Source organism: Kitasatospora sp. NPDC054939 (assembly GCF_053610105.1).
Genome location: NZ_JBSGXP010000060.1, coordinates 1 through 45,710 on the forward strand (window position 1 = coordinate 1; position 45,710 = coordinate 45,710).

General features: G+C 74.4%; 44 protein-coding genes and 1 pseudogene. 26 read left to right on the forward strand and 19 right to left on the reverse strand.

Annotated elements, in window-relative coordinates; translation table 11 throughout:
- Positions 1-194 precede the first annotated feature (194 nt).
- Entirely contained in the window at positions 195-1,838 is a 1,644-nt protein-coding gene (locus tag ACWGB8_RS18790) for a YVTN family beta-propeller repeat protein (protein WP_452214616.1), read from the reverse strand.
- Between the two features lie 722 nt (positions 1,839-2,560).
- Between ACWGB8_RS18790 and ACWGB8_RS18795 the strand changes: the two genes are divergently transcribed.
- Positions 2,561-4,231, forward strand: coding sequence for an MFS transporter (locus tag ACWGB8_RS18795; RefSeq protein ID WP_452214655.1), 1,671 nt, complete (start codon positions 2,561-2,563; stop codon positions 4,229-4,231).
- Here ACWGB8_RS18795 and ACWGB8_RS18800 read toward each other — a convergent pair.
- Positions 4,116-4,619: a hypothetical protein gene (locus ACWGB8_RS18800; RefSeq protein WP_452214617.1), complete on the reverse strand. Its 504-nt coding sequence runs from the start codon at positions 4,617-4,619 to the stop codon at positions 4,116-4,118. The genes ACWGB8_RS18795 and ACWGB8_RS18800 overlap by 116 nt on opposite strands.
- Positions 4,620-4,903: 284 nt before the next feature.
- Positions 4,904-5,968, reverse strand: a complete 1,065-nt coding sequence (locus ACWGB8_RS18805; protein ID WP_452214618.1) for a hypothetical protein — start codon at positions 5,966-5,968, stop codon at positions 4,904-4,906.
- A gap of 546 nt (positions 5,969-6,514) precedes the next feature.
- Between ACWGB8_RS18805 and ACWGB8_RS18810 the strand changes: the two genes are divergently transcribed.
- The 4 genes from ACWGB8_RS18810 (at position 6,515) to ACWGB8_RS18825 (ending at position 8,717) form a co-directional block, all read left to right on the forward strand.
- Positions 6,515-7,060 carry an AAA family ATPase gene (locus ACWGB8_RS18810; RefSeq protein WP_452214619.1) on the forward strand — a complete coding sequence of 182 codons (546 nt, stop codon included), beginning with the start codon at positions 6,515-6,517 and terminating at the stop codon, positions 7,058-7,060.
- A 157-nt stretch (positions 7,061-7,217) separates the two neighbouring features.
- Positions 7,218-7,508 carry a hypothetical protein gene (locus ACWGB8_RS18815; protein ID WP_452214620.1) on the forward strand — a complete coding sequence of 97 codons (291 nt, stop codon included), beginning with the start codon at positions 7,218-7,220 and terminating at the stop codon, positions 7,506-7,508.
- A 176-nt stretch (positions 7,509-7,684) separates the two neighbouring features.
- The gene (locus ACWGB8_RS18820) at positions 7,685-8,173 is read left to right on the forward strand and encodes a ribonuclease domain-containing protein (protein ID WP_452214621.1); all 489 of its coding nucleotides are present in this window, start codon (positions 7,685-7,687) and stop codon (positions 8,171-8,173) included.
- Position 8,174: 1 nt separating this feature from the next.
- A complete protein-coding gene (locus ACWGB8_RS18825) occupies positions 8,175-8,717 on the forward strand; it encodes a barstar family protein (RefSeq protein WP_452214622.1) in 543 nt (180 codons plus the stop codon).
- Positions 8,718-8,763: 46 nt separating this feature from the next.
- Here ACWGB8_RS18825 and ACWGB8_RS18830 read toward each other — a convergent pair whose 3' ends face one another.
- Together ACWGB8_RS18830 and ACWGB8_RS18835 are read right to left on the reverse strand one after the other, a co-directional pair.
- Positions 8,764-9,981, reverse strand: a complete 1,218-nt coding sequence (locus ACWGB8_RS18830; RefSeq protein WP_452214623.1) for a glycosyltransferase — start codon at positions 9,979-9,981, stop codon at positions 8,764-8,766.
- A 341-nt stretch (positions 9,982-10,322) separates the two neighbouring features.
- Positions 10,323-10,919: an MBL fold metallo-hydrolase gene (locus ACWGB8_RS18835; RefSeq protein ID WP_452214624.1), complete on the reverse strand. Its 597-nt coding sequence runs from the start codon at positions 10,917-10,919 to the stop codon at positions 10,323-10,325.
- Positions 10,920-11,058: 139 nt separating this feature from the next.
- Between ACWGB8_RS18835 and ACWGB8_RS18840 the strand changes: the two genes are divergently transcribed.
- Positions 11,059-11,967 carry a GlxA family transcriptional regulator gene (locus tag ACWGB8_RS18840; RefSeq protein WP_452214656.1) on the forward strand — a complete coding sequence of 303 codons (909 nt, stop codon included), beginning with the start codon at positions 11,059-11,061 and terminating at the stop codon, positions 11,965-11,967.
- 50 nt (positions 11,968-12,017) lie between these two features.
- Here the strand turns inward: ACWGB8_RS18840 and ACWGB8_RS18845 are convergent, their stop codons facing one another.
- Entirely contained in the window at positions 12,018-12,857 is an 840-nt protein-coding gene (locus tag ACWGB8_RS18845; RefSeq protein WP_452214625.1) for a hypothetical protein, read from the reverse strand.
- A gap of 56 nt (positions 12,858-12,913) precedes the next feature.
- A complete protein-coding gene (locus ACWGB8_RS18850) occupies positions 12,914-13,378 on the reverse strand; it encodes a hypothetical protein (protein WP_452214626.1) in 465 nt (154 codons plus the stop codon).
- Positions 13,379-13,587: 209 nt separating this feature from the next.
- Between ACWGB8_RS18850 and ACWGB8_RS18855 the strand changes: the two genes are divergently transcribed.
- Both ACWGB8_RS18855 and ACWGB8_RS18860 read left to right on the forward strand, forming a co-directional pair.
- Positions 13,588-14,880 carry an adenosylmethionine--8-amino-7-oxononanoate transaminase gene (locus tag ACWGB8_RS18855; RefSeq protein WP_452214627.1) on the forward strand — a complete coding sequence of 431 codons (1,293 nt, stop codon included), beginning with the start codon at positions 13,588-13,590 and terminating at the stop codon, positions 14,878-14,880.
- A gap of 138 nt (positions 14,881-15,018) precedes the next feature.
- Complete coding sequence (locus tag ACWGB8_RS18860; protein WP_452214657.1) at positions 15,019-15,375, forward strand: VOC family protein; 357 nt, start codon at positions 15,019-15,021, stop codon at positions 15,373-15,375.
- 134 nt (positions 15,376-15,509) lie between these two features.
- Here ACWGB8_RS18860 and ACWGB8_RS18865 read toward each other — a convergent pair whose 3' ends face one another.
- A complete protein-coding gene (locus ACWGB8_RS18865; RefSeq protein WP_452214628.1) occupies positions 15,510-16,109 on the reverse strand; it encodes a hypothetical protein in 600 nt (199 codons plus the stop codon).
- A 110-nt stretch (positions 16,110-16,219) separates the two neighbouring features.
- Here ACWGB8_RS18865 and ACWGB8_RS18870 point away from each other — a divergent pair, with 110 nt between their 5' ends.
- Both ACWGB8_RS18870 and ACWGB8_RS18875 read left to right on the forward strand, forming a co-directional pair.
- Positions 16,220-16,546: a DUF7003 family protein gene (locus ACWGB8_RS18870; protein WP_452214658.1), complete on the forward strand. Its 327-nt coding sequence runs from the start codon at positions 16,220-16,222 to the stop codon at positions 16,544-16,546.
- A gap of 93 nt (positions 16,547-16,639) precedes the next feature.
- Positions 16,640-17,161, forward strand: coding sequence for an SMI1/KNR4 family protein (locus tag ACWGB8_RS18875; RefSeq protein ID WP_452214629.1), 522 nt, complete (start codon positions 16,640-16,642; stop codon positions 17,159-17,161).
- A 68-nt stretch (positions 17,162-17,229) separates the two neighbouring features.
- On the opposite strand, the gene ACWGB8_RS18880 is transcribed toward ACWGB8_RS18875, so the two are convergent.
- On the reverse strand, positions 17,230-17,706 hold the full coding sequence (locus ACWGB8_RS18880) for an LIC_13387 family protein (RefSeq protein ID WP_452214630.1): 477 nt from the start codon (positions 17,704-17,706) through the stop codon (positions 17,230-17,232).
- A gap of 184 nt (positions 17,707-17,890) precedes the next feature.
- On the opposite strand from ACWGB8_RS18880, the gene ACWGB8_RS18885 reads away from it, so the two are divergent.
- Both ACWGB8_RS18885 and ACWGB8_RS18890 read left to right on the forward strand, forming a co-directional pair.
- Positions 17,891-18,556 carry a TetR/AcrR family transcriptional regulator gene (locus ACWGB8_RS18885; protein WP_452214631.1) on the forward strand — a complete coding sequence of 222 codons (666 nt, stop codon included), beginning with the start codon at positions 17,891-17,893 and terminating at the stop codon, positions 18,554-18,556.
- A 73-nt stretch (positions 18,557-18,629) separates the two neighbouring features.
- Positions 18,630-19,055 carry a hypothetical protein gene (locus ACWGB8_RS18890; protein WP_452214632.1) on the forward strand — a complete coding sequence of 142 codons (426 nt, stop codon included), beginning with the start codon at positions 18,630-18,632 and terminating at the stop codon, positions 19,053-19,055.
- Positions 19,056-19,403: 348 nt separating this feature from the next.
- Here the strand turns inward: ACWGB8_RS18890 and ACWGB8_RS18895 are convergent, their stop codons facing one another.
- Entirely contained in the window at positions 19,404-19,925 is a 522-nt protein-coding gene (locus ACWGB8_RS18895; protein WP_452214633.1) for a hypothetical protein, read from the reverse strand.
- A 476-nt stretch (positions 19,926-20,401) separates the two neighbouring features.
- Positions 20,402-20,932, reverse strand: a complete 531-nt coding sequence (locus ACWGB8_RS18900; RefSeq protein WP_452214634.1) for a hypothetical protein — start codon at positions 20,930-20,932, stop codon at positions 20,402-20,404.
- A 203-nt stretch (positions 20,933-21,135) separates the two neighbouring features.
- On the opposite strand from ACWGB8_RS18900, the gene ACWGB8_RS18905 reads away from it, so the two are divergent.
- On the forward strand, positions 21,136-21,450 hold the full coding sequence (locus tag ACWGB8_RS18905) for an STAS domain-containing protein (RefSeq protein ID WP_452214635.1): 315 nt from the start codon (positions 21,136-21,138) through the stop codon (positions 21,448-21,450).
- 530 nt (positions 21,451-21,980) lie between these two features.
- The gene (locus ACWGB8_RS18910) at positions 21,981-24,827 is read left to right on the forward strand and encodes a PQQ-dependent sugar dehydrogenase (RefSeq protein ID WP_452214636.1); all 2,847 of its coding nucleotides are present in this window, start codon (positions 21,981-21,983) and stop codon (positions 24,825-24,827) included.
- Positions 24,828-24,906: 79 nt separating this feature from the next.
- Here ACWGB8_RS18910 and ACWGB8_RS18915 read toward each other — a convergent pair whose 3' ends face one another.
- Both ACWGB8_RS18915 and ACWGB8_RS18920 read right to left on the reverse strand, forming a co-directional pair.
- The gene (locus tag ACWGB8_RS18915; RefSeq protein WP_452214637.1) at positions 24,907-27,366 is read right to left on the reverse strand and encodes a SpoIIE family protein phosphatase; all 2,460 of its coding nucleotides are present in this window, start codon (positions 27,364-27,366) and stop codon (positions 24,907-24,909) included.
- A 147-nt stretch (positions 27,367-27,513) separates the two neighbouring features.
- Positions 27,514-28,764, reverse strand: a complete 1,251-nt coding sequence (locus ACWGB8_RS18920) for a trans-sulfuration enzyme family protein (protein WP_452214638.1) — start codon at positions 28,762-28,764, stop codon at positions 27,514-27,516.
- A gap of 73 nt (positions 28,765-28,837) precedes the next feature.
- On the opposite strand from ACWGB8_RS18920, the gene ACWGB8_RS18925 reads away from it, so the two are divergent.
- On the forward strand, positions 28,838-30,283 hold the full coding sequence (locus ACWGB8_RS18925; protein WP_452214639.1) for an aminotransferase-like domain-containing protein: 1,446 nt from the start codon (positions 28,838-28,840) through the stop codon (positions 30,281-30,283).
- 150 nt (positions 30,284-30,433) lie between these two features.
- Here the strand turns inward: ACWGB8_RS18925 and ACWGB8_RS18930 are convergent, their stop codons facing one another.
- Positions 30,434-30,955, reverse strand: a complete 522-nt coding sequence (locus ACWGB8_RS18930; RefSeq protein WP_452214640.1) for a MarR family winged helix-turn-helix transcriptional regulator — start codon at positions 30,953-30,955, stop codon at positions 30,434-30,436.
- 62 nt (positions 30,956-31,017) lie between these two features.
- Here ACWGB8_RS18930 and ACWGB8_RS18935 point away from each other — a divergent pair, with 62 nt between their 5' ends.
- The 3 genes and pseudogenes from ACWGB8_RS18935 to ACWGB8_RS18945 form a co-directional block, all read left to right on the forward strand.
- Positions 31,018-32,097, forward strand: a complete 1,080-nt coding sequence (locus tag ACWGB8_RS18935; RefSeq protein ID WP_452214641.1) for an ABC transporter substrate-binding protein — start codon at positions 31,018-31,020, stop codon at positions 32,095-32,097.
- Between the two features lie 292 nt (positions 32,098-32,389).
- Positions 32,390-32,992: a hypothetical protein gene (locus ACWGB8_RS18940; protein WP_452214642.1), complete on the forward strand. Its 603-nt coding sequence runs from the start codon at positions 32,390-32,392 to the stop codon at positions 32,990-32,992.
- 66 nt (positions 32,993-33,058) lie between these two features.
- Positions 33,059-33,202 (forward strand): annotated as a pseudogene (locus tag ACWGB8_RS18945) (GNAT family N-acetyltransferase); the annotation flags it as partial.
- A 40-nt stretch (positions 33,203-33,242) separates the two neighbouring features.
- On the opposite strand, the gene ACWGB8_RS18950 reads toward ACWGB8_RS18945, so the two are convergent.
- Positions 33,243-34,043 carry a hypothetical protein gene (locus ACWGB8_RS18950; RefSeq protein ID WP_452214643.1) on the reverse strand — a complete coding sequence of 267 codons (801 nt, stop codon included), beginning with the start codon at positions 34,041-34,043 and terminating at the stop codon, positions 33,243-33,245.
- Between the two features lie 256 nt (positions 34,044-34,299).
- Here ACWGB8_RS18950 and ACWGB8_RS18955 point away from each other — a divergent pair, with 256 nt between their 5' ends.
- Positions 34,300-34,467: an SflA family class IV lanthipeptide gene (locus ACWGB8_RS18955; protein WP_452214644.1), complete on the forward strand. Its 168-nt coding sequence runs from the start codon at positions 34,300-34,302 to the stop codon at positions 34,465-34,467.
- Positions 34,468-34,469: 2 nt separating this feature from the next.
- Positions 34,470-37,046: a class IV lanthionine synthetase LanL gene (lanL, locus tag ACWGB8_RS18960; RefSeq protein ID WP_452214645.1), complete on the forward strand. Its 2,577-nt coding sequence runs from the start codon at positions 34,470-34,472 to the stop codon at positions 37,044-37,046.
- 52 nt (positions 37,047-37,098) lie between these two features.
- Here the strand turns inward: lanL and ACWGB8_RS18965 are convergent, their stop codons facing one another.
- Positions 37,099-37,485, reverse strand: coding sequence for a hypothetical protein (locus ACWGB8_RS18965; RefSeq protein ID WP_452214646.1), 387 nt, complete (start codon positions 37,483-37,485; stop codon positions 37,099-37,101).
- A 430-nt stretch (positions 37,486-37,915) separates the two neighbouring features.
- Here ACWGB8_RS18965 and ACWGB8_RS18970 point away from each other — a divergent pair, with 430 nt between their 5' ends.
- From ACWGB8_RS18970 to ACWGB8_RS18980, 3 genes are all read left to right on the forward strand, one after another.
- Positions 37,916-39,016, forward strand: a complete 1,101-nt coding sequence (locus ACWGB8_RS18970; RefSeq protein ID WP_452214647.1) for a substrate-binding domain-containing protein — start codon at positions 37,916-37,918, stop codon at positions 39,014-39,016.
- Between the two features lie 152 nt (positions 39,017-39,168).
- The gene (locus tag ACWGB8_RS18975; RefSeq protein WP_452214648.1) at positions 39,169-39,948 is read left to right on the forward strand and encodes an ATP-binding cassette domain-containing protein; all 780 of its coding nucleotides are present in this window, start codon (positions 39,169-39,171) and stop codon (positions 39,946-39,948) included.
- A 56-nt stretch (positions 39,949-40,004) separates the two neighbouring features.
- Entirely contained in the window at positions 40,005-41,273 is a 1,269-nt protein-coding gene (locus ACWGB8_RS18980) for a sugar ABC transporter permease (RefSeq protein ID WP_452214659.1), read from the forward strand.
- A 139-nt stretch (positions 41,274-41,412) separates the two neighbouring features.
- Here the strand turns inward: ACWGB8_RS18980 and ACWGB8_RS18985 are convergent, their stop codons facing one another.
- On the reverse strand, positions 41,413-42,033 hold the full coding sequence (locus ACWGB8_RS18985) for a TetR/AcrR family transcriptional regulator (RefSeq protein WP_452214649.1): 621 nt from the start codon (positions 42,031-42,033) through the stop codon (positions 41,413-41,415).
- A gap of 142 nt (positions 42,034-42,175) precedes the next feature.
- Here ACWGB8_RS18985 and ACWGB8_RS18990 point away from each other — a divergent pair, with 142 nt between their 5' ends.
- Positions 42,176-42,847: an FMN-dependent NADH-azoreductase gene (locus ACWGB8_RS18990; protein WP_452214650.1), complete on the forward strand. Its 672-nt coding sequence runs from the start codon at positions 42,176-42,178 to the stop codon at positions 42,845-42,847.
- Between the two features lie 2 nt (positions 42,848-42,849).
- Positions 42,850-43,170: a DMT family transporter gene (locus ACWGB8_RS18995; protein WP_452214651.1), complete on the forward strand. Its 321-nt coding sequence runs from the start codon at positions 42,850-42,852 to the stop codon at positions 43,168-43,170.
- Between the two features lie 101 nt (positions 43,171-43,271).
- Here ACWGB8_RS18995 and ACWGB8_RS19000 read toward each other — a convergent pair whose 3' ends face one another.
- Positions 43,272-43,556, reverse strand: a complete 285-nt coding sequence (locus tag ACWGB8_RS19000; RefSeq protein WP_452214652.1) for a hypothetical protein — start codon at positions 43,554-43,556, stop codon at positions 43,272-43,274.
- Between the two features lie 370 nt (positions 43,557-43,926).
- Here ACWGB8_RS19000 and ACWGB8_RS19005 point away from each other — a divergent pair, with 370 nt between their 5' ends.
- Positions 43,927-45,165: a PucR family transcriptional regulator gene (locus ACWGB8_RS19005; RefSeq protein WP_452214653.1), complete on the forward strand. Its 1,239-nt coding sequence runs from the start codon at positions 43,927-43,929 to the stop codon at positions 45,163-45,165.
- 44 nt (positions 45,166-45,209) lie between these two features.
- Here the strand turns inward: ACWGB8_RS19005 and ACWGB8_RS19010 are convergent, their stop codons facing one another.
- Positions 45,210-45,668 carry a contact-dependent growth inhibition system immunity protein gene (locus ACWGB8_RS19010; RefSeq protein ID WP_452214654.1) on the reverse strand — a complete coding sequence of 153 codons (459 nt, stop codon included), beginning with the start codon at positions 45,666-45,668 and terminating at the stop codon, positions 45,210-45,212.
- Between the last annotated feature and the right edge of the window lie 42 nt (positions 45,669-45,710).

Consider the following 45,710-nt stretch of genomic DNA (forward strand, 5'->3'; position numbering starts at 1 on the left):
GACGAGGGCGCAACACTTTTCAACTCTGTTCTTGGTGTTGGTTTTTTTTTTTAATCTCCCACCGCACCGGGGCCCCTCCGTCGTTTGGTCGCGCCGCGGGGCCCGACGGTGCACCACGTACTACCTACCGCTCAGGGGGCCGCGTTGGGACGGCCCCGGGACGGCCCCGGGACGGCACCGGGACGGCACCGGGGTCACGAGCAGCTGATGAGGAGCGAGGTGGCGACGGAGCAGGTGCGGGTGGCCCTGTCGTTGGCCGGGGTCGGGTCCGCCGGGGTGCTCGCGGCACGGACCGCCGTCAGGGCGAAGGTCCGGCTGAGGTTGAGGAGGGAGACGTGGACGGAGACGTGCCGGGTGACGCTGCTGCCCACCGCCACCGGGCCGGGGATGTCACAGGTCAGCTTCCCCGCGGCGATGGTGCAGTCCGAGGAGGTGGCCGACAGGCCCGCCGGCAGGTCGGCGGTCACCTTGACCGAGGAGGCGTTCGCGGCGCCGTTGTTGGTCAGGGTGACGGTGTAGTCGACGCGGCCGGTGAGCAGTCCGCTGACGGGCTTGGCCGTGAGTGCCACCGCCAAGTCGGCGGTCGGTGCGACGTAGGTGAAGCGGGCGGCGGCGCCGACGGCGGAGGTTCCGCCCGGGGTGGTCACCCGTACGTCGACGGCTCCGGCGGCCGAGGAGGCCGGCGCGGTGGCGGTGCAGCTGGTGGCGGTGCAGGAGACATCGGTCGCGTTGCCGGCCGCGCCGAAGGAGATCGCCGTGGCACCGGCGAGGTCGGTGCCGGTGATGGTGACGGCGGTGCCGCCGGCCTGCGGGCCGGAGGCGGGGCTGACCGCGGTCACGGCGGGAACGGGCAGCGGAAAGCCGAGGACGGTCACGGAGTCACCGGTGAAGTCGGTGAGGTAGCCGCGGCGCCCGTCGGCGGTGAGGGCGAGTGTGAACGGGCTGGCCCCGACCGGCACGGTGGCCGAGACGGTCCTGGTCGCGACGTCGATGACGCTGACCGTGTCGTCGGCGTAGTTGGAGACGTACGCCTGCCGCCCGTCCGGGGAGAGGGTGACGGCGAAGGGGTTGGTGCCGACTGTCACGGTGTCGGTGACGGCGTTGGTGGCCGTGTCGACGATGCTGACGGTGTTGCCGTCGCCGTTGGAGGTCCACAGCCGGGAGCCGTCCGCACTGAGCGCGAGGCCGAAGGCTCCGTGGCCGATCGGCACATGGGCACTGACGGTGTTGGTCGCGGTGTCGATCACGTCGACGGCCTGGGCGCCGGAGGCGGCCACGTAGGCGCGGGCACCGTCCGGGGCGACCACGACGCCGTGCGGCTCGGCGCCGACGGGCACGGTGGCGGTGACCGTGGCGGTGGCGGTGTCGAGCACACTGACCGTGCCGGAGGCGGTGTTGCTCACGTACGCCCGGGCGCCGCCGGGCGCGAGCGCGACGCCGAACGGTTCGGCGCCCACGGGCACCGTCGCGGCGACCGTCCGGGTGGCGGTGTCCACCACGCTGACGGCGTTGTCCTGGTGGTGCGTCAGGTAGGCGCGGGCGCCGTCCGGTGCGAAGGCCACGGTGTAGGAGCCGCTGCCCGCCTGGAAGGTGCCCGTCACGGCGTTGGTCGCGGTGTCCAGCACGCTCACGACGCCCGTGTTCTGGCTGGTCACATAGGCCCGTGCACCGTCCGGTGCCACGGCGACGCCGGCCGGGTAGGGCTCCACCGGGATCGTGGCGTTCACCACCGGCGCGGGCGTCGCTGCCACGGCCGTGCCGGGCTGGATCACCAGGACGCCGGCGAACGTACCGCCGGCGACCAGGGCCGCAAGGGCCCGGGAGGAACGCAGTCTCACTGAACTCTCCAATTCGCAGGAAACGGACCACCCCCGTGGAACCACCTCGCCCCGGTCGACGCACCCATCAGTGGCATCACCGGGACCGCACGAAGCGTAGGGATGATGCTGACGAACCATCAGGAGTTGACGGAGATTGTCGTGAAATGTTCGACCTACGGAAAGGTTCCGATCGGAAGCAGTCAGCGGCCCGACAGGCACCCGAGCGGCCCGGGACACCGCCGCGGCAGCGGCACCGGCAGGTCGGCCAGCGCGCTGCCGCCCCCCGCCTCGAAGGGGACGCCGGGGTTCGCATCCGGAGGCGTGACCGCGGGCACGACCCCGGCCTGAGGGCCGGCACATGTCGAGCGCCACGGACTGCAACCGGGGGCCGCCTCATCGGGCCCGGCGGCAACCCGGGAGGGTGTCGACGCGGGCTCCGCAGCTGGGACCCCCGCGACACCCAGGCATACATGGGGACGGTGACCCTTGACGTCGCCCGGATCGCTGCCCTCGCGCCCGGCGAGGTACTGACGGACCGGGGCCCGAAGACCCGGGAGTCCTTCGAGAAGGACGCCCGGACGGCCTGCTGATCCCGCCGACGCGGACGGGACCGGCAGGATCGCGGCGGCCCCGCGCGAGCGCCCCCGACCGCCTGACTGGAGGTGCGGGGGCCGTCACGCGCCGCGATCGTGGTCGGTATGAACCCGAGAACCGAGTCCGTGCCCTCCCGCCCCGGCGGGATGGCGGGTGGGGGCGCGAACGAGCGGCTCGCTCTGGTCGCGATGATGTTCGCCGTCGCGATGACCTTCATCGACCAGACGATCGTCTCGATCGCCGCGCCGGACATCACCCAGGAGCTGCGGCTCTCCTCCTCCGGGATGCGCTGGGTGGTGAACGCCTACCTGCTCTCCCTCGCGGCGTTCTTCGCGCTCGGCGGACGGCTGGCGGATCTGCTGGGGCACCGGCGGATGGTGCTGGTGGGCACGGTGGTGTTCGTGGTCTCGTCGGCGATGTGCGGGCTGGTGCCGTCGGGTGACGGCGCGCTGACCTGGCTGGTCTGCTTCCGCGCCCTGCAGGGGCTGGGGGCGGCGCTGATGTTCCCGGCCGCGCTGGCCGTGGTGATCACGGTGTTCCCGGTGGAGCGGCGCGGTGCGGCGCTGGCGCTGTTCTTCGGGGTGTCCGGCGCGCTGACGGCGATCGGTCCGCTGCTCGGCGGCTGGCTGACCGACTGGACCTGGCGTGCCATCTTCTGGGTGAACGTGCCGGTGGCCGTGGTCGCCGTCGTCCTCACCCTGATGGCGCACATCAGGGACGTACCGCGCCGCGAGCCGCTCGACGTGACGGGGGCCGTCCTGGTGGCGCTGGGCATGGCGCTGAGCGTGCTGGGACTCCAGCAGGCGCCGACCTGGGGGTGGACGAGCGTCGCGACCTGGGCGTGCCTCGTGGGCGGCGCCGCCGTCCTGGCGCTGTTCGGCGTGTTCGAGCTGCGTCAGGGCCATCCGCTGGTGAAGCTGCGGGTGTTCGCGGACCGGGCGTTCGCCGCCGACAACGCGGTGCTGTTCTTCGCGATGCTGGCCTTCGTCCCGGTGTTCTTCTTCGCCTCGGTGTACGCGCAGGTCTCGCTCAGTGCCTCGCCGAACCAGGCGGCGCTGTACCTGCTGTACTTCTTCGCCGGGTTCGCGATCGCCTCGCAGTGGGGCGGGCGGATCCTGGACAAGCGGGGGGCCCGTCCGGCGATGAAGATCGGCACGATCGTGGGCGCCGTCGGCTTCGCACTCTGGGCCGACAAGCTCACCCACCTCTCCATGCACGACCAGTGGCCGTACGCGGCGCTGGCCGGCGCCGGTATCGGCTTCCTGCTCGCGCCGGCCTCGACCGACGCCGCCAACCGTGCCATCGACGCCTCGTACGGGGAGGTCACCGGCATCACCCAGACGGTCCGCAACTACTCCGCGGCGCTGGGCATGGCGGTGTTCGGCACGGTCCTCACCCACGTGACCGTGGACCGGGTGGACGAGACGCTCCGCGGCAAGGGGCTGCCGGCGGCCGAGGCGCAGAGCGCGGCCGAGGAGGTGGCCCAGCTGATCGCGGGCCAGGGCGACGGCCGGGCCCCGACCGGCACCGGCCCGGTCGCCGAGGCCGTGCAGGGTTCGCTGCGGGACATCCAGCTCGACTTCGCGGAGGCCAACCAGGTCGTGTTCTACGGCATGGCCGGCGCCCTCGCGGTGGCGTTCTTCTGTGCGCTCCTGCACCCGGGCACCCCGCCCCGCCCCGCCCCGCCCCGCCCCGCCCCGGTCAGTCGAGGCGGACCTGGCCGCCGCGGTCCAGCTGGTCGAGGAAGCCCCAGGACGCCTCGTTGTTGCGCAGGTTCGGGGTCAGGTTGCCGCCGCGGCCGCCGGGGACGTAGTTGACGTCGCCGTAGAACCACGGGTAGACCCAGACGCCGAGCGTGGAGTTGGTGGCGTTCTCCACGGAGGCGGCGTTGTTGCGGACCTTCTGGCCGTAGCCGGCCGAGCCGTAGGCGTCCTTCTTCCAGAAGGTCTCGGCGATCTCGCCGTCCTGCACCGTGTACTCCATCGTCATGGCGCCCTCGGCATCCGGGGAGTAGTAGATGCAGACGGTGACGTAGGCGCCGTTGCTGTCCTTGCAGCGGACGGGGTTGCTCCAGGTGCTCCACCCGTTGATCCAGGTGGCGGTGTCGGCGTTGGCGGGGCCCGCGCCGGTGAGCATGGTGGTGCCGGCGATGGCGAGGGCGGCCGCGCCGGTGGCCAGGCGGCGGCCGGTGGTCTTCAGCTTCATCGGGAGGTGTGCTCCTTCTGGGTGTCGGATCGGGTGGGTATCCGATCGGATCGGTGTCGGATCGGGTATCCGACCGGATCGGTGTCGGATCGGGTGGGTGTCGGATCGGAGTGGTGTCCGGTTCCGCCCGGCGGGCCGGGCGCGGCGGCGAACGCCGGGGCCGCCGGGGTGGCGGGCCCGGCAACTCCCCGTCCGCCGTCGGGACGGGCGGGGGCGCATGGGACGGCCGGGAGTGGCCGGTGGTGGGCCAGGGGTGGCCGGGTGATCCGTGGAATCGGGAACGGTCAGGGGCGGGCCGGTTCGCTGGACGACCAGTCGTGGCCCAGCAGCCGGGTGAGCGCGGCCCGCTCGGCCTCCAGGGACGCCTTGACCGTCGCCAGTTCGTTCGCGCGCCGGGTGATCGCCGCGTTCTGCAGGGTGGACTCGGCGGCGAACCAGATGCCCGCCAGGTTGGTGCGGCGCTTGCACCCGGCGTCCGCCACGGCCTGGGCGATCTCCGCGGCGCTCGGGTCCGGGTCCTTCATCGACGGCACCGCGGCGGGCGCCTTCAGCGGGTCTGGGGTGTCGAAGCCCTGCTCCTTCATGCAGCCCGCCCAGGCGGTCACGGCGGCGACCACCTCGGGGGCGGAGCGCGACTCGGTGAAGCTCGCCGCCTTGATGTCCGTCACCACCCCCTGCAGTCCGCTCCCTGGTCCCTGCGGACCGCCCGCCGCGCCCGGCAGGACCCGGTCAAGCTCCGCGAAGCAGCCGCCCTCGGGCATCGGCCTGCCCCGGAAGGAGGTCACCCGGGACCCGCGTGCCGGATCGATGCCGAGCAGCGCGGTCTGCGCGGCCACCGGCAGGGCGGAGAGCGCGATCGGCCGGTCGGCCGCAGGCGCGTCACCGGAGAGCCGGGGGACGTGGTAGCCCCAGCGGGCGGCGGACTCGGCGTCGGTGATGCCGTAGCGGCGGTTCATCACGGTGAAGGCCGCGGTACCGGGACTGTCCGGCCCGGGCTGGGCCGGCACCGGGTGCTTGAGCCCATACCGCTTCATGCACGAGCCGGTCGCGGCCTTGCGCACCCAGTCGAACTGCACCGACTGGAGCGGCGTCAGCATGAACTGCTCGATCGGCAGGTGCAGTTCCGCGGCCACCGCCTCGGCCGAGGGCGTGGCCACCGGCCCGGTGGGCGGCGGCACGATCGCCGCCGCGCTCGGCCGGCCGGGCTTGGCTGGCGCACCGGCGCAACCACCGAGGACGGCGGCCGCGGCCACCAGCACCGAGGCCGGAACGAGGGCCCGGCGGACCCCGGCGCGAGGACGGCAGCGCCCCGGGCTCGGGTCCCGGTGCGGCGGCGTGGCGGACGGCATGGCGGATCGCTCCCTGGTGCGGAGGTGACGGAGGTGCCCCGCACCGTCCGACTCATGACGCGGCATGAGGTGGCATGACGTGGCATGACGTGGCATGACGTGCCGTGACGCGACGTGGCACGACGTCGCATCGCACGGGGCGGAGGAAGGGGCTGCGCGGCCGGTTCGGGGCCGAGCGGATGCCAGCGTAGGTCGGCCGGTACCCCCGGTGATCACGCCCGGATGCCGGCCCACCGCGGACCACCGCGTCCCACCCCCGCTGAGCTGCGCTGTGGGACGCCGTCTCGCATCCGGTTGGAGACGTCCCACGGCAGCGCCCCACGGGCGCGGGCCGGCGGGGACGGTCCCGCGGAGCCCTCCCCGGAGCCGTCCCACGGGGCCCTCGCGGCGACGACTCCGCCCGTTCGGGAGGTCCGACCGCGCGCCGGGGGAACCACCGGTCCACCGGTTCGCCTCCGTACTCATGACGCGGCCCTGACCACGACGGCAGTCGACGGTCCCGCCCGGGCCGCGGGGAGAGACCCGACCGGAGGAGAGCGAGACCCTGTGATCGTCTGGATCAACGGCCCGTTCGGCGGCGGCAAGACCACGCTCGCCAAGGCCATGCTGGAAACCCTGCCCGACGCCGTCCTGTTCGACCCCGAGTGGGTGGGCTACGTCCTGCGCGGGACCTTCCCGGGCAAGCGCCGGGACTTCCAGGACTTCCCGGCCTGGCCGCCCCTGGTCGCCGAGTTCGCGATCCGCTGTCACGAGGAGAACGACAGCCGCCCGGTCGTCGTCCCGATGACCCTGTTGCGCCGTGACTACGCCGTCGCGATCCACTCCCGCATCCGGACGGCCGGGGTCCCGCTGCGCCACCTGCTGCTGCACGCCGACGCCGCCGTGGTCGGCGCCCGCATCGAGGGCAGCACGGAGTGCCCGGGCGACGAGGCGGCCAGCGAGCAGGTCCGCGCCTTCCGACGGAGCAGACTCGGCGACTACACGGAGGCGTACGGGCAGTGGCTCGCCGCCGACGCCGCCGTCATCGACACCACCCACCTGACGCCCGACCAGGTCGCCGCCCGGGCCACGGGCCTCGTCGCCGCCCGGTAGGGACTCCGCACCCCCGCTCGAACGGGCGGGGGCCGGGCAGGGGCGAATCCCGTTGTGCATCGCCGTCGGATCGCGTAGCAAGTCCGGTTCGCCGTCACGGGTGATCCGGCGGGACGGCTCCGGACCGTCGGCCGGGTGCTCGCCTCGACCCCTCGCGGTGGCCCGTGCGCACGCGCGGGTGACCGGCGACGCCAGCCTGGCCCTCCGGGTGTACCACGACATCCTGGACCGGGGGCCCGGGGTGCCCTGGAGCCGGATCGAACTCGCGGCGCTGCACGGGGTGGTGGACCTCGGCCCCGCCGCCCGCACGCCGGCACCGCTGCTGCGGGCCTGCCGGGACCGGGACGAGCGGATCACCGGCAACGGCGGCGGCGGGCGCAGCATCGCGCTGGACGACGAGGTACGGGAGCTGGCCGGGGCCGTGCTGACCGCCCTGCCGCCGGGCTGACCCCGACCGAACCGACCCCGCCCGAACCGACCCCGAGCGGAAGGCCCGCCCGAGCGGCCCACTGGGCTGTTCGGGCGGGCGTCCGGTCGTGGCCCGCCCGGTCGGCCGGGGCCGGGCGGGAGCGCGTGGTACCCCTGCTGTGCACCCGCGCCCGCCCTGCACCGAAAGGGGTACCGATGGCCGTTTCCCGTACCGTTCGCCGCCTCGCCGAGGCCGCCGCCGCACTCGTGCTCGCCGCCTCCGTCGTCCCCGGCCCGGCCTGGGCCTCCCCCGTCATCGGAACCGCGGCCGGCAGCACAGCCGGAACCACGGCCGCAGCCGCCGGCGGTCGCGCGGTCCTCGAACCCTCGTGGCCCGTCGAGGACTTCCCGCCGCAGGTCGACCGGGCCTGCCTCATCTGGCGCGAGCTCGGCTGGCCCACCAGCCGGCGGGCGGTGGACTTCCGCATTCCCGGCCCGGAGTTCATCCGCGGCAGCAACCCGTACGGGAACCGCAGCGGCGACCTGCCGGCCGGCGGCGCCTACCACGAGTACGACGTCAACCCGCGCCCGGCGCCGACCACCCACCGCGACGCCGAGCGACTGGTCCGCGACGAGGCCACCGAGCAGGTGTGGTACACCGCCGACCACTACGCCAACTTCCGCGAGATCGGCAGCGGTTGCTGACATGACGGACGGCTCCGGCCCCGAGGTCGCGTTCACCACCCGCTGGGACCTCGTGCCGGGCCGTACGTGGGCCGGGTTCGCCGCCGCCGACCGGCAGCTGCGCCTCGTCCACGGCGGACGCTGTCGCACCCGGGCCGCGCTCTTCGACGAGTGGGCCCGGGTGCTCGGCTTCCCCGACTACTTCGGCCGCAACTGGGACGCCTTCGAGGAGTGCCTCGCGGACACCCTCCGTCCGCCCGGCGGCGGGGAGACCGGGCCCCTGCTGGTGCTGGTCTCCGCCGCCGAGGGACTGCTCGCCGACGAGCCGCCCGCCCAACTCGCCACGCTCCTGGCTGTCCTGGACGCGGTGGCGACCGCCGGGAGTAACACCCCCGCTCCCCCGCTGCGCGTACTGTTCGTCTCCGACCCGGGCGCCGAACCCGCAGCCGCTGCGGGTGCCGAACCCGCCACCACCACCGCTACCGGCACCGGCACCGGTCCGGGCCCCCGGGCAGCCGTGACGGCCGCCGAGCGGCGGCTGCGGGCGGCCGGCGAGGCGATCTGACCGGCACCGGAGCCCCGCCAGCACCTCGTCGGCACTCCCCAGAGGATCAGCCGGCCTGCTCCAGCAGCAGCTTCGCGGCCACTGCCGCCCCGTCCGCACGGAACGCCTCCGCCACGGCCACGGCCCGCTCACCCGTGCCAGGGGCCAGGGCGACGCCGAGCGCGGCCGACAGGGACTCGACGGTCGGCGTCGGCCCGTCGTGTGCCGCCCCGATGCCCAACTCGGCGACCCGCGCGGCGAAGTACGGCTGGTCCGCGCCCTGGGGCACCACCACCTGCGGCGCGCCGGACCAGGTGGCGGTCGTCGTGGTGCCCGCCCCGCCGTGGTGCACGACCGCGGCCACCCGGCGGAACAGCGCCTGGTGGTTGACCTCGCCGACGACGAAGCAGTCGCCCCGGTCGTCGACCAGCGTCAGGTCGGCCCAGCCGCGTGAGAGCACCGCCCGCCGGCCCTGCGCGCGGACCGCTTCGACGGCCGCCCGGGCGACCTCGGCCGGATCGGGCACCGGGATGCTGCCGAAGCCGACGTACACCGGCGGATCACCGGCGTCCAGGAACGCCACCAGGTCGGCGGGGAGCGGGCGTTCGTCCGGCAGGACCCAGGCCCCGGTCTGGACGACGTCGAGTTCCGCCGGCTGCACCCAGGGGGCCAGCACCGGGTCCGCGGCCAGCCACGGGCGGTCGGTGAAGACGTGGTCGCGGACGTCGTCCACGGGCGGCAGGCCGATCGAGAGCCGGTGGCCGTTGACCGCCTCCCCGAACACGTCCTGCGCGTCCCGGGCGTCGCGTTCCCACAGCTCCCGGTTGTCGGTCACCCCGGGCGGGAGCGGGCGGCCCGGGCGCGGCATCGGCGGGTGGTGCGGCGAGGGCAGGCTCACCGGCTGGTAACTCGCGTACACGTAGCGGATGCCCAGCTTCTCGGCCGCCGCCTTCACCCCGGCCACGGCCGGGACCAGTCCGGTCGCCACCAGTACCTCGCAGCCCTCGGCCGCCGCGGAGACGTTCTCGTAGAACGCGGCGACCAGCTCGGCGGCCCGCTTGGGCACGCCGCCCGGCGTCGGCGGCACCTTGCCGGTCACCAGGTCGCGCACCGACATTCCGGTCGGGACCATCTCGACGCCGACGCCGGCCAGCCGCTTCGCGAACTCCTCGTCCGGCGGCGCGCAGACCCGCACCTCCGCACCGAGGTCGCGCAGTCGCACCGCGAGCCCCACCAGCGGCTCGACGCCGCCCCGCGAATCGTAGGCCGCCAGCAACACGCGCATCTCGTGACTCTCTTTCCCCTCGGGTTCCGGCTTCAAGAGATGATTGTGCGTCACCCCGGGGATCTTGCCGCAAGCCCCGGGGGGCGCTATAGCTTGGGGATGGCGGCGGAGCGCTACGGCAGCTCGGGGTTCCAGGCCACCGGGCGGTCGAACACCCGCCGGTCGGCGTCGAGCTTCAGGGACTCCGAAGAGGAACCCGTCGGCCCCGTCGAGGGCGGTCTCCGCCGGCAGCGGCTGCCCGTCACCCGCGGTGAGCCGGGCGTCGTAGGGGTGGACCGCGATCTCCTGGAGCCGGTGCCGGGCGACGGCGGCGCAGGTCTGCACCGACGGGCCCGGACGGTTCACCGCGGGGTGGTGGCGGCCGGCCGGAACGGCGCACCGTGGCCGGGGACGATCAGGTCCGCGGCGGCCAGGACGCGTTCGCGGGAGGCGCGCAGGACCTCGCGGTCCGGGGCGACGGGGTCGTCGGCCGGCCCCTCGGCGTGCCACCAGAGGTCGCCGGCGAAGGCCACCACGCCGGTGTCGGTGCCGGCCAGCAGCGTGATGTCCTCGGCGCTGTGGCCCGGGGTGCGGATCAGGCGCAGCGAGGGGGTGAGTTCGTAGCCCTCGGCGTCCCGGTTGCGCCACTGGTCGCCGAGGTACTCGACCTTGTGGTCGTGCACCCGGGCCCGCTCGAAGAGGCCGGCGTTCATGGTGTTGTCCGGGTGGTGGTGGCTGAGCACCACGTCGGTGATGTCGTCGGGGCCGAGGCCCAGTTCGGCGAGCGGGCCGAGGATGTCGTCGCGGCTGGCCACCATGCCGGGGTCGAAGATGACGTGCCGGCCGGCGTCGGAGACGTAGGAGACGGTGGCGGCGACGCCGGGGCCGGTGGAGCCCACGTAGCCGGTGGTGAGGACTGCGTATGCGGCGCTGCGGCCGAGCGGTGCGTCGTTGTTCATGGGATCGATCCTGCCGGGCCGGCGGGTCTGCCGACAGTGGCAGTGATGCCTGTGATCGCAGGATTCGTGCCAGCCGTGCGAGACTGCTGCCGTGTCGCCTTTCGTGAACGTCGCCGCCTACGTGCCGCCCGGCGTCGGCATGCTCGCCGTCGGGATCGTCGCCGAGGTGTTCGGCCCGCTCGGTGAGGGCCTGCCGCAGTTCGACTTCGCCCTGTGTGCCGAGCGGCCCGGCCAGGTGCCCACGGACTGCGGGGTGCCGCTCGCCATCACGCACGGGCTGGACCGGCTCGCCTCCGCCGACCTGGTGCTCGCGCTGCCGTGGACGGGCTTCCGCACCCCGCCCGGCCCCGCCGTCCTGGCGGCGCTGACCGCCGCGCACGAACGCGGGGCGCTGCTCGCCGCGCACTGCGTCGGTACCTTCGCGCTCGCCGCGACCGGGCTGCTCGACGGCCGGCGGGCGACCACGCACTGGCGGTTCACGGGTGAACTGGCCCGGCGGTACCCGGAGGTGGCGGTCGAGGGCGACGCGCTCTACATCGACGAGGGGCGGATCGTGACCGGCGCGGGCGCCGCCGCGGGTTTCGACCTCTGTCTGCACCTGCTGCGGCGGGAGCACGGCGCGGCAACGGCGAACGCCATCGCCCGGGGCATGGTGCTGCCCTCGCACCGGGACGGCGGGCAGGCCCAGTACCTGGCTGCGCCCGTCCCCCAGGACTGCGAGGACGAGCGGCTCGGCGAGGTGCTGGCCTGGGCCCGCGCGAACCTGCACGAGCCGCTCCCGGTCGCGGAGTTGGCGCGGCGGGCGATGATGAGCAAGCGTTCCTTCGCCCGCCGCTTCACCGCCGCGACCGGCACCACCCCGCACGCCTGGCTGAGCAGCATGCGGCTGACCCGGGCCGAGGAACTGCTGGAGACCACCGAGCTGCCCGTCGAGGAGATCGCCCGGCTGGTCGGCTACGGGAGCACGGCCGTGCTGCGGGAGCGGTTCGTCCGCCGCCGGGGAGTGCCGCCGCGCACCTACCGGCGGTCCTTCACGGGCACCCCGTAGGGGGCGCGGCCGCCGGGGGCCGCCGGCTACCCGGGGCTACCGGGAGCCCCTCAGAAGAGGTCCGTCTGGTGGTCGCGCCAGGTGTACCAGGGGCCGGACAGGTGGGTGTAGGTGTTGCGGGAGCCCGCCGTCGGCCCGTTGGGGAGATGCGCGAAGCCGGTGCCCTCGATGAGGTTCCCGGAGTCGATGTGGAGGTGCACGCCCTCCGGGCGCTTGTCCACGACGGTCACCCGGTAGGGGCCGATCCACTCCGGCCGGAACCCGCGCAGTTCGCCCGACGGCACCGCGGGGTCGGCGGCCGTCCGCTCCACGAAGGCGGTGAGGGCCGGGCGGCCGAGCGCGAACCGGGCCTGCTTCGGGACGTCGGCGACCAGCAGGCCGGCCGTGGCGGCCACCAGTAGCGGCACCACGGCCCACCGCCGGCGCCCCACCACGGCGGGCCGCTCCCGGCGGTCGGCACGGATCTCACGGGCGAACCAGACCGCCGGGAGCAGCAGTGCGCCGGCCAGTGCCACCGTCATGGTGCCGGTGTCGTACACCGGCAGGCTGAACGCCGTCAGGAACGCCGCGCAGACGAGGGCGCAGCCGACCAGCGCGGAGTTGCCCGGCGCACCGATCCGGTGGCGGTCGCGGTGGGCCAGGACGCCGAACGCCAGGAGGTAGGCCACGCCGGCCGCTGCGGCGACGGCCGACGGGCGGAGGCCGTCGGGCAGGGCGACCATCAGTGCCGTCCCCACGACCCAGACGGGCGCCAGGACGAGGGCGGCGGCGGCCAGGCCGAGCAGGGGCATCGAGGTGACGAGCGCGACGGCGGAGCCGAACGCGACCGGTCCGCGGTACCCGTCGACGAAGAGACTGCGCATCAGACGCGCCGGCAGTGCTGTGATCATGGATGGGTTCTACCAGACCACCGCGCCGGACCGTCGGCGGGCGTCCCGGCTCCGCGTCAGAACGGGAAGCCCTCCGCGAGGCCGTACAGCAGGAACGAGGACACCAGCAGCAGGCCGAGAGCCGCCAGGGCCGCCCGCCGCCACCGGGGGACGGTGGCGAGCGCGACGAGTCCGGGACCGCAGGCGAGTGCGGCGAGGTTCGGCGCGTCGGTCTCCGGGTAGCCGTGCGCCGAGAGCGGGCCGAGGATCGCCAGGACGTACGCCTGCAGGGCGAAGCTCGTCGGCACGGTGGCCGTCCGCGGACCGAGCCCGAGCAGGCGCAGCGCGACGACGAACACCGGAACGGTCACGGCGACCCAGACGGCGATCCCGATGAGCGGGTAGGGCGGCAGGCAGAGCGAGGCGGTGTCGGCACACAGGCGGGCGCTCTCCTGCTCGGCCCACTGCCACAGCCCGGTCGCCAAACCGCCGGTGAGGACGCCGGTGAGGGCGGCGCCGGCCACCGCGTAGGCCCTGTTCATGCGTCTGATCTCCCCGTTTCGGGTGTCGTCGGTGGGCGTCGGGCGTCCGGCACCCGACGCCCGACGCACAGTAGACACTGTCTACTCCATCTGGTAGACAGAGTCCAGGCGGATGATCAAGGTGCTGCCGGGGGGCGCCCGATGGCGTTCCGCACCCCGGCCGGCCCGCGCAGAGTCCGCACCACCCTCGGACGAAGGAGCCCAGCCCCGTGTCAGTCGAGCACCTCATCGACCGCGACATGCGCCACGTCTGGCACCCGTACGCCCCCATGCCCGCCACCGAGCGCCCGCTCGTCGTCGACTCCGCCCAGGGCGTCCGGCTCCGCCTCGCCGCGCCGTACGAGGGGGTGGACGAGGTGATCGACGCGATGTCCTCCTGGTGGGCCGCCGTCCACGGGTACCGCCACCCCGTCCTGGACGACGCCGTACGCCGCCAGCTCGACCGGATGAGCCACGTCATGTTCGGCGGGCTCACCCACGAACCGGCCGTCGAACTCGCCACCCGGCTGGTCGAGATCACCCCGGACCCGCTGGAGCACGTCTTCCTCTGCGACTCCGGCTCGGTCGCGGTGGAGGTCGCCGTCAAGATGTGCCTGCAGTACTGGCGTTCCGTCGGCCGGCCCGGCAAGACCAAGCTGGCCACCTGGCGCGGCGGCTACCACGGCGACACCTTCACGCCGATGGGCGTCTGCGACCCCGAGGGCGGCATGCACCGCATGTGGTCGGGCGTGCTCAAGCCGCAGGTGTTCATGGACCGCCCGCCGGCCGGCTTCGACGCCGGGGTCGACCCCCGCTACGCCGAGCACCTCGAGGACGTCATCGAGCAGCACGCGGACGAACTCGCCGCCGTCATCGTGGAACCGGTCTGCCAGGGCACCGGCGGCATGCGCTTCCACGACCCCGGCTACCTCCGGGTGCTGCGCGAGGCCACCCACGCCAACAACGTGCTGCTGATCTTCGACGAGATCGCCACCGGCTTCGGCCGCACCGGCGCGATGTTCGCCGCCGACCACGCCGGCGTCGCCCCCGACGTGATGTGCGTCGGCAAGGCCCTCACCGGCGGCTACCTGTCGATGGCCGCCACCCTGTGCACCGCCGAGATCGCCGACGGCATCCGGCGCGGTGAGTTCCCCGCACTGGCCCACGGGCCGACGTTCATGGGCAACCCGCTCGCCTCCGCCGTCGCCTGCGCCTCGATCGACCTGCTGCACGGCCAGGACTGGCAGGGCAACATCCGGCGCATCGCCGACCGGCTGGAACACGCCCTCGCCCCCGCCCGGAACGTCCCCGGCGTCCAGGACGTGCGCGTCCTCGGCGCCGTCGGCGTCATCCAGCTCGACCACCAGGTCGACATCCGGACCGCCACCGACACCGCCCTGCGCCACGGCGTCTGGGTCCGCCCGTTCCGCGACATGATCTACACCATGCCGCCCTACGTCTCCACCGACGACGACCTCGCCGCCATCGGCCGCGCCCTCACCGCCGCCGCCCGCACCGCCTGAGCCGGCCCGCCCGGCCGAACGCGCCCTGCCTCCCACGGACCCTTCGGCATCGACCCGTTCGAACACCCGCCCACCGTAGGGTGTGCAGTGCCGAGCACCGTCGACCACCTGGAGGAAGCCGTGCCCGCACCCCTGCAGATGAGGCTGTGCGCGATCACCCTGGACTGCGCCGACCCGGTGGCGCTCGCAGCCTTCTACCAGGAGGCCACCGGTCTCGACCCCCACCCGAAATCCGATGCCGAGTTCGCCGGCCTCAACGGGGCGGACGGGCTCTTCCTCGGGTTCCAGCGGGTCGACGGCTACCGGGCGCCCGACTGGCCCGGCCAGACCGTCCCCCAGCAGCTGCACCTCGACTTCACCGTCGACGACCTGGACGAGGCGGAGGCCCGGCTGCTGGAACTGGGCGCCACCAGGGCCAACCCCCAACCGCAGCCCGACCGCTGGCGGGTGCTCCTCGACCCGGCCGGGCACCCCTTCTGCCTGACCAGGAGCTGACCGCCGCTCACCCAAGCGGGAGGCACCGGCAGGAAATTCTTCGTCACCATACGGTGGGGGCACCCCACCTGCGGCCTCGTTCGCCGAAGAATCTCCTGTTCCGCTCCTCGCAACGCGGACCCCTCCGCCGACCGTCAGCGCGGGACGAGCCGGTCGATCTCCGCCACGGTCAGGCGTAACACCTCCCGGGCCTGCGCCTCCGGGAGGCGCCCGTTGAACCGGATCTCGACGAGGTACTGGCCGTAGCGCAGCCAGCCGAACCACCGTACGCACCCCTCGCCGTCGGGCCCGGAGGTGAAGCAGAGGTACGACTGCTCGTCCGCCTCCGGGCTGCCCTCCACCGCCAGCGCAGTCGGCCGCACCCCGTCCCGGTTGTGCCTGCGCCCGGGCGAGTTGAGGCGGTAGGCGATCCAGGCCCAGGTCGGCGACTCCAGCCGGATCACCGTCTGGAAGAACCCGTCCGTACCCAGGTCCCCGCCGGCTCGCTGGAAGGCCCGTTCCAGCCGGGCCTCCAGACCCCGCACCCCCGGATCGCCCGGATCGCGCTCCATCACCCGCGCCCACGGCCCTGGCGGCGGCGGGGCCTCCAGCAGGAGGCGCCGCGGCGGCGAGTCCCCACGCCACTGGCCCGCGAACGGAAGGTTCCAGGCCAGCACGCCGGCGATCAGCACCAGCACACCGGCACCGACGAGCAACCGACCGAGCCGCAGCCGCGAGCGCGGGTTCCGTCTCATGCCTCCACGGACGCCACGCCCGGCCCTCCGGTTGCCGTGCCCAACCGGAACCATCGGCGCAGCAGAACATCGACCCGGCGGGCGCCGAGGAGTACGTCGGCGGCGCCCCCCTGCTCGTACGCGGCACCGCGCCGGCGGTCGACGCCGGATCCGGCACACCGCTGGCGGAGGTCTTCCGCCGACTCGTGCCCGAGCACCGGGCGTTGCTGCTCGCCGACGAGGCGGAGCTGCGCTCCAGGATCCCCGCCGACCTGCCGGTCCTGCTGCGGTTGGACGCGTGGCACCAGCCCGACGACTTCGCGGAGACCCCGCCCAGCGAGCACGAGGGCTTCCGGATGATCGCGGAGGTCCTGGACTCCGGCGACCCCACCCGGTACCGGCCGACCGTACCGGCCAACACCCACTGGCCCCACTGGCCCGAGGCGGGCACCCTGTAGTCCCGACCACGCCGCCGCAGCGTCGGCACGCCCGCCACCGTACGAGCACTCCCCCGTGTCGTACCGGCCCGACCCGCACGCAGGAGCCCGGGCATGGCAACACTTCCGGAGATCGCGGCCCTGTTGGGCGAGCCCCGGTTCAACTGGTCGGACCCGGCACCGTGGACCGACCTGGAGCGGGAACTCGGCCTCGCGTTCCCGGCGGACTTCCGGGAGATCGTCGACGCCTACGGCTCGATCACGGTCAACCAGCAGCTGTACCTCACCCACCCCGCCGGTCATCTGCTGCACAGCCTGGGCAAGGACATCGAGCTGGATCTCGAACTCTGGCGCGACGAGGACATGGTCGAGTACCTGCCCAGCCCGGTGGGGGTGAACCCCGGAGAGCTGATGCCGGTGGCCTCGGCCACCACCGGCGAAGCGGTCTTCCTCCTCGTTCCCGACGGGCCGTCCGCGCCGTGGCGCATCGTGGTCCAGGAGTTCGACAGCCCAGCCTGGACCCTCCACGAACTGACCTTCAGTGACTGGTTCCTGGCCTATCTCATGGGCGAGGACGTGACGGTGTGCTCGCGCACCCTCGCCCCCGACGGCCCGACCTACGAGTTCCTGCCCTGACGGTCTGCACCGCCGGCAGTTCCCGCCCCGAGGGGGGTACCCCGCGCTCCCGCCCCCACTCCCCCGCGCTACCCCGCCGAGCGGCCGGACGGGGCCGCGCGGTGGAGCGCGAGGGCGAAGGCGCAGGCGGCGACGGTGAGGACGGCGATCGGCGGCACGGGCAGCAGGAGTACGGATATCGCCAGGCCGACCAGGGAGGCCGCGAGGCAGATCCAGCCGAAGGCCGTCCGGTGCTCGACGAGCGCGGGGGCGTGGCGGGCGACGGTGAGGGCCAGGAGTCCGCAGGTGACGATGAAGAGCGCCATCGCGATGCTGATGCCGTTGAACACGTCGAGAGTCGTGCGCTCCACGCCGAGCACGGTGAGCCCGGACTTCCGCATGGCGTCCTGGACTTCTCGCCGTTCCGGCGTCTGCGCGGCGAGTTCCATCGCACCGGAGAGCACGAGGTGGCCGGTGCCGAGGACCACGAAGCTGTAGGCGCCGACCCTGAACGGCCGGAGGGCGCCGGTCCGATGGGTCGGGCGGGTGCTGACTGCGGAGTTCACCGTTGCTCCTCGGCATCGGGACAGGCGGAGGCGTCCACACGGGAGAACCGAACGCCCGCACGCGGGAACCCGGCACCGCGCCACGGCACGTGACGGGCGCGCACAGTCGGTCGGGCGCTCCCACCCCTCCGATCCTCTACGTCTGTAGAGTACGCGGCGCACTCTACACCTCTAGAGTGAGGGGGTGTCCACACCTGACCACCGAGACCGCCCAGACCACCGGGACCACCAGGACCGCGACGACCGGACCAGCCGGAGCGGCCGCCGGGAGCGCCCGGACCGCCGCGACCTGATCGCCGACGCCGCCATCGGCACCGTCGCCGCCCTCGGGCTGCGCGGCCTCACCCATCGCGCGGTCGACACCGCCGCGGGCCTTCCGGCCGGCAGCACCTCGTACTACTTCCGCACCCGCGGCGCACTGATCGGCGCCTGCTTCCAACGGCTGGGCGCCCTCACGATCGCCGACGTGGACCACTGGGAGACCGTCCACGGGCGCCCGGACCCGGACACCGCCGCGGACCAGCTGGCCACCCTGCTGCACCACTGGCTCACGGCCGGACGGGAACGCCAGCTCGCCCGCTTCGAACTCAGCCTCGAAGCCGCCCGGCGCCCCGAACTGCGCGCGGACCTGGAGGCCGCCGGGATCGCCGCCCGCGCCCGGGCAGCCGCCCTGCTCGCCGCCCTCGGAGCCCCCCGCCCCGCCGCGGCAGCCGACCTGCTCGTGGCCTGGACCGACGGCCTCATGTACGACCGGCTCGTCGGCCCGCCCAGCCCGACCCGCGCCCAGCCCGACGTCGCCGAACTGACCACCACCGTCCGGCGCATGCTCGCAGCCGCCCTCACGGCCTGACCCCCGCCCGACCGTCGACCGGCGGGGCGGAATCGAGTGGCCGCGCGGCGCGCACGGCTGGGAGGGTGGGTCCATGAGTGATCGGGAGACGGCACCGGTTCCGCCCGGCCGCGCGGAGGTGGCGGCTCAGTGGCGCGCTCTGGTCGCGGGCGAGGTGACCCGCGAGGCCGCGCACGCGTGGGCGGTTCCGTGGGTGGAGGGCGAGGGGGCGTTCGCCGACTTCGAGGACCCGCTGGTCGTCACGGCCCTCCAGTACCTGCACGGGTTCGACCTCCGCCGGGATCCGGGCCGTCCGAATCTCCTGCGGCACGATCTTCTGCGGCACGGCGCAGCGGGCGAGGGCGAGTGGTGCCGCTCGCCGGACGACATCGCCGACGGCTTCGTCCGCTGGCAGGCGAAGTGCGCCGCCTACGATGCGGATCCGCAGGGCTGGTCACGGGCGGTGCGCGAGCAGGCGCAGGCTCTCGCCCGGGCCGAGGGGGCACGGCTCGGGCGTTGACGACCGGTCAGGTCCGGGCCGCGGTGACGACGGCCCCGGGGCGGGGCCGGTGCGGTTGCCGCAGCACGCCGACGCGGAGCCGGGCGGGCTTCGGCCGCAGCGGTGTCCGGCCGAGACCAGTCGGGCATGTTCCGGCCAAAGTGATCCCTTCACAGGTTGCACACTGGCTGCAACGGCGTCGGCCTCTGGCGGCACCGGACAGCGAAGGTCGGCCCGTACACCCGCCCCGGCTCGCCGATCCCGTCGGGCTTCCGTTCGAAGACCTCCTGGCAGACCGATTGCAGTGGCCTCGACTCCTGGTTCCTGGTTCCCGCTTCCTCGCCAAGGCCTGCGTCCGCCGCGCCCCCGTCAATCGGCGTTGACGACGGCGAACGCGGCCTCGCCGCGCCCGAAGGCGGCGAAGAGCTCCGGCAGGGACGCCGGGGCCGGGAGTCCCGACTCGATGAGGAGCACGGCCGGCTTCTCGCCCAGGTCGCCGTCGCCGTCGCCACCGGCCAGGAAGTCCGTCTCGATCTCCCGGCGCAGCAGCGTGACCCGCCCGTCCATGCGCCCGTCCACCCGCCCGGCGCCGTTCAACGCCTCCAGGCAGGGGCGCAGGGCCTCATTGCGCGCCACCGCCTGGTCCAGCACGTCCGGCCAGGCCGCGATGCTGACGGCGAGTCGGGGGCCGGTGCGCTCGTAGCGGGCCCACAGGTCTCCGGGAAGCAGGTAGAAGACCCCCTCCTCGCCCTCGTGGCCCGCCCCGGTCAGATCGGCGACCAGGCGCTCGCCCGGGTCGTCAGAGTGCAGGTCGACGGCGATCAGCACGCCCTCGTCGTCCGGACCGAACGGGGGGACCGCCGTGATCCAGATCTGCGCAGCATCGCTCATGCCCGCCATCCAAGCAGGGCCCGACGACAGCCGGACGGAAACGCGATCAGGGCCGGCCAGCGACGACCGGGGCCGGACAGCGAACGGGTCCGGCCGCGCTCGGGGGTTCGCGGCCGGACCTGCTGAACACCAGAGTGCGGCGCAGCGCCCGCGCCGGCCACTCACCGTACGCCATCGGTGCACGCACCGTGTCCGGGCCGGGTCCCTCGCGCACCCCGTCCCATCCCCGTCCCGTCGCGCACCCCGGTCCGTCGCGCACCCCGGCCCGTGGCTGTTCGTCGCCGTGGCCTGGCCGCACACCGCCCTGGCCCGCCGGGCCGAGCCGCCGCCCACCGGACCGAGCCGCCGGGCGCGCGGGGATCCAGCGGGCGGCGGTCGTCGCGGCCCTGGAGCTGCTGCACGAGCTGCGCACGAGGTGCTGCGCCCACCGCGGTGAACGTCGCCGGAGCGCCGTACGGACGGGCCGAGCAGCTCGGTCACAGGGCCGGGGGCCGGGTCTCCTTCCCCTCCGGCCCGGCGAGCACCGCGGCGCTCACCGCCCGGTGCCAGGCGGTCAGGGTGCGGGCCTGCTCGTCGGCCCGGGCCGACAGGCGGTCCAGGTCGGCCCGGTCGAGCCGGTCGTCGGTGTCGGCGATGGCCCGCAGCGCCCGCCACAGGGCCGCCTTGCCCTCGACCCCGATGCGCATCGTCTCCAGCTCGATCAGGTCGCTCAGCGGGGCGCGGCGGACCAGCGTGCCGTTGGGCTTGAGGCGTCCCAGGCGCTCACCCGCCAGGCCGAGCCAGGTGCGGTAGTGCCGGACGGGGACCTGCAGGCCCTCCATGATCCGGACCAGGTCGTCCCGGTCCTGTTCGATGTCGCGGGCCAGCCGGTGCAGCTCGGAGGCCCGGCGACTGCCCGGGTGGGTGCGGGCCATCCGCCGGGCGAGCGCTGCGCCGCCGAAGGCCCCCGTGAGGTGGTCGTTCAGGTAGATGTGCAGGGGCTCGGCCAGCGGTTGGGGCGTTCTCATGGCGACTCCTCCCTCTCGCCTCCCCATCGTCCCCCGGGTGGCCGTCCCGGCGCGCGGTGGCCGGACGGGCGGGGCCGCCGGATGATCGGAGATGGCGCACACCTTCCGGAAAGGGCCCGAGCATGTCCGGAGCATCCGACTCCCGGCGGGGCGCGGACAGTCCCGATGGACCGCCCCTGCGTGTCACGACCACCGAACGCACGGTGCGCACCGTGGTCTGCCGGATGGAGGGCGAGGCCGACCACGAGGGCCGGCTCGCCCTGGAGCGAGCCCTGTCGGAGGCCGTCGCCGCCAGGCCCACGCTGCTGGTCGTCGACCTGGGCCCGCTCACCTTCGCCGACTCGGCCTGCCTCAACGCCCTGCTGCACACCCACCACGAGGCCGAGGAGGCCGGCGTCTGGCTCGTCCTCGCCGGCCCGGGCCCGCAGCTGCAGCGGCTCCTGTCGGTCACGGGTACGGACGAGGTCTTCACCGTCCGCTCCAGCCTCCACGCGGTGATCGGCACCAGCACCGCATAGCACGCAGGCTCCGCCCGGCGTCGTCGAGGCCGCCGAACCGCCGCCGAACCGCCACCGATCGAAGTCCGGCCGCTCGCGCTCCCGGAGCCACCGGTCCGGAAACGCGGCGGCCTCGGCATGCTCACCCGCCCCCGCCCCCGCCCCCTGCCCCTGCGGCACGCGGGAGTCCCGCACGGACACCAGGACGACCGCCCACCGCCCGGGTCCGGCCGTGACCCCGCCGCGGAAGCTCGACGCCGGCGAGACGTCGGGGCTGCTGCGCGAGGTCGGCGGGGGGCCGAGCAGTCTCGAACCCCCCGAGGACGACGCCCCAACTCTGCGCCTCCATCGACCTGTTGTACGCCACGAGAATTGACGAACGATCAACTCGCTTTCACCGACGCCGTCATCACGCTGAGCAGGCGGGGGCGAACATTGTCCTGAACAAGCGCATCGCTCGGTAGACGATCCGTCAAACAGCTGTTCCGCACGGGATGTAGGCACTACGGTCCCGACGAGAGTCGCCCCCTCGTCCCTGCGGGAGTCAGTGCATGCAGACCCGAAGTCGGCGGACCCCTGTCGTCCGACGCCTGTCCACCGTCCTCGCCGGCCTGCTCCTGGCCGCCGGAACCGGCCTGACACCGCCGGCCGCGGCGCACGACGACCCGGACGATCCGACCCACAGCCGGGCCTCGCACTTCGCGCAGGTCGCGCTGGCCAGGGGCGAGGCCGAGGTCGGCGAGCCGATGTCGCTGGCGGTGCTGCCGGACCGCTCGGTGCTGCACACCTCGCGCGACGGGACGCTGCGGCTGACCGGCCCGGCCGGGGACACCCGGGTGGCGGGCAGCCTGCCCGTCTACTCGCACGACGAGGAGGGCCTCCAAGGGGTCGCCGTCGACCCGGACTTCGCCACCAACCGCTTCGTCTTCCTCTACTACGCGCCCCGGTTGTCCACCCCGGCGGGCGACGCCCCCGCCACCGGCAGTGCGGCGGACTTCGCGCCCTGGGAGGGTGTCAACCGGCTCTCCCGGTTCGTGCTGCGCACGGACGGCACCCTGGACCCGGCGAGCGAGCGGAAGGTCCTCGACGTGCCCGCCACCCGCGGGATGTGCTGCCACGTCGGCGGTGACCTGGACTTCGACGCCGCCGGGAACCTCTACCTCTCGACGGGCGACGACACCAACCCCTTCGCCTCGGACGGCTACACGCCGATCGACGAGCGGCCCTCCCGCAACCCGGCCTACGACGCCCAGCGGACCGCGGGCAACAGCAACGACCTGCGGGGCAAGGTGTTGCGGATCAAGGTCAACGCCGACGGCTCGTACGGGATTCCCGCGGGCAACCTGTTCGCCCCGAACACCCCGCGGACCCGTCCGGAGATCTACGCGATGGGCTTCCGCAACCCGTTCCGGATGTCCGTCGACCGGTCCACCGGCGCCGTCCTCCTCGGCGACTACGGCCCCGACGCCGGCACCGCCTCGCCCGCCCGCGGGCCGGCCGGGCAGGTCGAGTTCAACCGCATCACCCGGGCCGGCAACTTCGGCTGGCCGTACTGCACCGGCCGCAACGACCCGTACACCGCCTACGACTTCGCCACCGGCGGCTCCGGGCGGCCCTTCGACTGCGCGGCCCCGCGGAACACCTCGCCGCACAACACCGGCCTGACCGAGCTCCCGCCGGCGCAGCCGGCCTGGCTGCCGTACGACGGCGGTTCGGTGCCCGAGTTCGGGACCGGTTCCGAGTCGCCGATGGCCGGGCCGGTCTACCGCTACGACCCGGCCTCCACCTCGGCGGTGAAGTTCCCGCGGGAGTACGACGGGGACTTCTTCGCCGGTGAGTTCGGCCGCCGGTGGATCAAGCGGATCGGGCAGGCGCCGGACGGGTCGGTCCGGTCGATCGAGCCGTTCCCCTGGCAGGGCACCCAGGTGATGGACATGGCCTTCGGGCCGGACGGCGCGCTCTACGTCCTCGACTACGGCACCGGCTACTTCGGCGGCGACGCCAACTCGGCGCTGTACCGCATCGAGTACCGCTCCGACGCGCTGCCCCCGGCGGCCCGGGTCTCCGCCGACCGCACCTCGGGGACGGCGCCGCTGACCGTCGCGTTCTCGTCGGCCGGTTCGGGCGACCCCGGGGGCGGCCCGCTGGCCTACGCCTGGGACTTCGGCGACGGCGCCGGCTCGACGGCCGCCGATCCGTCGCACACCTTCGCGGCGAACGGCCGGTACCAGGTACGGCTGGTGGTCACCGGCCCGTCCGGGCTGACCGCCTCGGCCGGGGCCACGGTGACGGTCGGCAACACCGCGCCGACGGTCACCCTGGAGCTGCCCGCGGACGGCAGCGTCATCGACCCCGGCGAGGCGGTGCCGTACCGCGTCACCGTCAGCGACCCCGAGGACGGTGCGATCGACTGCTCCCGGGTCCGGGTCTCCTTCATCCTGGGCCACGACAGCCACGGCCACCCGCAGACCTCGGCCACCGGCTGCAGCGGCACCGTGCAGACGATCGCCGACGGCGAGCACGATCCCAACGCCAACGTGTTCGGGGTCTGGGACGCCGAGTACACCGACGGGGGCGCGCCCGGCCAGCCGCCCCTCACCGGCCGCGACCAGGCGATCTCCCAGCCGACGCACCGCCAGGCCGAGCACTGGTCCGGCTCGTCCGGGATCACCGTCTACGCCCACGACGCGGCGCACGGCGGCCGGACGGTCGGGGACGTCCACCACGGCGACTGGATCTCGCTCGCCCCCTACCGGCTCTCCGACGTCGCCTCGCTGACCGTACGGGCCTCGTCGGCCGGCGCCGGCGGCACCGTCGAGGTCCGCACCGGGTCGCCGGACGGCCCGCTGCTCGGGTCGGCCGCCGTGCCGGTCACCGGCAGCTGGGAGTCCTTCCGGGAGATCGAGGTACCGCTGCGGAACGGGCCGGCCGGCACCACGGCGCTGTACCTGGTCTTCACGGGCGGCGCCGGGGCGCTGTTCGACGTCGACGACTTCGTCGCCCACCGGTCGCCGCCCGCCGGTCCGGTGCACGGCCCGGCGGGCAAGTGCCTGGACGTCGCCGACGCCGCCACCGCCGACGGCACCCGCATCCAGCTCTACACCTGCAACGGCACCGGGGCGCAGCACTGGACGCCCGGGCCGGACGGCACCGTGCGCGCCCTCGGCAAGTGCCTGGACGTCTCCGGCGCCGGGACCGTCGACGGCACCCGCATCCACCTGTGGGGCTGCAACGGCACCGAGGCCCAGACGTGGGTCCGCACGGCGGCGGGCGAACTGCGCAACCCGCGTTCCGACAAGTGCCTCGACGTCACCTGGGGCAACACCGGGGACGGCACCCCCGTCCAGCTCTGGACCTGCAACGGCACCGCGGCGCAGCGCTGGACCTTCCCGGCCTGACCGCGCTCCGGGGCGCCGGACGGGACCAGGCAAGGGGTGAGGGCAGGGGTAGGGGCAGGGGCGTCAGGGCAGGGCGGGGTCAGGGCAGTTCCTGCTCCGACCAGATCACCTTGCCCTCCCCCAGGTGCCGGGTGCCCCAGCGGCGGCTCAACTGGGCGACCAGGAACAGGCCCCGGCCACCCTCGTCGGTGGTGCGGGCGTGCTTCAGCCGGGGTGCGGTGCTGCTGGAGTCCGCAACCTCGCAGGTGAGCACCGCGTGCCGGATCAGCCGCAGCCGGACGGGCGGGCGGCCGTGGCGCAGGGCGTTGGTGACGAGTTCGCTGACGATCAGCTCGGTGCTGAAGTCCAGCGCCGACAGGCCCCAGGCGGCGAGTTGCCGGGTGACGGCGGCCCGGATCCCGGCGACGGCCGCGGGGGCCTGCGGCACGTCGAAGGTGGCCACCCGGTCCGCGGGCACCACGGGGCAGCGGGCCACCAGCAGGGCGGCGTCGTCCTGCTCGCCGCCGGTGCCGAGCACCGCCACCACGGCCTCGCAGGCCGCCTCCGGTCCGGCGGGTGCCTGCTCCAGGGCCGTGCGCAGCCGCTCCATGGCGGCCACCGGGTCCGGGTCCGTACGGGCGAGCAGGCCGTCGGTGTACAGCGCCATCAGGCTGTCGGGCTCCATCGCGACCTCGACCGCCTCGAAGGGGACGGCCCCGAGCCCGAGCGGCGGCCCGGCGGGCAGGTCGAGGAAGCGGGCGGTGCCGGCCGGGTCGAGGACGAGCGGCGGCGGGTGGCCCGCCCTGGCGAGGGCGCAGTGGCCGGCGACCGGGTCGAGGACGGCGACCAGGCAGGTGGAGCCGAGCAGGGTGTTGGCGACCCGGCCGTCGGCGGAGGGGTCGTCCTCGATGAAGGTGAGCACCAGGTCGTCGAGATGGGCCAGCAGCTCATCGGGGGGCATGTCCATGTCGACCAGGGCCAGCATCGCGCCGCGCAGCCGCCCCATGGCCGCGGCGGCGTCCAGCCCGTGGCCGACCACGTCGCCGACGACGAGCGCGAACCGGCCGCCGGAGAGCGTGATCACGTCGAACCAGTCCCCGCCGACCCCCGCCTCCGGGTCGGCCGGGAAGTAGCGGGTGGCGCACTGCACCCCGGCACCGGTGGTGGCCCTCGGCAGCAGGCTGCGCTGCAGTTCGAGCGTGGTGCGGTGCTCGCGGGTGTAGCGCCGGGCGTTGTCCAGGCTCAGCGCCGCCCGGTCGACGACCGCCTGGGCGGCCTCCAGGTCCTCCTCCTCGAAGGGGTCGGCGGTCACGCTGCGCAGGAACGTGACGGTGCCCAGGGTGGTGTTGCGGGCGCGCAGCGGCACGATCATCTGGGAGTGGATGCCGAAGCGGCGGGCCTGTTCGGCACGGTCCGGGTCGTGCCGCAGCCAGCCGTCCTCCGAAGTGCCGATCACCCGCTCCAACCGGGCCCGGCCGTCCGTGAGCCAGTGCCCCATCGGGGAGTCCGGCGCGTAGTGGCTCTCCTCGCCGACGCGGACCACGGTCTCCGGCGCCCCGCGGCGGACCGACTGGTGGGCCGCCCGGCGCAGCACGGCCGAGCGGTCGGCCGAGAGCGGGGCGACCTCGCCGCCGGTCAGCACCGCGTCCAGCAGGTCGACGACCACCAGGTCGGCCATCGCCGGCACGCCGAAGTCGGCCAGCTCCTGGGCGGTCTGCCGGACGTCCAGGGTGGTGCCGATCCGCTCGCCGGCCTCGCTGAGCAGGGCCAGCCGCTGCTTGGACAGCCAGCGGTCGGTGGCGTCGACGACCATCATGCAGATGCCCTGGACGCGCCCGGCGCCGTCCTCCAGCCGGAAGATCGTCGCGGACGTCGCGTGGGCGCGCCGCGGGTCCCGGCGGACCCGTCCGGTGAACTCCAGGTCCATCTCCGGCGCACCGGTCACCAGCACCCGGCGCATCGCGGCCTCCACCGTGACGTGGTCCATCAGCGGCTGGACCTCGGCGAAGGTGCGTCCGATGCGCTGCTCGGAGGTCACTCCCCCGAGCCGGTTGAGCTCCTCGTTGGCCCACACGAAGCGCAGCCGGGTGTCGAGGATGCTGATGCCGACCGGGGAACGCGCGAGCAGGCGCTCCAGCAGCGACCGGTTGGCCTCCCACCAGGGCGCGCTGGTCAGGTCGTACGCGACGACCAGGGCGCCCGACGGCGGGCCGGCGTCCGCCCGGACGGGCCAGCGGCGCACGCCCAGGCGGCGCGGCCAGCCGTCGGCGTGCCGCACCTCGACCACGCCGGACCGCTCCTCCGGGGCCGGCCGGCCGGCGCCCCCGGGCGGGTGCACGAGCAGCGACGTCAGGGGCCGGCCGATCATGTCCTCCGCCGGGTAGCCGAGCAGTTCCTCCGCGGCGGCCGACCAGCCGGTCACCCGGCAGTCCCGGTCGACGGCGGCAGCGGCGGCGCGGGCGAACTCGGCGGGCGGTTCGGCGGTCGCGTCGGGCGTGTAGCGGTAGCCCCGGCCGTCCCTGCGGCCGGCGGCGGGACCCTCGGCGGTGTCGTGATCCATCCGGAACCTCCGTCGGTCCGATTTTCCCATCGGCCCTGCGCGAGCGCCTGCCCGGGCGGATAGCCGGGCGGCCGCACCGCCGCCGCCGCGGTCGGTGACACGGGTGCGCGGCTCGCGGCTCAGGCCGCCGGCCGTCGCGGACCGGGCCTACCTGGCCTCGGGCAGGGCCCGCAGCGCTTGATCGAGGTCCGTCCACAGGTCCTCGACGTGCTCGATCCCGGTCGAGAGCCGGACCGTTCCCGGTCCGATGCCCGCCGCGGCGAGGGCGTCCGCGTCGAGTTGGCGGTGCGAGGTGGAGGCGGGGTGCATGACGAGGGTCTTCACGTCGCCGAGCGAGGCACTGAGCGAAGCCAGGCGGACCCCCGCCACGAAGGTCCGGCCTGCCTCCCTGCCGCCCACGAGGTCGAAGGAGACGACCCCGCCGCCGCCCCTGGGCAGCAACCGGGCCGCCACCTCGTGGTCGGGGTGCCTCGCAAGGGAGGGGTGCCGGACGGCGGCGACCGCCGGGTGGGTGCCGAGCCGCGCGGCGAGCTCGGCGGCGTTGGCGCACTGCCGCTCGATGCGCAGCGGCAGCGTCTGCAGACCGCGAAGGGTCAGCCAGGCGGCGAACGGGTCGGTGGTGGCGCCCTGTTCCACCGCGTAGTGGCGGACGGCGCGGTACATCTCCGCGTCCTTGAAGACGGCGATGCCGCCGAGGACATCGGCGTGACCGGCGAGGTACTTGGTCGCCGAGTGCACGACGATGTCGGCACCGTACTCGATCGGCCGGCACAGCAACGGCGAGGCGAAGGTGTTGTCGACGGCGGTCGGGACGCCGGCCTCACGAGCGGCGCCGATCAGGGCGGGCAGGTCGCAGACCCGGGTGGTGGGGTTGGCGATGGTCTCCAGGTAGAGCAGCCGGGTCTCGGGGCGCAGCGCGGCCCGCACCTCGTCGGGGTCGTCGCCGGAGACGTACGTGACCTCCACGCCCCAGCGGGCGGTGAGGTCGGCGAGCAGGGCGTACGTGCCGCCGTAGAGGCAGCGCTGGGCGATCACGTGGGCGCCGCCGGAGAGCAGTGCGAGCAGGACGCCGTTGATGGCGCCCATCCCGGAGGCGTACGAGAGCGCCGCGGCGCCTCCCTCCAGGCGGGCGACGGCGGTCTCCAGGGCGCGGACCGTGGGGTTGCCCAGGCGGCTGTAGACGAAGGTGCCGGTCGAGTCGAAGGCCTCGGCCATGGCGTCGGCGGTTTCGAACGCGAAGACGTGCCCCTGGTGGAGGGGGACGCCGAGCGGCCTGCTGCCGCGGATCTCCGGCTGCGGGGGGTGGACGGCGAGGGTTTCGGGGTGAGGTGCCGGGGCACAGGGGTGGGCGTCGGCGGAGGGGTGCACGGCTGCGGAAGGACGGATGCCGGTGGTCATGACGTCCAGTCTGCGAACGGAGGACTTGCGGTGACAGGACCAATCCCGGCAGATTGGTCTGCCGATGGAGCCAATGACGATGGACGACCTGGTCGCCCGGCTCGGCCGCTGGTCGGCCGGCCGGGGACCGCTGTACATCCTCCTCGCCACCCGGCTGAGGCAGTTGACCGACGAGGGGTGGCTGCCGCCGGGCACGCTGCTGCCGCCGGACCGACGGCTCGCCGCCGCCCTCTCGGTCGGGCGTACGACGGTGGTGTCGGCGTACGAGACGTTGCGCCACGAGGGGCGTCTGATTCGCCGCCAGGGCAGCGGCACGCGCGTGGCGCCGGCGGTCCTGGCGCCGGCGGCGCCGCGGGTGACGGAGACCTCCAACCCGATGTTCCTGCACCTCCTCGATCCCTCGGGCCAGGACGGGGTGATCCTCCTGAGCTGCGCCGCACCCGTCGGTCCGCCTCCCGGTCTCACCGAGGCGTACGGGCAGCTCGTCCTTCCGGGCGACGACCTGGGCTACCACCCGGCCGGCCTGCCCGCGCTGCGCGAGGCGGTCGCGCGACGTTACGAGCGGCGGGGCGTGCCGACCTCCGCTGCGCAGATCCTGGTCACCACCGGCGCCCAGCAGGCCCTCTCGCTGCTCACCCGGTTGCTGCTCGCGCCCGGCGACGGGGTGCTGGTGGAGGCGCCGACCTATCCCGGGGCACTCGACCTGTTCCGGGAGGCGGCGGCGTTGCCGTACCCGGTACGGGTGGGGGCCGACGGACTCGACGTGGCGGAGGCGGCCCGGGTGATGGAACATCACCGCCCGGCCCTCGCCTACGTCAACCCCCGCTTCCAGAACCCGACGGGCACGGTCCTGCCGCCGCTGCCCGGGCGGCGCCTGGTGGAAGCGGCGGAGGCGTACGGGGTGCCGCTGGTCGACGACGAGGTGCTCACCGACCTCGGCTTCGGCGACGCCCCGCAACAGCCGCCGCTGTCCTCGTACGGCTCCGGGGTGATCGCCGTCGGCTCGCTCAGCAAGGCGGTCTGGGGCGGCCTGCGGATCGGCTGGGTTCGCGGCCCGGTCCCGCTGGTGGCCCGGCTCGCCCGGTTGAAGGCGATCCATGACCTGGGCAGCGACGTTCCGGCGCAGCTGGTCGCGGTCCGGCTCCTGGAGGACTTCGAGCAGTCGCTGTGCCGCCGGAGGCGGGAACTGCGGGCCGGCCACGACAGGCTGCGCGCCGAGCTCGCCCGGCGGCTGCCCTCCTGGAGCTGCCGGCCGGCCGAGGGGGGCCAGACGCTGTGGGTACGGCTCCCGCACGGTGACGGGGTCGCGTTCGCCCAGGTCGCGCTGCGCCACGGGGTGGCGGTGCTCCCCGGCTCGACGATGGACGCCCTCGGTGGCAGCACCCGCCTGCTGCGACTGCACTTCCTGCTCCCGCCGGACATGCTTGCGGAGGCGGTACGCAGACTCGCGGAGGCGTGGGCCGAGTACGCCCCGGACAGCGGGCCGCGGACCGCCGCGCTGAACGCGATCACCGTCTGAGCCCGTCAGCGGGGCACGGGAACGGTCCTCCGCTTCCGCCGCACGGGAGGTGCCGACGTTCCGCCGTACGGGAGGTGACGACGTTCGGTGCGGCGGTTCGCCCGTCCGGTGTCGACACCGCCGAAGCCGGCGGACCGGGGCGCCACCGCCTCAGCGGTCGGCCGTCACCGGTGCGGTCAGGCCCGCGAGGGCGGCGAGGGCCGGGGCGGGGTCGGTGGCGCAGGCCGTGCGGACGGCGGCGTCGTGGGCGGCGGCCAGGGCGTCGAGGCGGCCGAGGGTGCGACGGCCCTGGCGGGAGAGGTGGGCGGTGATCCGGCGGCGGTCGGTGTCCGACTGGCGGCGGTACACCCAGCCGCAGTCGGCGAGCGCGTCGACCACCCGGCTGAGGCTGGCCTGCGGGATCACCAGGGCACGGGCCAGGTCGCCCATCGTCCGGCCGCCGCCGCCCTCGTCGGTACCGTCACCGTCCGGGGCCAGGGCGCGCATCACCCGCCACTGGTCGAGGGTGCAGCCCTCCTCCTCCAGGAGGCCCGCCAGGCCGCGGGCCAGCCGGCGCTGGGCGACGGTCAGCAGTTCGATCAGCAGCGGTCCGGACACCACGGCCTCCGCCGCCGCCTCCACCGGCACCGCCACCGCGGTGTCCGGTCGCCCGGTCGGGCTGCCTGCGGACATGTCGCCATCCCTTCCCCGGGAAACCCCTTCGCGGAACCGTCGGCACGACGATACTCGCTCGGGTGAGCCTCGAAGCCTGTCTGCTCGACCCGCTGGACGCCCTGCACGGCGGGCCGCACCCGGCCGCCCTGCGGGTGGCGCTGGTGGTGCCGCAGTCCGGCGTCCTCGGCCTGACCGGACCGTCCGCCCTGGACGCGGCGCTGCTGGCGGCGCACGAGGTCAACACCGCGGGCGGGGTGCGCGGGCGGCCGGTGGAACTGGTACTGGTGGACGGCGGGGCGGCGCCCGCGGCCGTGGCGGCGCAGGTCCGGGGGCTCGCCGACGCCGGGGCGGTCGACGTGGTCGCGGGCTGTCACGCCAGCGACGTCCACCGGGCGCTGGAGGCGGTGACGGGCGGCCGGCTGCCGTACGTCTACACGCCGCCGCACGAGGGCGGGGCCCGGCTGCCGGGTGTGCTCTGCACGGGCGTCGACCCGGCGGGGCAGCTGCGCGGGCAGGTCGAACGGCTCACCGCCCGGCACCGGCTGCGCCGTTGGGCGCTGATCGGCAACGACTACATCTGGCCGCGCGCCGTGCACCGGGCCGCCGCCGCGCGGGTGGCGGGCACGCCGGCCGCCGTGGTGCTGGAGCGGCGGATCCCGTGCGGGGCGGTGGCCGGGCAGGTCGGTCCGCTGGTGGACGCGCTGCGCGCCTCGCGGGCGGACGCCGTGCTGCTGAGCCTGATCGGGCGGGACCTGGTGGACTTCAACCGGGCGCTGCGCCGCTCGGGCCTCGACCGGCGGCTGGTCCGGCTGTCGGCGGCGCTGGAGGAGAACGGCCTGCTGGCCTGCGGGGGCGACGACACGGGCCTGTTGTACGCGACGATGCCGTCCTTCACCTCGCTGACCGACGAGTGGCGGCTGGATCTGGCGGCGCGCCACCGCGCCCTGTTCGGGGCGTACGCGCCGGTGCTGGACGCCTACGCGGAGGGCCTGTACGAGGGGCTGCACCTGGTGGCGGCGCTGGGGCAGCGGGCCGAACTCGCGGCGGACGGCCTGCGGGCGGCGGCGGGCCGGCTGCGGGACGGTGGGCACGGCGCCCGCCGCGACCGGGTGCACCTCGCCCGCGCGGAGGGCCTCGGGTTCACCGTTCTGGGGCGCTGACCGGAGCCGTTCCCCCTCCCCCTCGCACAGGGCGCCCCCGACTCTTTCGGGGCCACTCTTGCGCGCGGAACTGCTCGGCACGGCACGGCCGTTCGGCGGTGTGCACCAGCGGCTCCGGCAGACCGCGGCCGCCTACCTGGCCCGCCGCTGAGCCCGGCCGCCCGCCCCGCCCGCCGGGCGGCCGGGCGGGGAGGCGGCCCCGGGCCTGTCGGACGCGCGCCCTAGGGTGATCCGCGCAGCCGGCCGGCGGTTGCCGCCGCACCGGCGCCCCCTCCCCGAGGAGCCGTCCACCATGGGCTACCACACCGAGTTCACCGGCCGGATCGCCGTCCGGCCGCCCCTGAACCAGGCCGAACGCACCTACCTGCGCGACTTCGCCCGGACCCGCCGGATGCACCGCGCAGCAGGCCCGTACTACGTCGGCGGGCCCGGCTACGAACCCGCCGGCCGCGGCCGGCGGCCGAAGGGTGCCGACGACGTCCACGACGCCAACCTGCCGCCGCAGGGCCAGCCCGGGCTCTGGTGCAGCTGGGAACCGACCGACGACGGCAGCGCCATCGAGTGGAACCAGATGGAGAAGTTCTCCTTCGCCACAGAGTGGATGCAGTACCTCGTCGACCACTTCCTCAAGCCCGGCGCCGCCGCCCAGGGCCGGCCCGGCTTCGAGGAGTTCACCTTCGACCACGTCCTCGACGGCACCGTCGACGCCAGCGGCGAGGAGCCCGGCGACCTCTGGCAACTCGTCGTCCGCGCCAACACCGCCACCACGGTCACCATCAGCGAACCCTACGACGGCGACCCCGACTGGATCTGCACCACCTGCCTGCGCCTCCTCGACGACGAGGACAGCACCTGCTGCCCCGGCGCCGACACCGCCCCCTCCTGGCCCGCCTGACCACGACGGAGCCGCTCAGCAGCCGCCCAGGGAGGTGCGCAGGTCTGCGTGGACGACCCTCAAGACGAAGCCCTCGCCGTCCTCCTGGTCGACCCCGACCACCCCAGGGTCCAAGCCCTGTACGAGTCCTGGGACTACCGACGGATCGGATTCCGCCAGCCCTTCGCGGACTCCCCCCGCTACGCGGTCATGCTGCGCACTCTGCCGTGAGCGGTGCGGCACCCCGGGTGCGGCGCAACGACGTCCGGCATCAGCCCCGTTGGATGCCGGACGCGTCCTTCAGCACGCCGCGGCGTCCGTCCTGGAGCTGGACGACCAGGCCGTCACCCGCACTTCCCACGGCGAGGTACCAGGTGCCCGGGGTCAGTTCGGAGACCGGCTCGGAGCCGCCGCGTTCGCCGACCAGTGGGCGTACGACGGGCACGGCGAACCAGAACGGCATGAAGTCGTCGTCGCCCGGACACGAGGGTGCCGCGGCCACAGGGTATCCGTAGCCCACAGGAAGGGGGCTTCCCCGCAGGTCTTCCGTCTGGCGCACCAGCAGCAGGTTCATCGCCTCGGCTGCGGCCTCGGCCCTGGTGCGGAGTTCCGCTAGGTCGTGTTCCGGGGGCCGCTGGGCGGCTCGCTGCAGTAGCACCCGGCGGATCAGGGTACTGGTTTCGGTCAGTGAGTGCCGGGCGTTCGTGGCGGGCAGCCCCGGTCCGCCGGCGACGAGCTTCACCCCGTCGAGGGAGGTGAGGCGGTAGAGCGCAGTGGTGAGGACGTCCAGCAGCTCGCGGACGGTGGTGTCGTAGGCGTCGATGTCGGTCTCACGGTCCGATTCGAGGTTCTGGATCACGAGTTCCGTCTGGAGGGCCCAGGAGCGCGTGGCGACGCGGGCGGCCGCCGCGGCTTCCAGGGCGACCTGGGTGCTCCGGAGCGATTGCGCCCGCAGCTCCGCCGATTCGCCGGCCTTGCGTGAGGACCGCTGGACGAGCCCGGTGCCCACCGCCCCGATCGAGGCTCCGCCCAGCACTCCGATCAGCCCGTAGATCGCCTCGACGGTCGCCATGGCGGCAGTGTCCACGAGTGGTCCGGGCGCGACAAGAGTGCCTCGTCGGTCATGAACGACCGTGATCCGGACGGCCGCACACCGGCTCTCCACGGATGTGCGGATTTTGTAATGCTCATGCGTTCTGACCTCTTGTCAGGCCGATCATTCGTACCTACCTTCGAGGTTCAGGACCCCGGCCCCACCCGGTGCGGTGGTCCTCGGCGACCGCAATCCGCGCACTCGCCGGACACGTGACAAGACCTGGAGGCGTCACATGCCCGTAGCCATGCTCGACGAGATCCGCGATGCCGGTCCGCTGGTGGTCGACGACGAGGCCATTGCGTTCGAGGACGACGACCGCAGCGACCACGAGGCGACGGCCTGCCTCGCCGATCCCTGGGTGACCGCGACCACGCGTTTCGCCTGCGACCTCACCTCCTGACGGTGGCCGGGTCCATCGCCGGTCGCAGCGGGTGGTCCGACGCCACCTGGTCGTACCTGAACGATCCGCGGATGCCGGCGGTGGACCACGGCTGGAAGCTGCACGTCTCGGCGCGCCCCGGGGATCTCGACGCCGTGGTCGGGCTCGTCCTGCCGGTACTGGCGCGCCATGTCTGCCACGCCAAGTGGGCCTGCGGTCCGGAGGTCCTGCGGGACATCAACTCCGGTGTTCCGGGGGCGGGTTCCGTCGGCAAGGCGGTCACCGTCTACCCGGCGCCGGGGACTGTCACCGAGGTCGCCGACGAGCTCGTGGCCGTACTGCGCGGCCGGGAGGGCCCGCAGATCGTCAGCGACCGGCGGGTCGATCCGCAGGCTCCCGTCTACTACCGCTACGGGCCGTTCACCGGCGACTACCGTACCGGGCGCAGCGGGCGGCTGGAGTCGGTGATGGTGGGCCCGGACGGCCGGGTCTTCGACGGACTGGCCGGCGGGGCGTACCGGTGCCCGCCGTGGGCCGAGGATCCCTTCGAGGGGCGGGCCGGGCGCGGCGAACGTCCTTCCGGCGCCGCAGGGTTGGGCGGTGGGCGCTACCGGGTGACCGGGGGGATCGCGCGCAAGCCGCAGGGCAATGTGTACCGCGCGGTCGACCGGGTCACCGGGCTGCCGGTGGTGGTGAAGCAGGCGCGTGCCTTCGTGGCGGAGGACGAGTCCGGTGCGGACACCCGGACCCGGCTGCGCAACGAGCGGGCGGTCCTGGCGGCGCTCGACACCGCCGCGGGGGTGCCGCGCGCGCTCGACTACTTCCGCCACCGCTCCGACGAGTACCTGGTGATGACCGGTTGCGGCGACCGGGACCTGCGGCGGGACGTCCAGGAGCACGGGCCGTACCGGGACGGCAGCAGCGGGCCGCGCGGGGTCGCCGACCTGGCCCGCCGCCTGCTCGACGTCCTGGACGGGATCCACCGGCGGGGTGTGGTGGTCCGCGATCTGAAGCCGGACAATGTGGTGCTCGATGCCGAAGGCCGGTGCCACGTCGTCGACTTCGGGATCAGTGCGCTGGCCGGTTCCGGGCCGGACGGTTCGACGCCCGGGTACAGCGGCCCGGTGCGGCGCGCCGACGGGACGGCCGAACCCGCCGACGACTACTACGCGTTGGGCGCCACCCTGGGCTTCGCCGCCACCGGTTTGGATCCGGTGGTCGTCGACCCGGACGGCGCGGTCGGCCGGGACCGCACCCTCGACGGGCTGGCCTGGGCGCTGCCGGGTGACGGCCACCGGTGGATCCGGGCGGTGATCGCCGAGTTGACGAGCCCCGATCCGGTGGTGCGCGGCGCCGGGGCGGACCGGCTCCGCAGCGGCGCGCCCGCGGCGGGGCCGGACGTGCGGCGCCCCTCCCTGGTCCGGGTGGACGACGGCCTGATCGAGGAGATCGTCGAGCACACGACCGCGTACTGCGTCGAGGAGGCCCTCCGGATCGCCGATCCGGTGGTCGCCGACCGTGCTGGCGTCCCGACGCCGATCGACCTCTACGGCGGGAGCGCCGGGCTCGGTCTGGAACTCCTCCAGCACCTCCACCGGCCCGGGGTGCGCGCCGCCGTCGACGCCCTGGCGCACTGGACGGCCGGCCAGTCGCGGAGCCTGTCGCCGGGATTCTGGTCGGGTCGGACGGGTGTCGAACTCTTCCTGGCGGCCGCGGCGGCCCCGCTCGCCGGACGGGGCGAGCACCCCGTCCTGCCGACGAGCGGACCGGGCGGCGGGCCGCCGGAGGCGGACGTGATCGAGGGCGTCGCCGGCATCGGCATCGGCCGCCTGCTGCTCGCCCGCCGGGCCCTCGCGGCCGGGCACGCCGAGGAGGCCGGCCGCCACCTGGCCGTCGCCGCCGACTGCGACCGGATGCTGGCGTCCGGACGGGCCCGGTTGTCGCCCGCGGGCGCCGACCGGATCGGAAGTGCCGCCCTGCGCGAGGGACTTGCGCACGGCGCGGCGGGGGTCGCCTACTTCCTGGTCGAGTACGCGAGCACGACCGGGGACGCCGATGCCCTGCGCCGGGCCCGGCGGGCCTGTGCCGACCTCGCCGCCCGCACGCCGGGCATCGTCGCGGCGGCGACCGGTCCGGGGGCGACCCGCCGCTACGGCTCGTGGTGCCGCGGGCTGGCGGGGATCGGCGCGGTGCTGGTGCGCGCCGCCGACCGGCTCGGCGAGCCCGAGTACCTGGCGCTCGCCCAGCAGGCCGCACGCACCTGTACCGTGCTGGCGCCGCGCATGCCGCTGGTCACCCAGTGCTGCGGCCTCGCCGGGGTCGGCGATCTGCTGGTGGACGTGGCCGGGGCGTCCGGGTCGGGTGCCGGGGCCGAGGAGTTCCGGAGCGCCGCCGGGACCGTCGCGGCGATCGTCCTGGCCCGCAGCGGCGGCACTCCCGCCCGCCCGGTGTTCCCGGATGCCGGGCTGACCCGGTCGAGCGCCACCTGGGCGGGCGGTTCCGCGGGCGTGCTCGCCTTCCTCCGCCGGCTCGGGGACGGCGGCGGGCCGCGCCTCGGCCTGCTCGACCTGCCGGGGGCCGGGCACCCGGCGGCGGGCTGACGGACAACCGGAGAGCCGGGCAGGCGGGCACCAGCGCGCCCGGCGCCGGCCGTCAGTACCCGCGGGCGGCCGTGACGAGGTCGTGCGCCCGGGACTGGCGCTCCAGGTAGGCGTCCAGCGCGGCGGCCAACTCCTTCGCCGACGCCAGGACTTCGGGGCGCAGCTCGGCCACGAGGTGCAGCTGTGCGCCCACCCGCACCAGGGCCGGCTGCCCGACGTGGAAGTGCCCGGACGGCGGCTCCAGGAGCAGAGCGAAGCAGGGCCCGGCGAGCGCGCCCGCCATCCACTCCTCGTACTCCCCCAGGGCCGACCAGACGACCATCGGCCCGTCCGCCGTCCCCACCAGGCAGACGCTCGGGCGGCCGAGGACGTCAACGGTGCTGGTCGCGTACGCGTCCATGACCCGCGGGAGCAGTTCCGGACGGTCGAGCAGGTCCACGGCGCCCCGGATCAGGGACGCAAGGTCGGCGGAAATCGGGCATTCTCCTCGGCGGTCACAGCGGTCACAGCGGTCACAGCGGCCGGGCGGTCACAGCGGCCGGGCGGCCGGGCGGTCCGGCGCCGCCATGCTAGGGCTTGCCCGGCCCGGGGCGCAGCCGTCCCGGGCGGCTCGGGGTGTGTGGTCCGGGGCCGACGATGCGGGCGCGCCTCAACCCCGGACGCCGGCCGCCGGCCGCTGACGCGCCGCACGCCCCACGCCGCGCGCCGGCCGCCACACGCGATCGGTCACCGAGCGTCACCGGAACCGCCCCGACGGTACCGGGGTGACCCGTTCGGCACAGTCCGAATCGTGCCGGGCTGCGGTTGTTCGCAGACTCGGGAGCGGGGGTGGACCCACGGGGGTGGACTCAAACGGAAGAGGCATCCTCATGAGAAACGGTCTGCGCCACGTCCTCGTGGTGGTGGCGGCGGCTTCGGTCGGTCTCGGTCTGACGTCGTGCGGCAGCGCCAAGGAGTCGAGCGGCGGCACCTCCACGGGCACGGCGGCGACGGGTGGGCCGATCAGGATCGGCCTGCTGCTGCCGGAGACGAAGACGACCCGGTACGAGCAGTTCGACCGCCCGCTGATCGAGCAGAAGATCAAGGAGCTGGCGCCGAACGCCCAGATCGACTACTACAACGCCAACGAGAACGCGACGACCCAGCAGACCCAGGTCGACACCGCGCTCACCAAGGGCGACAAGGTGCTGATCCTGGACGCGGTGGACTCCAAGTCGATCCAGTCCTCCGTCCAGAAGGCGCACGACGCCGGCGTGAAGGTGATCGCGTACGACCGCCTGGCGCAGGGCCCGGTCGACGCCTACGTGTCGTTCGACAACCGGAAGGTCGGCGAGCTGCAGGGCGAGGCGCTGGTGGGGGCGGTCGGCGGCAAGGCCGGCCAGATCATCATGATCAACGGTTCGCCGACCGACCCCAACGCCGCCGACTTCAAGGCGGGTGCGCACCGCGCGATCGACGGGAAGCTCCAGATCGGCAAGGAGTACGACACGCCGAACTGGGACCCGAACAACGCCAACCAGGAGGCCGCCGCCGCGATCACGGCGATCGGCGCGCCGAACGTGGTGGGCGTGTACTCGGCGAACGACGGCATGGCCGCGGGCATCGCGACCGCCCTCAAGGCCGCGGGCATCAACGTGCCGCTGACCGGGCAGGACGCCCAGCTCGACGCCGTGCAGCGGATCCTGGTGGACACCCAGACCATGTCGATCTACAAGCCGTTCAAGCCGGAGACGGACGCCACCGCGCAGATCGCGGTCGCCTACGCCCAGGGGCAGACGCCGGACGCGGCGCTGCTGCCGGTCACGGTGACCAACGGCAGCGGCAACACCGTGCCGGCCAACCTGATCACCCCGATCGTCCTGGTCAAGGACAACATCAAGAGCACGGTGATCGCCGACGGCCTCTACACCCCGCAGCAGATCTGCACCGCCGACTACGCCGCGGCCTGCGCCGCCGCCGGCATCTCGTAGCGCGGCACCGTCCGGAGTCCCGGCCCGGGACCCCGGACCGCCCCTCGGGTGCCGGCCGCTGCGGCCGGCACCCCGGCCGCCCCTTCCGGCCGGCCCCTGGAATCCGTAGCCGCCCCGCCCTCCCCGGGGGCGGGGCGAGGGAGTTGGTCACTGTGGCAGGTGAGACCGTCCTGGCCCTGCGCGGGGTATCCAAACGGTTCGGCGCCGTACAGGCGCTCACCGACATCGAACTGGAGGTGCACACCGGCGAGGTGGTCGCACTGGTCGGCGACAACGGCGCCGGCAAGTCGACCCTGGTCAAGGCGATCGCGGGGGTGCACCAGCCGGACGAGGGCGTCATCGAGTGGAACGGCAAGCCGGTCTCCATCCACCGGCCCCAGGACGCCCAGCACCTGGGCGTGGCCACCGTCTACCAGGACCTCGCGCTCTGCGACAACCTCGACGTGGTCGGCAATCTCTTCCTGGGCCGGGAGATCCGGCGCTTCACCGTGCTCGACGAGGTCGAGATGGAGAAGCGCTCCCGGGAGCTTCTGGACACCCTCTCGATCCGCATCCCCAGCGTCCGCATCCCGATCGCCTCGCTGTCCGGCGGCCAGCGCCAGGTGGTGGCGATCGCCCGAGCGCTGATCGGCTCGCCCCGGGTCGTGATCCTGGACGAGCCGACCGCCGCGCTCGGCGTCGAGCAGACCGCGCAGGTGCTCGACCTGGTCGAGCGGCTGCGCGAGCGCGGTCTCGGCGTGATCCTGATCAGCCACAACATGGCGGACGTCATGGCGGTCGCGGACACCGTCGCGGTCCTGCGCCTCGGGCGCAACAACGGCGTCTTCGCGCGGCGCGCCACCACCCAGGAAGAGATCATCTCGGCCATCACCGGCGCCACGGACAACGCGGTGACCCGCCGGCAGGCCCGCGGTTCGGAGGGCTCCCAGTGAGCGACAACACGCCGGGCGGCGAGCAGCGCCGCCACGTCCCCCTGCCCGAGGACAGCATGCCGCGCGGGGGCGTCAACGCCCCCGTGCCGGTGGCGCCCGAGGCCACCCCGGCCGTCGACCCGCGGCTGATCGTCCGGCAGGAGGGCCTCAAGGGCTACCTCGGGGAGTTCCGCCGCCGGCTGAGCAGCGGTGAACTCGGCTCGCTGCCGGTCGTGCTCGCCCTGATCGTGATCTGGGCCGTGTTCGGCAGCCTCAACAGCAGCTTCCTGTCCGCGCAGAACCTCTCCAACCTGTCGCAGCAGATCGTCGGCACCGGCATGATCGCGATCGGTGTCGTCTTCGTGCTGCTGCTCGGCGAGATCGACCTGTCGGTGGGCTCGGTCAGCGGCCTGTGCGCGGCGATCTTCGCGGTCTTGAACGTCACCCACGGCGTGAACGAGTGGGTGGCGCTGATCGTGGCCATCGCCGGCGGCGCCGTCGTCGGCCTGATCCAGGGCCTGTTCTTCGCCAAGGTCGGGGTGCCCGCCTTCGTGGTCACCCTCGCGGGCAACCTGGGCTGGAACGGCGCCATGCTGCAGATCCTCGGCTCCAGCGGCACGGTCAACCTCTCCGGCAACGACATCGTCTCGAAGCTGTACAGCACCATCTACGGACAGCAGATCGCCGCGTACGGCGCGGCGTTCATCGGTGTCGCGCTGTTCCTGGCCGCCTCGCTGTTCGACGCCCGCCGCCGCAGGAACGCCGGGGTGCCCTCCCGGCCGCCGCTGGACATCGCGCTGCGGACGGCCGTGCTGGCGATCATCGCCTTCCTCGCGGCGTACACGCTCAACCAGTACAAGGGGCTCCCGCTGGCCCTGCTGATCTTCCTGATCTTCATCGTCGTCCTGGACTTCGTGCTGCGCCGAACCTCGTACGGACGCCAGGTGTTCGCGCTCGGCGGCAATATCGAGGGTGCCCGCCGGGCCGGTATCAACGTCTCCTGGATCCGGATCAGCGTCTTCACGATCTGCTCGACCATGGCGGGTATCGGCGGTCTCTTCCTGGCCGCGCAGATCCAGTCGGCCAGCCAGACGTCCGGCGGCGGCAACCTGCTGATGAACGCCATCGCGGCGGCGGTCATCGGCGGCACCAGCCTCTTCGGCGGGCGCGGTACGACCTGGTCGGCCCTGCTCGGTGCGCTGGTGATCGGCTCGATCCAGTCGGGCATGAACATCCAGGGCCTCAGCAACGCCATCCAGTTCATGATCACGGGTGCGGTCCTGCTGGCCGCGGTGGTCATCGACTCCCTGGCCCGCCGCACCCAGCAGGCCGCGGGCCGGGCCTGACCCCAGCGTCTGCGCCGACCACGTCCGGCCGAGGTCCCTCGACCTCGGCCGGACGTGGTCGGCCGGTCGGCCGTCGGGGAGCCGGCGCAGCGACGAGCGCAGGAGGGCCGGCACGGCCGCCAGGGCTCGTCCGACGCCGCTATCCGGCCCGGGGGCGCGGGGCGAGGGTCGCGTGGGCGAGGGTGGCCAGGGCGGCGGCGATGCGGTCGGGGGTGAGGCCGGCGGCGCGCTGGTGGCGGAAGAGTTCGGGGGCGAGCGGGGCGAGCAGCTGGTCGGCGAGGGTGTCCGGGTCGGGCAGGCCGGCCTGCCGGGCGAGGTGGGCGACGTGCAGCCGCCAGAAGCCGTAGGCGCCGGTCCGGTAGCGGGCCTCGCCGGTCTCGGCGCCGAGCACCAGGTGGACGTGGGTCTCCAGCAGGTCGACCATCGCCGCGTAGAAGGCGGCCAGCCGGTCGGCCGGCGCGGGCGGCGGCGCACCGGCCGGGCCGGGGCCGAGCGGCGGGGGCCCGCCCAACAGGCGTTCCTGGAGGGCCCGTTCGTGCGCGTCGAGCAGGGCCCGGGCGATCGAGGCGCGGTCGGGGTAGCGGCGGTAGAGGGTTCCGCGGCCGATGCCGGCGGCCTTGGCGATGTCGTCCATGGTGACGGCGGTCGGATCGCCCTCGGCGAAGAGCCGCTCGGCGGCGGCCAGGACCTTGGCGCGGTTGCGGGCCGCGTCGGCCCGCTCGCGCGGCGGGCGGCCGTCGGCCAGCGGGAGTTCGGTCATGACCCAAAGCCTAGGCGGCAAGTGGACACATCGTCCACTTGCTGCCTACAGTGCTGCCCGGAGGCAAGCGGACACAGTGTCCACTTGCGCTCCCCGTCCGGCCCGCCCATGCCCGACCACCCCACCCGGAGGCGAACCCGCCATGTCCCGACTCCTGCACCTGGACAGCAGCGCACGCACCGACTCCTTCTCCCGCCGCCTCGGCGCGGTGTTCACCACGGCCTGGCACCACGCCGGCGGCGGCGAGGTCGTCCACCGCGACCTCGCCGCCGCACCCGTGCCACCGATACGCGAGGGCTGGACGCACCTCTGCGACACCCTGCTGCGCGAGGGCATCACCGACATCGCGCGCTACCCGGAGGCCGTCCGCACCGAGCCGGAACGCGAGGCCTGGGAGGTCGTCCGGCCCCTGCTCGACGACCTGGTCGCGGCTGACGTCGTCCTGATCGGCGCACCGATGTACAACTTCGGCGTCCCCGCCGCGCTCAAGGCCTGGATCGACCAGGTCACCTTCCCGAAGATGGTCCTCGCGCCCCGCAGGTTCGTCGTCGTCGCCGGGCGCGGCGGCGCCTACGGACCGGGCACCCCGCGCGAGCCCTTCGACCACCACGGCCGCTACCTGCTCGACTTCTTCCGCGGCCACTACGCGGTGGAGGACGGCGAGGTCGTCGCCGCCGAACTGGTCAACTCGCTGGTCGACCCGCTCCTGGCCGAGCACCGCGGCCGGCACCTGGACTCCGAGGCCGCCGCGCTCCAGCGGGCCGCCGAACTGGGCCGGGAACTCGCCGGCCACCGCATCCCGAGGGAGGGCTGACCGTGCCCTGGATCTGGCTGCTCGCCGCCGGCGCCGTCGAGGTCGCCTGGGCGCAGTCCATCAAGCCGACCGAGGGGTTCACCCGGATCCCGCAGACCCTGCTCTGCTTCGCCCTCATGGTCGGCGCCGTCTACCTGCTCTCCCGCGCCCTCCAGGACCTCCCGGTCGGCACCGGCTACGCCGTCTTCACCGGCATCGGCACGATCGGGGCCGTCCTCACCGGGCTCGTGCTGCGGCACGAGACGCCGTCCCCCGCCGCCGTCGCGGGCCTCGCCCTGATCACCGTCGGCATGGTCACCGTCCACCTCGGCACCGCAGACTGACCACCGGGCCCACACCGGGCCGCGCCGGGGCCGAAGCCGGGCCGAACCGGAAGCGAACCGGAAGCGAACCGGGAATCAGGCGCAGCAGGCCCGGCCGGCGATCAGGCCCAACCGGAGAGCGGCGTCCAGAGCGAGGCGTGCGCGGCGAGGACGTCCACCCCGGCCCCGCGGCGGCGGAGCAGCGCCCGGTCGGTCCCGGCCCGGGCCACCGCGGCGGCGACCGCCTGGGCCGGGGTGTGGCCGCGGACGGCGAAGCTCTGGGTGCCGCGGCGGTCGGCCGAACGGGTCGGCATGCTGACCAGCCACAGCGGCGCGGCGGCGGTCGGCGCGCCGTCGTCGGGCGGTGCGGTGGCGCAGCGGCTGGGTCGGGGGTTCGCGAGGGCCAAGACGCTCCCTGTCGGTGGCTGTGTTCCCGGGTGGACGGTGCGGTATCGGGCGGGGCGCTCACCCGGTGACCCGCCGGACGAAGGCGAGCACCTCGACCAGCTGGTTACCGGCCAGTAGGGTTCCGCCGGCCTCCATCATCGCGCCGCGGTCCGCACCTGGGCACCGGGCCCGCGCCCAGACTTCCGGGGGCCGGTGTTGTGACGGGTCACAGAACCCGGCCCGACCCGTGGCACCCGTGCCCACCTGCAGTGCCGTGGGCCGCCGCCTGCGGCGCAGCACACCACCCGACCGTCCGCGTGCCCTTATCCTTGGCAGCCCACCGAGCCCCGCCGACCGGGGCCGCACACCGCATCGGAGGGCACGGTTGTGATGATCGACAGTGCGCACGACCCGACGATCGGGCCGGTCATGGCGCAGCGGCTGCTGGCCGGACTGCCCCGGTTGAAGGCCGACATCGCCGCCCGGCTGCTGACCGAGCAGCCGGTCTACTCCCGGCTGCCCGCCGAACAGCTGGAGCACGACGTCAGCCGGGTCACCGAGCAGAGCATCCGCGGCATCGCCGAGTCGCTGCGGACCGGCCGGCCCCTGGAGGCCGAGTGGCGGGCCTTCCAGCGGGCCTCGGCCGCCCGCCGGGCGGAGGAGGGCGTCCCGGTCGAGGCGGTCGTCGACGCCTACTACCTGGGCGCGCAGGTGTGCGTCGACTTCCTCGGCGAGTCCCTGCCGCCGGACCAGGTCGGCACCGCCTACCGGGTGCTGCTGACCGGCCTGCGGGTCACCGTCGCCGAGGTCACCGCCGGGTACCTGGAGGAGCGGCAGGCCCAGGTCGGCGAGAGCGGGGCCGCCCGGCAGACGATGCTCGCGGCGCTCCTGTCCGGCGCCGACATCCACACCGCCGCCCGGCACACCGGCACCGGCCTGCCGCCCGCCTACCTCGTCCTGGCGCTCGCCGTCGGCACCCACCGCGACGAACTGCGCGAGGACGTCGACACCACCGTCGCGGCCCGCCGGAAGATCCGCAGGCTCCGTGCGGAGCTGGACCGGCGGATCGGTGCCCCGGCCCTGGCCCGGCTGACGGCCGACGAGGGGCTCGCGCTGATCCCCCGCACCGGCACCGCGGACGCCGACGACCGCCGCTGGCTGGACACGGCGGTGGCCGATCTCAGCCGGGCCGCCGGGGTGCCACTGACGATCGGCACGGCGGTCTGCACGCCCGACCGGGTGCCGCAGGCCGCCCGGCTCGCCACCGAGGTCCGCGACACCGCCGTGGTCTTCCAGCGGCCGCCCGGCGCGTACCGCCTCGACGACCTGCTCATCGAGCACCAGCTGACCCGCCCCGGGGCCGCCCGCGACCACCTCGCGGCCCTGCTCGACCCGGTCGCGGACGCCCCGCACCTGCTGCCGACCCTGCGGCTGTACCTGCAGAGCAACCTGAACCGCCGCCTCGTCGCGACCCGGCAGCACGTCCACCCGAACACGGTGGACTACCGGATCCGCCGCATCGCCACCCTCACCGGCCTCAACCCCGCCGACCACAACGACCGGATCAAGCTCACCGCCGCCCTGGCCGCCCTCGACACCCGCCACCGCGAGGCCGCCGGCCTTCCCTGACCGCCACCGGACCCCGAACGGCCCGGCGACCCTTTCGCCACCGGTCAGCGGGCGGACCTCACCGCCCGGCCCGCCCGGCGCGGCGGCGCACCCGGCCCGGCGACGAAGCGGGCGAGCGTCCCGGCGGCCCCGCGCGGCAGTTCGGCGACCGCCTCCGCCGGCAGGGCCGCGACCACCGCGCCCAGCTGCACGGCGAGGTCCGGCAGCGGGGCCCAGGCCGGGTCGGGCGCCTCGACGACGGCGAGCAGCAGGTCCCCCTCGTAGAAGTAGGCGTCGAGCAGCGGCTCCGCCACCAGGAGCCGCACGGCGAGCGGCAGGACGTACGGGAGCGCCACCTGCTGCGCGACGAGCGTGCGCAGCTCCGCCGGACCGAGCGCGCCGAGCGGCATCTGCCGCAGTGCGTGCACCCGGCGGACCAGGCCGGTCGCGTCCGGGGGCGGGGGCGGCCAGCGGGGCGGGTCCAGGTCGTCGAGGGTGCGGTCGAGGTGCAGCAGTCGGTCCATGGGCCCGATTCTCGCCGGGCGTGCGGCGCACCCGGCGCCCGC

What these genes read in the sequence shown, in the direction of transcription:
- ACWGB8_RS18925 (WP_452214639.1), top strand. Translation starts at nt 28,838, where the DNA reads ATGACGATGGACGACCTGGTCGCCCGGCTCGGCCGCTGGTCGGCCGGC.
- ACWGB8_RS18990 (WP_452214650.1), top strand. Translation starts at nt 42,176, where the DNA reads ATGTCCCGACTCCTGCACCTGGACAGCAGCGCACGCACCGACTCCTTC.
- ACWGB8_RS19005 (WP_452214653.1), top strand. Translation starts at nt 43,927, where the DNA reads ATGATCGACAGTGCGCACGACCCGACGATCGGGCCGGTCATGGCGCAG.
- ACWGB8_RS18910 (WP_452214636.1), top strand. Translation starts at nt 21,981, where the DNA reads ATGCAGACCCGAAGTCGGCGGACCCCTGTCGTCCGACGCCTGTCCACC.
- ACWGB8_RS18920 (WP_452214638.1), bottom strand. Translation starts at nt 28,764, where the DNA reads ATGACCACCGGCATCCGTCCTTCCGCAGCCGTGCACCCCTCCGCCGAC.
- ACWGB8_RS18980 (WP_452214659.1), top strand. Translation starts at nt 40,005, where the DNA reads ATGCCGCGCGGGGGCGTCAACGCCCCCGTGCCGGTGGCGCCCGAGGCC.
- ACWGB8_RS18835 (WP_452214624.1), bottom strand. Translation starts at nt 10,919, where the DNA reads ATGAACAACGACGCACCGCTCGGCCGCAGCGCCGCATACGCAGTCCTC.
- ACWGB8_RS18805 (WP_452214618.1), bottom strand. Translation starts at nt 5,968, where the DNA reads ATGCCGTCCGCCACGCCGCCGCACCGGGACCCGAGCCCGGGGCGCTGC.
- ACWGB8_RS18830 (WP_452214623.1), bottom strand. Translation starts at nt 9,981, where the DNA reads ATGCGCGTGTTGCTGGCGGCCTACGATTCGCGGGGCGGCGTCGAGCCG.
- ACWGB8_RS18915 (WP_452214637.1), bottom strand. Translation starts at nt 27,366, where the DNA reads ATGGATCACGACACCGCCGAGGGTCCCGCCGCCGGCCGCAGGGACGGC.
- ACWGB8_RS18970 (WP_452214647.1), top strand. Translation starts at nt 37,916, where the DNA reads ATGAGAAACGGTCTGCGCCACGTCCTCGTGGTGGTGGCGGCGGCTTCG.
- ACWGB8_RS18820 (WP_452214621.1), top strand. Translation starts at nt 7,685, where the DNA reads ATGGCCGTTTCCCGTACCGTTCGCCGCCTCGCCGAGGCCGCCGCCGCA.
- ACWGB8_RS18865 (WP_452214628.1), bottom strand. Translation starts at nt 16,109, where the DNA reads ATGAGACGGAACCCGCGCTCGCGGCTGCGGCTCGGTCGGTTGCTCGTC.
- ACWGB8_RS18895 (WP_452214633.1), bottom strand. Translation starts at nt 19,925, where the DNA reads ATGAGCGATGCTGCGCAGATCTGGATCACGGCGGTCCCCCCGTTCGGT.
- ACWGB8_RS18860 (WP_452214657.1), top strand. Translation starts at nt 15,019, where the DNA reads ATGAGGCTGTGCGCGATCACCCTGGACTGCGCCGACCCGGTGGCGCTC.
- ACWGB8_RS18900 (WP_452214634.1), bottom strand. Translation starts at nt 20,932, where the DNA reads ATGAGAACGCCCCAACCGCTGGCCGAGCCCCTGCACATCTACCTGAAC.
- ACWGB8_RS18795 (WP_452214655.1), top strand. Translation starts at nt 2,561, where the DNA reads ATGGCGGGTGGGGGCGCGAACGAGCGGCTCGCTCTGGTCGCGATGATG.
- ACWGB8_RS18940 (WP_452214642.1), top strand. Translation starts at nt 32,390, where the DNA reads ATGGGCTACCACACCGAGTTCACCGGCCGGATCGCCGTCCGGCCGCCC.
- ACWGB8_RS18800 (WP_452214617.1), bottom strand. Translation starts at nt 4,619, where the DNA reads ATGAAGCTGAAGACCACCGGCCGCCGCCTGGCCACCGGCGCGGCCGCC.
- ACWGB8_RS18955 (WP_452214644.1), top strand. Translation starts at nt 34,300, where the DNA reads ATGCCCGTAGCCATGCTCGACGAGATCCGCGATGCCGGTCCGCTGGTG.
- ACWGB8_RS19010 (WP_452214654.1), bottom strand. Translation starts at nt 45,668, where the DNA reads ATGGACCGACTGCTGCACCTCGACCGCACCCTCGACGACCTGGACCCG.
- ACWGB8_RS18890 (WP_452214632.1), top strand. Translation starts at nt 18,630, where the DNA reads ATGAGTGATCGGGAGACGGCACCGGTTCCGCCCGGCCGCGCGGAGGTG.
- ACWGB8_RS18875 (WP_452214629.1), top strand. Translation starts at nt 16,640, where the DNA reads ATGGCAACACTTCCGGAGATCGCGGCCCTGTTGGGCGAGCCCCGGTTC.
- ACWGB8_RS18930 (WP_452214640.1), bottom strand. Translation starts at nt 30,955, where the DNA reads ATGTCCGCAGGCAGCCCGACCGGGCGACCGGACACCGCGGTGGCGGTG.
- ACWGB8_RS18845 (WP_452214625.1), bottom strand. Translation starts at nt 12,857, where the DNA reads ATGATCACAGCACTGCCGGCGCGTCTGATGCGCAGTCTCTTCGTCGAC.
- ACWGB8_RS18950 (WP_452214643.1), bottom strand. Translation starts at nt 34,043, where the DNA reads ATGGCGACCGTCGAGGCGATCTACGGGCTGATCGGAGTGCTGGGCGGA.
- ACWGB8_RS18840 (WP_452214656.1), top strand. Translation starts at nt 11,059, where the DNA reads ATGCTCGCCGTCGGGATCGTCGCCGAGGTGTTCGGCCCGCTCGGTGAG.
- ACWGB8_RS18850 (WP_452214626.1), bottom strand. Translation starts at nt 13,378, where the DNA reads ATGAACAGGGCCTACGCGGTGGCCGGCGCCGCCCTCACCGGCGTCCTC.
- ACWGB8_RS18825 (WP_452214622.1), top strand. Translation starts at nt 8,175, where the DNA reads ATGACGGACGGCTCCGGCCCCGAGGTCGCGTTCACCACCCGCTGGGAC.
- ACWGB8_RS18985 (WP_452214649.1), bottom strand. Translation starts at nt 42,033, where the DNA reads ATGACCGAACTCCCGCTGGCCGACGGCCGCCCGCCGCGCGAGCGGGCC.